A 56,123-nucleotide genomic window follows, 5' to 3' on the forward strand; every position below is an offset into this window, starting at 1 on the left:
GCATCCCCGCCGCGACGCCGTCGGCCGACGGCTGGAGCGCTCCGGACGCCGGCGAGGCCGCCCTCGACCTGCTCCCGGTGGAGCGCGTCAGCGCGGCCCTGGTCCGCGTGTACCTCGGTCGCACGCTGGTGGAGGCCCCGGCCGAGCCGGCCGGCACCGCGGTGGTCCTCGAGGTGCTCACCGACGCCGCCGCACAGGAGCTGGAGCCCGACGAGGCGCGCTGGGGCAGCCTGCGCACCGTCGCGACCGCGCTCAGCGACCGGGACGCCGGGCTCTTCACCGAGGCGCTCGCGATCGCGAATTGGCATGCCTCCCACACGCACTGCCCGCGATGCGGGACACCGACCGTCGTGGAGCAGGCGGGCTGGGTGCGTCGCTGCTTCGAGGACGGCTCCGAGGTGTTCCCGCGCACCGACCCGGCGGTCATCGTGACGGTGCTCGACGCCGACGACCGCCTGCTGCTCGGCTCGAACGCGATGTGGGAGCACTCGCGCTACTCCCTCCTCGCCGGTTTCGTCGAGCCGGGGGAGTCGTTCGAGTCCGCCGTGGAACGGGAGATCTTCGAGGAGGCGGGCATCCGGGTCGTCGACGCCCGGTACAAGGGCTCGCAGCCGTGGCCGTTCCCCGCGTCCGTCATGGTCGGGATGACCGCTCGCCTCGCCGACGACCAGCCGCCCGCCGCGCTGGCGCCGGACGGCGAGGAGATCCTCGACCTGCGCTGGTTCAGCCGGACGGAGCTCTGGGAGGCCCGCGAGCAGGTCATCCTGCCCGGCCGGTCTTCCATCGCCCGCGCCCTCATCGAGGACTGGTACGGGGGACCGCTCGACGACCCCCCTGCGGCGCCGTGAGCGAGGGACCCCCGACGCCGGCGGCCCTGCTCGCCGGCCTCGATGTGCAGCAACGGGTGGCGGCGGAGGCGCTGTTCGGTCCTGTGTGCATCCTCGCCGGAGCCGGGACGGGCAAGACGCGCGCGATCACCCACCGGATCGCCTACGGGGTCGCGTCGGGCGCGTTCACGCCCAACCGGGTGATGGCGCTGACCTTCACCAACCGCTCGGCGGCGGAGTTGCGGGGGAGGCTGCGACAGCTCGGGGCGGGCGGCGTCGCGGCACGGACCTTCCACGCGGCGGCCCTCGCCCAGCTGAACTACTTCTGGCCGCAGGTGGCCGGCGGCCAGCTGCCGAGCGTGCTGGACGGCAAGGGCCGGGTGCTCGGCCACGCCGCCGAGAAGCTCTCCGTGCGCGTCGACACCGCCACGCTGCGCGACATCGCCGCCGAGATCGAGTGGCGCAAAGTGTCCGGGCTGACGCTCGAGCAGTATGCCGCGGCGCTCGCCACCCGGACGCTGCCGGGGACCCTCACCACCGAGCAGCTCGTCGACCTGCATCGCACGTATGAGGAGCTCAAGGACGAGCGCAAGCAGATCGACTTCGAGGACGTGCTCCTCGTCTGCGCCGGCATGATCGAGAGCGAGCCGTCGGTCGCCATGCAGGTGCGCGAGCAGTACCGCTACTTCGTCGTGGACGAGTACCAGGACGTCTCGCCGTTGCAGCACCAGCTGCTCGGCCTCTGGCTCGGCGGGCGGGGCGACCTGTGCGTGGTCGGCGACGCGAGCCAGACCATCTACTCGTTCGCCGGGGCCCGCAGCGAGTACCTGCTCGGGTTCGAGCGCGAGCATCCCGGGGCGACCGTGGTGCGCCTCGAGCAGAACTACCGCTCGATGCCGGGCGTGATCGACACGGCCAACCGCCTGATGCGCGGGCGGTCGGGAGCGCTCACCCTCCACGCCGCCTCGGCACGGAGCACGTCGGCGGAGCCCGGCGGGCCCGAGACGGGCGATGTCGCATCGCCCGCCTCGTTCGCCGACGACCGCGCCGAGGCGCGTGCCGTCGCCGAGCAGATCGCCGCCGAGCTCGCCGCCGGGGCACGGCCGGAGAACATCGCGGTGCTCTACCGGGTCAACGTCCAGGCCGCCGCGCTGGAGCAGGCGCTCGGCGACCTCGGGATCAGTTACCAGATCCGCGGCTCCAAGCGATTCTTCGATCTCCCGGAGGTGCGGCAGGCGATCATGACCCTGCGGGCGGCGAGCGTCGCGGCGACCGATGAACCGGTGTTCAAGTCGGTGAGCGACGTGCTGCGCACGCTCGGCTGGTCGGTGCAGCCTCCGGCCGGACGCGGGGCGGTCCGCGAGCGGTGGGAGTCGCTGAACGCGATCATGGGGCTCGTGGACGAGATGGCGCCCGGGACGACGTTCCGGCGCTTCACCGACGATCTGCTCGCCCGCCAGGCCGGTCAGCACGAGCCGACCCTCTCCGCCGTGACGCTCGCCACTCTGCACGCGGCCAAGGGCCTCGAGTGGGATTCGGTCTACCTCGTGGGACTCAGCGAGGGGCTGGTGCCGATCAGCTACGCCTCCGGTTTCGAGCAGATCGACGAGGAGCGGCGCCTGCTCTACGTGGGGATCACCCGCGCCCGGCGCAGGCTGCGGCTCAGCTGGGCACAGCGCGGCTCGCATCCGGGTCGCCCGGTGGCGCGCCAGCCGTCCCGCTTCCTCGCCGAGCTCGCACCGCCTGCGCGTCCAGCGACGCCGGCGGACACGACGCCGGGGAGGTGACCGGCAGCCCCAGGCATCCGCATTCCGGGTGCGGCATATGCTCGTGCGCGGTCCACCGCCCGGTGACGGGATCGAACCGACTGCTCGCCGCGCCGGCCGTCCCCGTCGTCGTCGTCGTTCCACCGTCTCCCTGCTCCTGCGCCGCGCGGGCGAGTGCGCCGGCGGCCATCGCCGCGACGACGGCGGCCACCGCGTCGCGGACCACCTCGGTCTCCCCGGGCCGTGCGCGCCCGTGCAACTGGGCGGCCAGCGCCGGCCACATCGGGTCGACGTCGGTGCGGTGCAGGTCGACGCACCGCACGCACGGCCCACGGCCGGGCCGCACGAGCGGCCCCACCACGACACCGCGATCGCCGAAGACGACCGGGAGATGCGGTACGTCTCGGCGCAGCCAGCGGGCGTGCCGCGCAGGTTCGATCGCGAACGAGCCCAGGATCACGGCCAGCCCCGCGGTCTCCACGAGGGGATCCGTCCACGCCAGACCGCTGCCGACCTCGAGACCGGCTCCGCGCAGGAGGGCGATGATGCGGCCCGCGGTCGGTCCATCGCCGTCCACGACGACGGGCGGTGGCATGGGATGCTCGTCGAGTCGGTCCAGCACCGGGGACAGTCGGTCGAGCAGCGCGCCGACCGCACCGGAATCGACGCGGGAGCGACGGGCGATCATGCGCAGCCCGGACAGGGAGACGCCGTCCGCGAGCGCGGCGATCATCCGCTCCTCGGCGAGGGTCACCGGATGCAGCACCAGGACCGGTGCGTCGACGCCGAACTGGAGGGTGTCGGGGGTGCGCCAGACCCGGGGGTAGCGGGGATCGAGTGCGAGGACCATCCCGACATCCTGCCGGGACCCCGGGAGCGCTCGGCCCTTATCCACAGGCGTTCGCGCGTCCGCACGCCGTCCCCACCGTCACGCCGACGGCGTGCGCGGCTCAGCTCTCGGTGGGCCGGTCCGTGTCATCGCGGAGCAGATCCTCGATGGCCTGGTCGAGCTCGTCGCGCTCCGGCTCGTCGCCGGCGGCGGCGGCGCTGAGCCGCGCGACTAGTGCGGACGGGTCGTCGAGATCGTTCGCCTGCGGAAGGAGATCGGGGTGCGACCAGAGTCCGTCGCGTGCGTCCTGGCCGACCGCATCGGTGACCGCCTGCCACATCGCCGCTGCCTCGCGCAGCCGGCGCGGCCGCAGCTCCAGGCCGACGAGGGTCGCGAACGCGGACTCGGCGGGGCCGCCCGACGCGCGGCGGCGCCGGACGGTCTCGGCGATCGCGTCGGCACGGGGGAGCAGCCGGGTCGCGCCGGCGGTGACGACGTCGACCCAGCCCTCCACGAGCGCGAGCACGGTCTCGAGCCGGGCCAGCGCCTCCAGCTGCTCCTCGGTCTTCGGCGGGATGAGCGCGCCGCTCACCATCGCGTCCCGCAGCTCCTCCGGGTTGGCGGGGTCGAAGCTCTCGGCCAGGGACTCGAGCCGCTCGGTGTCGATCGTGATGCCGGCGGCGAAGGCCGTGATCTGTGTGAGGAGTTGCAGGCGCAGCCACTTCGCGTGCCGGAACAGGCTCGCGTGGGCGAGCTCGCGCACCGCCAGGTAGAGCTGGACCTGGTCCTCGGGGATGTCGAGACCGGCGCCGAATTCGGCGACGTTCTGCGGGATGAGCGCGGCCGTGCCGTCCGCCAGCAGCGGGATGCCGACGTCGCCGCCGGAGACGACCTCCTTCGACAGCTGCCCGACCACCTGGCCGAGCTGCATCGCGAACAGGGCGCCCCCGATCGATCGCATCAGCTGCCCGGCGTTCTGCAGCATCCCCTGCATCTCCTCGGGCGCCTGCTCCGCGAGCACGCGGGTGAGGGCGTCGGAGATGCTGAGGGCGACCGGTTCGGCCAGCTGGGTCCAGAGCGGCATCGTCTGCCGCGCCCACTCGGCGCGGCCGATCAGCTCCGGCGTCCCGGAGAGGCCCGGGACCGTGGTGGCCTGGTCGAGCCAGAGGGCGGCCACGTTGAACGCCTGATCGAGCGACGCCCGCTCGGCCGGGGTCACCGCGTGAGCGCCCTCGCCGGCCAGTGTTCGCGCCTGCTGCTCCGCGATGTCCCAGTTGATGCCGCCGCCCGGGTTGGCGAGCGCGTTCTGCAACTGCCCGAGCAGCTTCTGGATGCTCGCCGGATCGTTCGGCAGGCCGGCGGCACCCGCGAGCTGGCTCGGATCGATCGACGAGTCTCCGGAGAGGAACTCGCGCAACATGTCCCGGAACTCGTCGTCCGGTTCCTTGTTCGGCTCGTCGGACATCGTGGGCGCCCCTCGTCTCGAAGTGATGCCGCCGTGGCGTGCGGCTTTCAGGCTTGGCATCTACGCTAGCTCCTGATCTCCAAGAGCCGGGTGGGAATCCGCCCCGGTTGCCCGGCGCGCGGTGCGCCCGTGGCGAACACGACCGAAAGGGACGACCGCGTGAGCCTGTTCACCGACGACGAGCACGCCGTGCCGCAGCCGCAGCAGTCGCCGTCGATCCGTCCCTCCCGACGGTTCATCGTCGGCTGGGTCGCCGTCCTGGCGGCGTTCGCGCTGACCCTCGTCCTCGCGCTGGCCCCGGCTCCGTACGTGATCGAGATCCCCGGTCCGGTGTTCAACACGCTCGGGACGGATCAGGAGGTCGGCGCCGAGAAGAGCGCCGATGCGAAGGAGCTCATCACCATCCCGGGACAGAAGACCTACGAGACCTCCGGGTCGCTCGACCTGCTCACCGTCTCGGTGGTCGGCAACCCGGACTCGCGGCCCAGCTGGTTCGAGATCGTCACGTCGTGGTTCCAGCCGAGCCGTGCCGTCCTTCCCATCGACTCGGTCTTCCCGCCCGGCACCACGACCGAGCAGTCCAATGCCGAGAACGCGGCGTTGATGGTCGACTCGCAGCAGGACGCCGTGGCCGCAGCGTTGAACGAGCTCGGCTACGACTTCCCGCAGGCCGTCGTGGTGAAGCAGCTGATCACCGGAACGCCGGCCGCCAAGACGCTCCGCGAGGGCGACGAGATCACGAGCGTGGACGGCACGGCGGTGAAGAGCGTTCAGGCGCTGCGCGATGCGATCGCGGCCAACGGCACCGACAAAGAAGCGCAGATCGGCGTCCTCCGCGACGGGGCCTCGTCCACGGTCGGCATCACCCCGGTCGATTCGGGAGGCCGTGCGGTGCTGGGCATCGGAGCCGGGATGGACTACACGTTCCCGTTCGACGTCAAGATCCAGCTCGACAACGTGGGCGGTCCCAGCGCCGGGCAGATGTTCGCGCTCGGCATCATCGACAAGCTGACGCCGGGCGAGCTCACCGGCGGCAAGCGCATCGCGGGGACGGGGACCATCGACAACGCCGGGAACATCGGGGCGATCGGCGGAATCCGGCAGAAGATGTTCGCGGCGCGCGACCAGGGCAAGGCGCAGTACTTCCTCGCCCCGGCGTCGAACTGCAACGAGGTCACCGGACACATCCCCTCCGGCCTCACCGTGTTCGCGGTCAAGACCCTCTCCGACTCTCTCGCCGTCCTGAAGGCCGTCAGCACAGGGGCCGCCACCGCGGGCCTCCCCACCTGCCCGTCCTCCTGACGCGCCCGGGCGCGCGGCCTCAGGTGCGGCCCGGCGGCGGGCACGGCGTTCTCCAAGCGATCCCCGCCTAGGATGGATCCGATCTGCACATCACGCGAGAGCAAGAGGGCCGCACGTGAGTTCTACTACCGCCGCACGACCAGCAGGACGCCGCCGCGCGGCCGTCTGGATCACTCTCGGGGTGATCGTCGCACTGGTGATCCTGTTCTTCGTCTTCGCGGGTCTCTACGCGGACATCCTCTGGTATCAGCAGCTGGGCTTCCTCAACGTGCTGACCACGCAGTGGTTCGGTGCGATCTCGATGTTCTTCGTCGGATTCCTCGCGATGGCGCTCCCGCTGTGGGCCAGCATCCAGCTCGCCTATCGTCTGCGCCCGGTGTACGCGAAGCTGAACAGCCAGCTCGACCGCTACCAGCAGGTCATCGAGCCGCTGCGCCGCCTGGCCATGTACGGCATCCCGATCGTGTTCGGCATCTTCGCCGGCGTCTCCGCGTCGAGCCGCTGGCAGCTGGCCGCCGCATGGATCAACGGAACGCCCTTCGGCAAGACCGACCCGCTGTTCAAGCTCGACATCGGCTTCTACGTCTTCGCACTGCCGTTCTACCGCAGCACGGTCGGCTTCGCCTCGGCCGTCGTGCTCATCGCCCTGATCGCGACCCTCGCGACCTGCTACCTCTACGGCTCGATCCGCGTCTCCGGACGGGAGGTGCGGATCAGCAAGGCCGCCCGCGTCCAGATCGCCGTGGTCGCTGCGCTCTACCTGCTCCTGCAGGGTGTCAGCATCTGGCTCGACCGTTTCGCGACCGTCACCGACTCGAACGTCGGCGACATGATCAACGGAGCCGCGTACACGGACGTGAACGCGACCATCCCGGGCCGGGCCGTGCTGGCCGGGGCCGCGGTGTTCGTCGCCATCCTCTTCATCGTCACGGCGTTCGTCGGCCGGTGGCGCTTCCCGCTGGTCGGGACCGCCTTGCTGATCGTCGCCGCCCTCGTCGTCGGCGCGATCTTCCCGTGGGTGATCCAGCGCTTCCAGGTCGAGCCGAGCCAGAAGACGCTCGAGACGCCGTACATCCAGGACTCGATCGACGCGACAAGGGACGCCTACGGGCTGAGCAACATCGAGGTCGTCCCGTATGACGCCAAGACCGACGCCGAGGCCGGTGCGCTCCGTCAGGACGCTCAGACCACCGCGCAGATCCGCATCATCGACCCGGCGATCGTCAGCCCGTCGTTCCGCCAGCTGCAGCAGTTCCGCCAGTACTACGCGTTCCCGAACACGCTCAACGTCGACCGATACTCGATCAACGGCACCGAGCAGGACGCCGTGGTCTCCGTGCGCGAGCTGCAGCAGTCCGGCCTGACCAGTGCCCGCAACTGGTACAACGACACGCTCGTGTACACCCACGGGTACGGCATGGTCGCCGCGTACGGCAACCAGCGGTCGTCGGACGGCCAGCCGGTCTTCATGGAGTACGGCATCCCGACCCAGGGCACCCTCGGCGAGTACGAGCCGCGCATCTACTTCGGGCAGCAGTCTCCGACGTACTCGATCGTGGGCGCGCCGAAGGGCACCAAGTCGGTCGAGCTCGACTATCCCGGCGGCGCCGACGGCGCGCAGCAGACCTACACGACGTTCGACGGCAACGCCGGGCCCAAGCTCGACAACATCTTCAAGCGGCTCGTCTACGCGCTGAAGTTCCAGGACGAGCAGATCGTCCTCTCCGACGCCGTGAACAACAACTCGCAGATCCTCTACGACCGCGACCCGATCAAGCGCGTGCAGAAGGTCGCGCCGTACCTGACGCTCGACTCGCAGGCGTACCCCGCCGTGGTCGACGGCCGGGTCAAGTGGATCATCGACGGCTACACCACGAGCGACCAGTACCCGTACTCGCACGTCGGAAGCCTGAGCGACGCCACGGCGGACACCGAGACCCCGCGTCCCGCCTACGCGTTCGACGACATCAACTACATCCGCAACTCGGTCAAGGCGACGGTCGACGCCTACGACGGTTCCGTCACCCTCTACGCCTGGGACGCGAAGGACCCGGTGCTGAAGACGTGGGAGAAGGTCTACCCGTCGACCGTCAAGCCGATCAGCGACATGAGCGCCCAGCTCATCAGCCACGTGCGCTATCCGGCCGACATGTTCAAGGTGCAGCGGTCGGTGCTCGGCCAGTATCACGTGACCGACGCGGGATCGTTCTACTCGCGTGAGGACGCGTGGACGACGCCGAACGACCCGACCTCGTCGTCGAGCGATCCGACCCTGCAGCCGCCGTACTATCTGACGTTGCAGATGCCGGGCCAGACCTCGCCGAGCTTCTCGCTCTACACGACGTTCATACCGCAGGCGTCGAGCGAGGCGAGTCGCTCCGTGCTGAAGGGCTACCTCGCCGTGGATGCGGATGCCGGCAAGACCAAGGGGAAGGTCGCCGACGGTTACGGCAAGTTGAGACTCTTGTCCCTGCCCTCCAGCGACACCATACCGGGGCCGGGTCAGGTACAGAACAACTTCAACTCCGACCCCACGGTGTCTCAGGAGCTGAACCTGCTGCGCCAGGGCAAGACGGATGTGATCAACGGCAACCTGCTGACGCTCCCGGTGGGCGGCGGTCTGCTCTACGTGCAGCCCGTGTACGTCAAGTCGACCGGTGAGACCAGCTACCCGTTGCTGCAGAAGGTGCTCGTCGCCTTCGGAGACAAGATCGCGTTCGAGGACACCCTCGATCAGGCGCTCGACTCGCTGTTCGGCGGCGACTCCGGTGCGACGGCCGGTGACAACAACGTGCCGGGCACCGATGCGGGTGGCGGCGGAAGCGGGGGAGGTGCCGGTACCGGCTCCGGCACCGGCGGCTCCACGGGCTCCGGCTCGGCCACCAACCCCGCGCTCCAGGCCGCGCTGCAGCAGGCCAAGCAGGCCCTGGCCGACCGCGAGACAGCGCTGAAGGCGGGCGACTGGACGGCCTACGGTCAGGCGGACGCCCGCCTGCAGCAGGCCCTGCAGGACGCCCTCGCGGCGGAGAGCACCAAGTAGCCGAACGCCGACCCGCTGCCCCCTCCACGACGGCCCGTACGAGACTCGTACGGGCCGTCGTGGCGTGTGGGCGGACGTAACCTCGGGCGCCGCCGAAAGCCGAGCTGTCAGCAGCCGCCCGCCGGTGCTGCGCGGTCCGACCGATGATGAATCTGCTGGCAATCGGTCGACACGGGGAGGCGAACGCTTGCCAGAACTTTGATTGTCCACTTTACTAACAAACATGCTCCTCGATGATGTCCGCCGGCTGACCGCGCTCGATCCGATCACGCCGGCCCTGGACGGGCCGATGGTCCCCGGGCGCGCGCTGCGCCCGCGCACCAAGGTCCTCCCGGAGCACGCGCGCAATCACAACAGGTCGCTGGTGCTGCAGTCGCTCTACCGCGACGGCCATGCAAGCCGCGCGGATCTCGCCCGGGGCACCGGCTTGACCCGGGTGACCGTGTCCGATCTCGTCGGGGAGCTCATCGCCGAGGGACTCGTGATCGAGCTCGGCCACCGCGACGACGCGCGCCCGGGCAAGCCGGCTGTGCTGCTCGACATGGACCGCGGCGCCACCCAGATCATCGGCGTGGACCTGAGCGAGCACGCGGTCTTCCGCGGCGCGGTGCTCGACATCGACGGCCGTGTGCTCCACAGTGCCGAGATCGCGCTCGCTGGCAGCCGCGGCGACGAGGCGACCGCCAAGGTCCTCGAGCTGGTCTCCCAGCTCGTCGACCTCGCCACCGCACCGGTGCTCGGTATCGGGATCGGCTCGCCCGGCGTGGTGGACGCCTCCGGCTCGGTCGTGGCGGCACCGAACCTCGGTTGGGTCGACGTCCCGCTGCAACGTCTGATCGCCGAACGGACGGGGAAGACGGTCTTCGTCGCCAACGACGCGAACGCCGCCGTCCTCGCCGAGCACGGATTCGGTTCCGCCGACGGCGACATGATGCTCGTGAAGGTCGGCCACGGCGTCGGGTCCGGGCTGCTGGTCGCCGGCGCGATGGTGGTGGGCAGCAGGTTCGCCGCCGGGGAGATCGGCCAGGTCATGGTCGGCACGGACGACGGCGCGGAGGCGCCGTACGATCGCGAACGGGTGCTCGAGGCCTGGCTCGCCGTCCCGCGCCTGGAGTCGCGGGTCGCGGCCGCCGCGATCGCGGGCGACGCGATCGAGCCGGTGCTCCGCGAGGCGGGCCAGCGGCTCGGTGTCGCGCTCGCCCCGATCGTCGGGGCGCTCGACCTGGCGGAGGTCGTGCTGAGCGGCCCGGAGGAGCTTCTGGACGGCGTGCTCATCGGCGCTGTGCGCACCACTCTGGACAACCGCACCATGGCCGGCTTCCACTCCGCCACCACGATCCGGATGACGAGCCAAGGCCGCGACATCGTGCTGCGCGGCTGCGTGATCCTGGTGCTGTCCGCACAGCTCGGCGTCTCCTGACACCGCGGATCGTCAGCGTGCCCAGCTGACCCCGAACGTCGACTGCAGGGCGAGCTGGGCCGCGCCGCGGAAGGGCTGGTCGATCGCCGAGCGGGCATATCGGAAGCTCAGCGGCATGGCGGCGCGCACGGGATACCGGGCCGCCTCGGCCCTCAGATGGCCGATGAATTCGGGCCCGAGCTCCGCCGCTGCACCGCCGAGGACCACGTTCGGGACGTCCAGGGCCGCGCAGACCAGCAGCAGCGCCCGAGCCAGGATGCGCGCTCCGGAGGCGATGCGCTCGCGCGCCTCGGGGGTAGACGCGAGCGCGGCGATGTCCACCGCTTCGAGATCGGCCCCGTGGGGGAGACCGAGGAGGCTCGTGACGGACACCACCTCTTCGAGGCAGCCGCGGTTGCCGCAGGCGCAGACGGGGGCGTCGTCGCCGAAGAGCACCGGCACATGGCCGATCTCCCCGGCACGGTGCGCGGCTCCCGCCACGACCGCGCCGTCGACGATCACAGCCGCGCCGACACCCGTGGACAAGGATACGAAGAGCCGGTTTGCGCCGAACCCGTCGTCGGCGGACGTGTCGGCGATGGCCTCGGCGTCGGCGTCGTTCACCAGGTGGACCGGCGCGTCGACCACACCCGCGAGCGCGCGCACGAGATCGAGGTCGCTCCAGCCGAGCTGGACGCTCTCGCGGATCAACGGGCCGTCCGCGATACCCGGCACCTGCACCCCGACGGCGGCGACGCGGGCATCGGTGAACGCGGCGAGACGCCGGATCACCGCACGGACGTCCTCCACGACCCCCGGGGCGGCCGGTCGGTACGAGACCCGATGGAGTTCATCGCCCAGCATGCTGAGCACGGCGCCGCGGACGAGCCCGGGTTGCACGAGTACCGAGAGCAGCACCTGGCGTTCGGTGTCCACGCGCAGAGTGGTGGCGCGCTTGCCTCCGGTGCTCTCCGCCAGCTGCCCTTCGGCGACGAGGCCGTCGGCGATCAGCCCCGCGAGCAGGGACGACACCGTCGCCGATGTCAGCCCGGTGCGCCGCGCGATGCTGGCACGCGTCGCCGTGCCGTTGCCCGAGAGCACGAGCTGCAACGCGGTCGTCAGGTTCTTCTCGCGCACGGCGGCCTGCGTCGCCTTGCCGTGATCGTCTGCCACTGCTCCTGCCGTCCTCGCCGTGCGCCGGTCGTGTCGCGTCCTGCTCTACGACCCTAGCGAACTGCGCGCGAAACGCGCGCAGCTCAGCCGGCGTCCCGCTCCAGCTCCATCGCCTCCCGGATGCTCAGGGCGTAGATGCGTGAGCGGCCGGGACGCGCGGGATCGCCGGTGACGTAGGCGACGCTCTCCACGTGCTGCTCGAAGGCGTTCACCTTATCGCGCGGGGCCCCGACGATCAGCTGGAAGCCGAGTCCACGCAGCGCCGACAGCGCGCGCCCGGTGTACTCGTTGTCCGCCTTCACGAAGCCCTCGTCCAGCACGATCGGCGCGTAGACGGGCACCCGATCGGTGCCGTCGCCGAGGCGATAGCGCAGGGCCGCCCCGAGGACGAACGCGATCAGCTCCTGGCCCTCGCCGCCCGACTTGCCCGCGACGCCCTCGTGCACGATCTGGGCGCCGTCGCGCCGGGTCTCGATCGCCCGGAACTGGAAGTGCTCGCGGGCGTCCAGCACGCGCCGCCGCCAGGCCTCGCCGACCCGGGAGCGCTCCTCGAGCCGGCCGAGGTCGGCGCGCAGCGCGAGGAAGTCCCGCTCGACGCGGGCCGGGTCGCGGGCCTCGCCGGGCTCGGCCGCCGTGTGCGCGCGGAGGGTGCGCGTGAACTCGGTCAGGTCGCTGTTCCCGGCCGGGCGCGGGTCGATGTCGAGAGTGGAGCCCTCGCGGAACTCGATCCCGTGCAGCGCCGCGGAGATCGGACGGACGCCGCGACGGATGGCACGGCCGTCCTCCTCGATCTGGGTCAGCAGGGCGCGCAGGCTGTCGCCCATGCTGGCGCCCGCTTTGGCCAGCCACTCGGACTTCGCGCGGGGGAGATCGTCCTCGACGAGTGCGCTCTGGAGCGCGAGGGCCGCCGGAAGGCTGTCGATCGAGACGTCCAGTTCGGCGGACGGGTCAAGCTCGCGGTACCGCTCGAACGCGCTCAGCAGGAGGGTCTCCGACTGCTCCCGCGTGCGCTCGTGCGCGTCGATCTGATCGCGGACGATCCGCTCGGCGTCGGCATAGCGACGGCGGACGTCGGCCGCCTCCCGCGGGGCTGCGAACGGCAACGAGGCCAGGAGCGCCCGCTCGTCGGCGTCGAGGCCGGTGGCGTCGGCCAGGTGGTCGGCGACCTCGTCCTCGATGTCGGCGAGCGCGGCGTGCTCGGCGTCGAGCTGGTCGATGACGCGCTGGATGCCGGCGCCGCGACGGGCGGCGGAGAGCCGTGCCTCGTCCTCGCGGTCGGCGGTCGCCGTCAGCTCGGCGACCTCGGGACGCTCCACCGCGACGCGCTCGAGTCGCGCGGACAGCTCGGCGGCGCGCTCGGCCGCCGGGGCGACGTCGATCGATGTCCAGTCGAGATCGGCGACGGACGCGAGCGCCTCCCGCCGGTGCCGTTCCCCGGCGAACCGCGTCTCGGCGCTGTCGGAGGCCGCGCGGGCCTCGTCGAGCTCGGTCTCGAGGCGTTCGATCTCCGCGGCCAGCTCGACGATGCGGTTCGCGTTGTCGAGGCCGATCCACGACTCGATCGTCCGGTCGTCCTTGACGACCCGGTCGCGCGAGCCCGTGCGGAGCCCGGCGCGGGTGACCGCGCCCTTCACGCCGGAAGGGAGCGGGGAGTCGAGGTCGTCGGCCGTCTCGACGCACAGCACGCTGCGGTCGGCGACCAGTTCGTCGTGCAGCCAGCCGTGGAACGGGCTCTCCACATCGAACGCCAGCAGCGCGGGAACGGTGCCGTCGAGCGGGGTCCGCTCCACGGGGGCTCCGGCGGCGGCGGGCACGAGTACGACCCGACCGCGCATGTCGTTGTCGTTGACGAAGCGGCGGGCTTCGGCGAACCGGCGCTCGTCGACGACGAGATGCGTGGCCAGGTCGCCGACCACCCGCTCGACCGCTCGCGCCCAATCGCGGCGACCGGGCGCGATCTCGAACAGCTCGCCCGCATACGGCAGGGACTCGGGAGGCAGCCCGATCCCCTCGGCGATGCGCCGGCGCCGTGCGTCCGCCTCGGGCGGGACGTTGCTGCGGCGGCGCTCGTAGGAGGACTTCTGCGCCGTCTTCTCGGAGAGGGCGCGCTTGACGGCGTCCACGCGCGCGGCCAGCTCCCATCGCTCCGACCGGTCGTCCGCAGCATCGGCCGACGCGGCCAGGAGGGCGACGGCACGCTCCTGGGCCGCCGCGAGCTCGTCGGCGCCGAGCGGCAGATCGAGCCCGGCGCTCGTGAGGATGCGTGCCGCGCGGTCACGCTCACGCTCCAGCTGCGCGAGCATCAGTCCGGCGACCTCCTGCTCACGACGGATCGCGTCGGAGGGGTCTCCGCCGAGGGAGGCGAGCTGGTCGAGGGCGTCCTTGTGCGCGCGATGCGCCGCGCTCTCCGCGTCGGCGGCGGCGCGACGCAGCGCCTCCTGCTCGCGTTTGGCGTCGCGGACCCGGTCCACCTCGCCACGCACCCAGTCGGCGACCCTGCCCGAGAGCCAGACCCAGAGCCGGCTGCTCTCCTCCCCGTCGAGCGGAGCGAGCAGCCGGCGCTTGCCGGTCGCGTCGTCCAGCGCGGCCCGGTACAGCTCCGCGCGCGCCGGGATGTCGGACAGGACCTCGAGCTTGCGGCGCGTGGTCTCGAAGACGTCGTAGAGGGCCGAGGCTTCCCGGTAGCTGCTGAGCGTGGTCTCCCAGCGCGAGAGCGCCCGCGGCTCGGTGAGCACGAACTGCTTGAACAGCTCGTCGATCGAGAAGACGCCCTTGGACGCCTGGGCGCGGCGCAGCAGGGTGAGCGCCTTCAGCTGCGATTCGTCGCTGCCGCCGATCCCCAGCTCTTCGCACAGGCGCACCCGGTACTCGGGCTGCGACGTGGTGACCAGATCGCGCACCGGGTCGACGAGGCGCCCGAGGGAGCCGCGGGTGAGTGGGGAGGAGCTGCCCGGCTCCGGCCGCAGCTCCGCGAGGCGGGTGAGCGGGAACTCGCCCTGCACGAAGAGGTACACGGTGGAGGCGGTGACCTCGTCCTGCGAGGCCGTGTCGCGCCCGAGCCAGGCCAGGCGGGCGGCGGTGATGGTCTCGCCGAGCTCCGTGCGCCAGGTGATCGCCGCTCCGGAGGCGAAGGCCGCGCCGAGGGGCCGCAGGAAGTGGGTCGTCGTGACGTCCGAGCCGGCCTCGCGCACCTCGTCGGTCTTGCCGCGCGCGTAGCTGAACACGGTGCGCTCGGAGCGCTGCCGGGTGTCGTCGCGCGCCGCCCGGTTGAACTCCTGCGGGTTGGGCATGATGACCGCCGCCATCGCGTCGAGCACGGTCGACTTGCCGCGTCCGGTCGGGCCGAGGATGGCAAGCCCGCCGCGGCCGACCGGCATCGTGTGGAGGTCGTCGTAGCTGCCCCAGTTGAGGAGCTGCACCTGCTCGATGCGGAACTGGCCGCTGTGGATCAGGCCGTCGGCGAGGGGGAGGTCGTCGTCGAGCTCGTCGTGCTCGGCCGTGATCACGTCGGTCATGCGTCCCTCTCCGGGGTCTCGGGCTCGGTGGTCGCGGACTCGGCGGCACCGCGCAGCTCGGCGCCGCCCGCCTCCTGGAACAGGCGGGTCAGGTGGGCCAGCTCGGTCGTGGTGACCAGCGGAACGACGGCGGGGGAGACGACATAGAGGTCCGGGTCGTCGGGCTCGGGCATCAGCAACCCGATGCGCTCGATCGCGGCGATCGCGGCGCGGATCCGGCGATCGACACGCACCTCGTCATGGGTCGCGTCCGTCTGGAAACGTCCCAGGAACTCGGCGATGTGGTCACGGCTCACCGTCACGGCGTCGTCCGCGGCGTCGGTGTAGGCGTGCTCCTGGCGCAGCATCACCAGGAGCAGGGAGGCGTCGCGCGACAGTGGCTTCTCACGCCGCAGCAGCACGGGAGCGCCGTCCTCCTCGCTCTGCCGCTTGAAAGCCACCTCGTGATCGCGGTCGATGGTCAGGGTGAGGAACAGCTCCTCGAGCCGGTCGCGCAGGTCGTCCTCGTAGTCGACCAGGGCGGCCCAGGCCTCGGGATGCGTGGCCCGGGTGATGAACCGGCTGGTCAGGAGAACGGCGAGCGCGCGTCGCGCGGCGAGCGGGAGGCGCTCGTCGGCGGGGTCGCCGAAGGCGTCGGCGGAACCCGTCACTCCGATGGCCTCGCGGTCGAGGGGACCGCCGATCCCCTCGTCGGTGATGGTGTCGGTCATCGATCCGTCCTCCCGCCGCGGTCCGCGGCCGTCTCGTCGTCCGCGCCGCCGAAGCGGATGCGCGGGAAGGTCACGTCGCGCGTCGTCTCGCCTTCCACGGCGATGCGCACGGTGTCGTCGCCGTCCAGCACCGCGTCCTGTTCTGCGGCCCGGTCGAGCAGGCTCACCAGTAGGCCGAGCCGGCGGAACTCCACGGGCGTCGCAGCGTACACGTCCGCTCCGGTCACCGCGCGCCGCTCGGCCAGGAGGCGGTCGATGGTCTCCTGGACCGCGTCGGGGCTCGTGCCGACCGCCAGACGCAGGGCGGCGCGTTCCACGGCGGGGAGCGCGTCCCGGCTCTCCGTGACGGCGACCCCGATCGTCGGCCGCTCGCCGCCGCGCCAGACCTGCGTCTGCGTCACATCGACGATCGCCAGCGGACCCAGCCGCAGCACGTCCCCCGGGACCGAGACCGGGCCCGGTCGCATGTGGGCCCAATCGGCACCGGCGGCCAGTGCCTGGTCGGCCAGGGAGAGGAGGCGCTGGTGCTTCGCCGACCCCGAACGGCTGAGGAAGCGTCGCAGCGACGACATCCACCGCACGTAGGTCTCCTGCACGGTCTGCTCCTCCGCCAGGAGCGAGCCGATCAGGCCTTCGAGCTGCGTACGCTGGTGCTCGGTCATCTCGGCGACGGCGAGCGGCTGCGCAAGGACCCGCTCCAGGTCCGCGCGCATCCCGTCGAGGCCATGGGACGAGAGCATCGCTGCGAAGCCGCGGTAGGCCCGCCCCTCCGGGGTCTGCTCCAGGAGGTCGTTGTCGCGCAGGTACTGCTCGACGAGAGCGCCCTTGCCCACCTGCTCCTCGGTCGCCCGGCGGGCCACCTCGCGGTGCCGCTGCTCGACCATCGCGCTCAGGCGGCGGAAGTCCTCGGGGAGCGAGGCCGTCAGCCGCAGCACCTCGCGGAGCTGACGTCGCACCGTCTCGCCCTCGGCGGGCTCGACACCGCCGGCGGCGATCAGCGCCCGGCGTGCCTGGAGCTGCGCGATCTCCTCGTCGATGCGCGAGAGCTGCGCGTCGGCGTCGGGATCCGTCATGTCGGCCAGCTGGTGCACGGCGTGCGCGATGCTGCCGAACCGGGCCTCGGAGACCACCGAGTCGGCGTCGACGAGCTCGCGGACGATGCGGAGCGCCTGGAGGGAGTGCTGCGAGAGCCGGTACTCCGCACGGCCTTCACGATCGTGCGGACGCGAGCGGACGAGCCAGCGGTTGTCCACCCAGCCGCGGCAGTAGTCGGCGGGGGCGGACCGGCGGGGGAGGGCGGCGTCTCCCGGGGTCCGGTCTACCTGCTCCGGACCGGCCGCGCGCGTGCCCGGGTCGTCGTCCGCGGGAGCCGGGTCCGCGTCGCCGTCGGCGACCGCCGCGAGGGCCTCGGCCACCTTCTGATGGAACCAGTCGGCGGAGACCGGCCCGTCCGCGAACTCCAGATGGCGCGAGAAGAGGGGGAGGATCCATCGGCCGTTGTGGCTGCGCAGCAGTGCCCAGGTGGGATGCTCCTCCCACGCGTCCGCGACGGTGTCGGCGGCGAGGGCCTGGTCCATGTTCCTCCGCGCTGGGGGTCTCGCCCTGGCCGGCAGGGAACGGCATCGAAAAAAGGCCCGGACCCGGGATTTCTCCACGAGTCCGGGGCCCACTGGTTGCGGGGGCAGGATTTGAACCTACGACCTCTGGGTTATGAGCCCAGCGAGCTACCGAGCTGCTCCACCCCGCGACGCTGACCGCGTGTCGCGGTCGCCACCCGGTGAGGCTGATCGGATGGATCCATCTCGATCGGCGCCACCGCGTCGGTACCACCAGTTTACCGCACCGTCGCCGCCTGTTCGGACCAGGGGTGCTGCGGCTGCGTCGGGACAACGAAAAATCCGGTGCAGCCTCGGGCTGCACCGGATCTCTGCCAGATCGTCCATTTGTGAGGACTGATCGGGACTTTCGTTGCGGGGACAGGATTTGAACCTGCGACCTCTGGGTTATGAGCCCAGCGAGCTACCGAACTGCTCCACCCCGCGGCACAAGAGATGACTCTAGCACGGGATGGGAGTGGCTGGGAAATCGCTCCCGGATCCCGGGCGCGTCCGGCGTGCTCCTCCGCGTGGTAGACCGCCCGTCCCACTAAAGTCGGGAGCAAGACGTAGGGGAAGCGTATGGCGAGTGTTGCTCAGAAGTACCGGGTGGTCGTGATCGAGGACGACCCGGACGTGGCCTTCTTCATGAAGACCGTGCTCGAGAAGCGGGCGGACGCGGTGGTGGCAGCGGTCACCGATCCGTCGCGGGCTCTCGCGACGATCGCCGACTTCGAGCCGGATCTGGTGCTGACCGATATCGAGATGCCCGGCATCTCCGGGCTCGACCTGCTGAAGGAGTTGCGAGCGCAGTATCCGGGAATGCCGGTCGTGGTGATGACCGCGCACGTCTCGGTGGACTACGCCGTCGCCGCTCTGCGGAGCCAGGCCGACGAGTTCCTCACCAAGCCGGTCGCCTCGGCCGACCTGGTGTCGATCGTGACCCGGCTCGCCGAGGAGGGGCGCACCAAACGCTCGGCGGCCCGTCCGCAGGTGGTGCTCGCCATCGGCGCGCACCCGGACGATGTGGAGATCGGTGTGGGCGGCATCCTCGCCGCCCATCGCGACGCCGGCAACCAGGTGGTGATCCTCACCCTCTCGCGCGGCGCGCGCGGCGGCGACGCGGACGACCGTCAGCATGAATCGCTGGCCGCGGCGGAGTTGCTCGGCGCCCGGCTGTTCCTGGAGGACCTCGAAGACACCCACATCTCCGCGGCCGATCCGACCGTGTCGATCATCGAGCGGGTGGTGCGGGAGGTCGAGCCGGACATCGTCTACACGCACTCCGCCCACGACCGCCATCAGGACCACCGAGCGGTGAACGCCGCGGTCAGCGTGGCGACCCGCAACGTGCGGACGGTCTGCTGCTTCCAGAGCCCGAGTGCCACCATCGACTTCCGCCCGACCCGGTTCGTCCCGATCGACGGGTTCACCGACGCCAAGCTGGCGCTGATCGACTGCTTCCGCTCGCAGGACCTGCGCGCGTACCTCGAGCACGACTTCGTGCTGGCGACCGCGCGCTACTGGTCCCGGTTCGGCGGCGGCACGATGTGCGAACCCCTCGAGGTGATGCGCGACACCGCGGACATCTCCATCCCCGCCTCGACGATCACGACCGAGGCCCGACTCCGAAGGACCACCGAATGACCAGAGTTCTCGTGACCGGTGCGGGTGGCCCCGCCGGCGTCGCCGTCATCCGTTCGCTGCTCGCGCGCGACGACGTCGAGGTGCTCTCCGCCGACATGGACGGCTGGGCGAGCGGCCTCTACCTGGTACCGGCGGAGAACCGGCGGATCGTCCCCGCCGGACGGTCGGAGACCTTCGTGGACGAGCTCATCGCGATGTGCGCCGCTGACCGGGTCGACGTGCTCTTCTCGACCGTGGACGTCGAACTCCCGGGCCTCGCCGCCCGCCGCGACGAGCTGCAGGCCGTCGGCACCGCGCTGGCGGCCCCGAGCCACGAGACCCTCGTGACCTGCCTGGACAAGTTCCTGCTCGCGCAGCGGGTGGAGGGTTCCGCGCGTATCCCGCGCACGCGCCTGCTGACGGCGGACGGCGTCGCCGAGGACTGGGACTTCCCGGTCATCATCAAGCCGCGCAGCGGAGCCGGCTCGCGTGGCGTCCGGCTCATCCCCGACCGGGCGACGCTCGAGGCCCTGCCCCTCGACGACAGCATCCTGATCCAGGAGAACCTGCCGGGGGAGGAGTTCTCCGTCGACGTCCTCGCCGGCCTCGACGGAGCGGTGATCGCCTCGGTTCCGCGATCGCGGGAGCGTGTCGACTCGGGCGTCTCCATCGCCGGCCGCACGGTGAAGCGGGCCGAGCTCTCCGACACCGCCGCCGCGGTCGCCCGGTCGATCGGGCTCACCGGCGTCGCCAATGTCCAGCTGCGGTACAGCGTGGAGGGTGTCCCGGCCCTGCTCGAGGTGAACCCGCGGTTCCCGGGCGCGATGCCGTTGACCATCGCCGCGGGTGTGGACATGCCGTCGCTGCTTCTCGACCTGGTGCTGGGCCGCTCCGTCCCCGCCACCGTGGACTTCCGCGAGCTCGCGAACGTGCGCTACCTCGAGGACGTCTTCCTCGACCCCGCCGACGTGCTGGTCTCGGAGAACGCGGCGCACGCCGACGAGCTCGACGAGTGACCGCCGCACCTGCCGCGCTCGACATTCCGGAGCTGCTCCGCGGCGACTTCCACGTGCACTCCACGTTCTCGGACGATGCGGTGAGCACCCTCGCCGAGAACATCGCGGCGGCGCAGGCGGCCGGACTGGAGCGGCTGCGGCTGAACGACCACGTCAGGGCCACCACCCGGTGGGTGCCGGAGTTCGTCGCCGCGGTCGCGGCCGAGCGCATCCCCGCCGGTCTCACCGTCGTCACCGGCGTCGAGACCAAGCTGCTGGACGCGACGGGGGCGGTCGACATCCCCGCCGACCTCGTGGTGGGGCCGGGCGGCGTCGACGCCATCGTCATCGGCGACCACCAGTTCCCCGGAACGGACGGCCCGTGGTCCCCTCAGGCCACACGCGACCGGCTGGCCGCCGGACTGTCTGCCGCCGACGCCCTCGACCTGCTGATCACCGCGAGCATCCGCGCCATGGAGCGCACGCCGCACGCGCAGTTGGCGCACTGGTTCTCGATCCTGCCGAAGGTCGGGCTCGACGAGTCGCAGCTCGGCGCGGAGCGCCTGGCCGCCTGGGCGGCGGCCGCGGCCGCCACCGGCACCATCGTCGAGGTGAACGAGAAGTGGGCGTGCCCCGGACCGGAGGCGATCGTCGCCCTCCAGCGCGCCGGAGCGCGTATCGTTGCCTCCACCGACAGCCATGTGGCGACGGACGTCGGCCGGTACGACCGGGTGACCGCACTGCTGACCGAGGCGGCCGGCAGACTCGCGACCGAGGGTGAGGACGAGCGATGAGCCCCATCGAGCTGAACCGTGCTCAGCGCACCGAGATCCAGCGTGAGATCGATCAGAACCGCCGCTGGGAGCTGCGCCTGCCGATCTACGCCGGCCTCACACTCCTCGTTCTCGCGGCGATCGTGGTCGTCCGCGTGGTGTTCTTCTCGTGAGCGCGCACGTCCCCCGGGTCGTCATCGCCGATGACGACGACGACATCCGCGGCCTCATGGTCATCGCGGCGAACCGCGCCGGAGTGGAGGTCGTTGCCGCCGTCGACAACGGCCGGGCCGCGCTCGAGGTCCTCCTCGCCGAGCGGGTCGACCTCGCCGTGCTCGACATCTCCATGCCCGCCCTCAACGGGGTCGAGGTCGCCGAAGCGGTCCGGGCGCAGCGTCCGGAGACGCTCATCCTCATGGTCTCGGCCTCCGTGCAGCTGCTCACCGATCACGGAGTGGTCGCCGAGCGATCGGACAGCTTCATCATCAAACCGTTCAGCCCGCGCGTCCTGACGGAGCGGATCCGGCAGATGCTCGAGATCGAGGTGCGCGCGTGACGCTCGACCGGTGGCTCGGGCGGCTGCCGATCGACTCGCCGTCCGTGCTCATGAAGCAGATCCCGACCCTGGTCGGGTTCGGACTGGCGCTCATCGTCGTGCTGATCCCGGACTTCGTCCCGGTCGATCACCCGGAGTACGTGTGGGCGGGCATCGGCCTGCTGGTGTTCGCCACCCTCCTCGCGGCGGCGGTGCCGTGGCAGCGTCTGAACACCGGCTGGATCGTGATCGTCCCGCTCGCGTCGATGCTGGCGATCGGCCTGCTGCGCCTGGGCACCGGCGGATCGACATCGCCGATCGCCGTGATCCTGCTCCTCCCGTTCGTCTGGATCGCGACCGAGGAAGGCCGCTGGAAGATCCTCGTCGCCACGTTCGGAATGTTCGTGGTGCTCCTGGCGCCCCTGGTCGTCACGGGTGTGCCGAGCACAGCGGTGGATCTGGTGCGCGCTCTGTTCTCCCCGGTGGTCTATCTCATCCTCGCGACCGTGATCAACGAGATCGCCCACCGACTGCGCTCGCAGCTGGCGGCGACGAAGGCGGCCGCGGAGCAGCGCTCCGAGCTGCTCGCACAGGCGGTCAAGGCCCAGGACGAGCTGGTGCTCAACGAGGCACGGCTGAAGACCGCCAACCGCCTCATCCAGAGCATCTGGAACGCGGTGACGGAGCAATCCGTGATCGGGACCGACCTCGACGGGCTCATCGACGTCTGGAACCCGGGCGCCGAGAAGATGCTCGGCCTCACCGAGAAGCAGGTCGTCGAGGGCGATCGCCACATCGTCGAGTTCCACCTCGAGTCCGAGCTCGAGGAGCGACTGCGCGACATGGACGCCCGCTTCACGACCGTCGCGAGCGCGGACGACTTCTCCGCCCTGGTCGATACGGTGCGGGCCGGCTACGCGGACGTGCGCGACTGGACCTACGTCCGCGCCGACGGCAAGCAGGTGCCGGTGCAGGTCGCGGCGACGCCGCGGCTCGATGAGAACGGCCACCGCGTCGGCTTCATCTTCGTCGCGACGGACATGACCCAGGCGCGTGAGTTCGCCCGCCTGAAGGACGAGTTCGTCGGTCTGATCTCGCACGAGCTGCGGACCCCGCTCAGTTCGATCCTCGGCTACCTCGAGCTGATGCGCGACGACGAGGATGCGCCGTTGTCGGACGAGCAGCTGCAATACCTGGCGGTCGCGGAGCGCAACGCCCACCGCCTGCTGCGCCTGGTGGGCGACCTGCTCTTCACCGCGCAGGTGGAGTCGGGACGCTTCCCGCTCGACATCAAGGACGTCGAGCTCGGCTCGGTGGTCGCCGCCTCGGTGGAGTCGGCCCGCCCGGTCGCGGCCGCGGCCGGGGTGACGCTGATCAGCGAGGTGCCCGAGCAGCGCGTGGAGGTGCGCGGCGATGCGGTACGCCTCGGACAGGCGGTCGACAACCTCATCTCCAACGCGGTCAAGTTCACCCCGTCCGGCGGCTCGGTCACCGTCGCGCTCAGCCCGGGCGCGGACGAGGCGGTCATCGCCGTCACCGACACCGGGATCGGGATCCCTGCGGTCGAGCTCAGTCAGCTGTCGCAACGCTTCTTCCGGGCCTCCACCGCCACGCGCAACGCCGTCCCCGGCGTCGGGCTCGGACTGACGATCACCAAGGCGATCGTCACGGCGCACGGCGGGCGGTTGGACATCGCCAGTGAGGAGGGCGTCGGGACCTCGATCAGCCTGGCGTTGCCGGTGCAGACGCCGCAGCCCGTCGTCGACGCGCTCCCCGGGGCGGACAGCGTCCCCGCGGCCGGTTCGTTGCGAGGCACCCCATGACCGCCGTGGCGGTCGCGGTCGTCCAGTTCGCGCCCGGGGACGACCGCGTTCACAACCGCGAGGTCGTATCCGGACTGGTCGCGGTCGCGGCCGAGCGCGGCGCCCGCCTGGTGGTGTTCCCGGAGTACTCCTCGTACTTCACCGATCCCGTGGGGCCGTCGTTCGCGCGCAACGCCGAGCCTCTGGACGGGCCCTTCGTGGACGCCCTCGCCGGCGCGGCGCGCGATCACGGCGTGCACATCGTCGCCGGACTCGTCGAGAGCACGGGAGAGCGGCACCGGTTCGCGAACACGCTGGTCGCCGTCGCCCCGTCGGGGGATGTCGTCGCCCTGTACCGCAAGCAGCACCTCTACGACGCGTTCGGTTCGCGGGAGTCGGAGTGGGTCGTCGCCGGCGCGCTCGGGGAGCCCGAGCTGTTCGAGGTCGACGGTCTCCGGGTGGGGCTGCAGACCTGCTACGACCTCCGGTTCCCCGAGGCGATGCGCATTCTCGCGGACGCCGGCGCCGAGCTCGTCGCCGTCCCCGCCGAGTGGGTGCGCGGTCCGCTCAAGGAGCATCACTGGTCGACGCTCCTCCAGGCCCGGGCGATCGAGAACACCCTGTACGTCGCCGCCGCCGACCACACACCGCCGATCGGGGTCGGGGCGAGCGCGATCGTCGATCCGATGGGCGTGACGATCGCCGGCCTCGCCGAGACGGCCGGCGTCGCTGTGGCGGAGGTGTCGCGCGAACGTGTCCGCCAGGTGCGCGAGCTCAACCCTGCGCTGGCGCTGCGGCGCTACCGGGTGGTGCCCCGGGACTGACCCTTGTCAGCCGCGCATGGCGGCCAGGCGTCCGGCCGCCTCCTCCAGCACGTCGACGCGCTTGCAGAACGCGAAGCGCACGAGCGACGCCGTCCGCGTCGCGTACTCGTCGCGGCAGAACGCGGCCAGGGGGACGGCGACGACACCGGCGAGTCCGGGCAGCGCGCGGCAGAACGCGGTCGCGTCCGCGTGGCCGAGCGGAGCCGCATCGGCCACGACGAAGTAGGTCCCGTCGGTCGGGAGCACCTCGAAACCCGCCGCGCTCAGTCCGGCCGACAGCACGTCCCGCTTGTGCGCGAGGGCGGAGGCGATCCCCGTGAAGTAGGAGTCGGGGAGCCCGAGCCCGACGGCGATCGCCGGTTGGAAGGGAGCCGCGTTCACGTAGGTGAGGAACTGCTTCACCGCGAGGATCGCCGTCAGGAGCTCGGGCGGCGCGGTGAGCCAGCCGACCTTCCACCCCGTCGTGTTGAAGGTCTTGCCTCCGGAGGAGATGCTGACCGTCCGTTCGCGGGCCCCCGGGAGCGTCGAGATCGGGATGTGCTCCGGCCCGAAGGTGAGGTGCTCGTACACCTCGTCCGTGACGATGACGGCGTCGTGCCGCTCGGCCAACTCCACGACGGTCCGCAGCAGCACGTGGTCGAACACGGTTCCGGTGGGGTTGTGCGGGCTGTTGATGAGGATGACCCGGGTGCGGTCGGTCACGGCCGCTCGCAGTCGCTCCGGGTCAGGGAGGAAGGCGGGCGGCTCCAGCGGCACGGTGACATGACGCCCGCCGGCCAGCGCGATCACCGCGCCGTACTCGTCGTAGAACGGCTCGAACGTCACGACCTCGTCCCCGGGCTCGATCAACGCGAGGAGTGTCGCGGCGATGGCCTCGGTGGCACCGGCCGTGATGAGCACCTCGCTGTGCGGGTCCAATTCGAGTCCGTAGAAGCGTCGCTGGTGCTCAGCGACCGCCTGGCGGAGCGCTGGGACCCCCGGGCCCGGCGGATACTGGTTCACTCCGTCCCGGATCGCGGCGACCGCGGCGTCGAGGACCTCGGCGGGGCCGTCCTCGTCGGGGAAGCCCTGGCCGAGGTTGATCGCGCCCGTGCGAGCGGCGAGCGCGCTCATCTCGGCGAAGACCGTGGGTCGCACCGATCCGTCGGCGCCGAGCAGCCCTGCTCCGCGCGCGGCCCGTCGCCATGCTCCCGAGACCGTCATGTCCACCCCTTCCGCCTCTGCGTGTCCAACCTAATCGCCGCGACCGCCGGAGAGCCGTCGACTACGTTAAGGAGAGTCATCGACAGGCAGTAGGCAGCCCACAGGGGGCGCAAATAGAACACCCAGGTTCGCGTCCCAAGCTGTCTGTGCTTGGAAGGAGCAACACCATGACCGACACCCCGATCACCCCGGAGCCCGCGAAGGCCCAGCACGACGCCGACACCGACGCGGTCGTGGATGCTGGCACCACCGCCTCCACCGACACCCCGACGACCGACGGCGTCGCGGCCGCGGCGCCCGCCGCGCCCGAGCCGGCACCCGCGGCCCCTGCGGCACCCGTCGCCCCGGCCGTTCCCGCCGCAGAGACGCCGGCCGCTCCGGCCGCTCCCGTGGTCGAGACGCCGGCTCCGCTCGTCGTGGAGCAGCCGGCCGCGCCTGCAGCCGTCGCCCCGGCCGGCCCGGTCGCCCCCTCCGGCCCGGTCGCCCCCGCCGGCTGGACGGCTCCCGCCGCGCAGCCCGGTACGCCTGCGGCCCACCACCAGACCCAGCCGACGCAGCCGCTCGCCCCGCAGCAGCCGTACGGTGCCCAGCCGACCGCGCAGCAGCCCGACTACGGCAACGGTTCGTTCGGTCAGCCGGCCTATGCCGGAGCCGCTCCTGGACCCTACGCACCGCACACCCACCAGCACGCGTACGCCGCGGCCCCCGGCACCCCCGCCCCGGGCGCGGAACGCCCGGCCAAGAAGCGCAGCACCGGACTGATCATCGCCACGCTGGCGATCGGCGCCCTCGTGGGCGGGCTCGCCGGCGCCGGTGCGGGCGTCGGGATCTACTCCGCCACCACGTCCAACAACGCGACGATCAAGACGGTCTCCGGCCCGCAGAACATCACCGTCAACGACGCCAACAACGCGACCACCGTGACGGCGGTCGCCGCGAAGGCTTCGCCGAGCGTGGTCACCATCTCGGTGACGGCCTCCAGCGAGGGCGGCACGGGTTCGGGCATCGTCCTCACCTCGGACGGCTACATCCTCACCAACACCCACGTCGTCACCCTCGACGGCGCGGCCTCCGACGTGTCCATCAGCGTCACCGACAACAACGGCAAGATCTACTCGGCGAAGATCGTCGGGACCGATCCCACGACCGACCTCGCTGTCATCAAGCTCGACGGCGCGTCCGGCATGACGCCGATGACGTTCGCCGACTCCAGCAAGCTGAACGTCGGCGACACCGCCGTCGCGATCGGCGCGCCGCTCGGCCTCTCCGGAACCGTCACCGACGGCATCGTCAGCGCGCTCAATCGCAGCATCAGCATCGCCTCCTCGGCGGCGCCGAAGTCGAGCGACGGGTCCTCGGACGGCAACGGCAGCTCGCAGAACCCGTTCAACTTCGACTTCCCCGGGCAGGGCGGCAGCGGCTCCCAGCAGCAGCAGCAGTCGTCGTCCCAGGGCACGATCTCGCTCCCGGTCATCCAGACCGACGCGTCGATCAACCCGGGCAACTCGGGAGGTGCGCTCCTCAACAGCAAGGGCGAGCTGATCGGCGTCAACGTCGCGATCGCGAGCGCGAGCGGTAGCAGCAGCGACTCGAGCGGCCAGTCGGGCAGCATCGGCGTCGGCTTCGCGATCCCGGCCAACCTGGCCAAGCGCGTCTCCGACGAACTGATCAAGAACGGCAGCGCCACGCACGGTCTGCTCGGCGCCTCCGTCGCCGATGCCAGCTCCGACAGCAAGGCGACCACCGTCGGCGCCCTGATCAAGGACGTGACCTCGGGCGGCGCCGCCTCCTCCGCCGGTCTCAAGGCCGGCGACGTGGTCGTCAACTTCAACGGCGTTCCGATCACCGACGCGACCGACCTGACCGCCCAGGTGCGGGCCCTGGCCGCAGGCGCCTCGGCAGACCTGACCTACATCCGCGACGGTCAGACGAAGACCACCTCGGTGACCCTCGGTTCGCTCACGACCAACTGAGATCCGCCCCGCAGACCGAGAGGCCGCCCCGTGCTCGTCACGGGGCGGCCTCTCGCCGTTCCGGGGCCGCTCAGTCACCGGCTGGTAGGCTCGGGCGGACCCGAGATCACGAATGGAACGCATGCCGGACGACACCCCGAACACCCTCCCCGGTGTCTCGTACGTGATGCCCGTGCTCAATGAGGCCACCCACGTGCGCGCCGCGGTCGACAGCCTCCTCGCCCAGGACTACGACGGACCGATCGAGGTCACCATCGCGCTCGGCCCGAGCATCGACGGCACGACCGAACTGGTCGCCGAGTTGGCCTCCGTCGACCCGCGCATCCTGGTCGTGGACAACGTGGTCGGGTCCACTCCGGCCGGCCTCAACCTGGCGATCCGCGAGTCCCACCACCCGATCGTCGTGCGGGTGGACGCCCACAGCGTGCTGCCGACCGACTACACGCGTATCGCGGTCGAGACGATCCTCGAGACCGGGGCGGACAACGTCGGCGGCCTGATGGACGCCCAGGGCACCACCGACTTCGAGCGGGCGGTCGCCCGTGCGTACGGCAGCCGTGTCGGGCTGGGCGGGACCAAGCTCCACGTCGGCGGTGCCGCCGGCCCGGCCGAGACGGTCTACCTCGGGGTCTTCCGCCGCGATCGGCTCCTGGAGGTCGGGCTCTTCGACGAGGAGATCAAGCGCGGCCAGGACTGGGAGCTCAACCGGCGCATCCGGGCCGCCGGAGGTCTCGTCTGGTTCACTCCGGATCTCACGGTCACCTACCGCCCGCGCCCCAACCTCTACCGCCTCGGGCGCCAGTTCTTCTCCACGGGCATCTGGCGCGGCGAGCTCGCCCGCCGCTTCCCGGCCTCGAACGGCCTGCGCTACTTCGCCCCTCCGGTCATGGTGCTCGGTGTGGCCGTCGGAACCCTCCTCGGGATCGCAGGCATCGTCCAGGACGCTCTCGGCACCGCACCCTGGCTGCTGTGGGGCTTCGTCGCCCCGGCGTTCTACGTGCTGATCGTCGTCGTCTCCGCGCTGCTCTGGGGCCGGCGTGACGGTTTTCGTCCCTTCCTCTGGTTTCTCATAGTCTTGCCGTGCATCCATTTCTGCTGGGGGATCGGATTCGTCCTCGGATACCTCTCCCTCACGCGCAACATCACGGCCCACACGGGAAGGTAGGCATGTCAGCACAGGGAAGCGAGGCGCGGTACACCCGGCCGTCCTCGATCGCCGAGCTGAAGGCGGTCGCTCAGCCGCCCGAGGTCCGCGGCCGACGCAACGCCGAGCACTGGACGGCGTCGCTGTACCTGCGCACGCTCTCGCCGTACCTGACCTGGCTCCTGCTCAAGACCTCGATCTCGGCCAACGGTGTCACCGGGCTCATGATCCTGACCGGGTGGGCGACCGCCGCCAGCCTGCTCATCCCCGGGATCGGGGGAGCCGCGCTCGCCCTGGTGCTCGGCCAGCTGCAGATGCTGGTGGACTGCTGCGACGGCGAGGTCGCGCGCTGGCGCCGGACGTCGTCGCCCGCCGGCATCTTCCTCGACAACGTCGGCCACTACACGACCGAGACCCTCATCGCGATCGTGCTGGGCGTGCGGGCCGCCGGTTTCCCGTTCGAGGCGCCGCAGGACCTCCTGTGGACGAACCTCGGCACCCTCCTCGCGCTGCTGATCGTCCTCAACAAGGCCCTGAACGACATGGTGCGCGTCGCGCGCGCGAACGCCGGGCTCCCCAAGCTGGCGGACACGCAGGCCGCATACGCGCCCACCAACGGCCTCATCGCCTCGTTGCGCCGCGCCGCGCGGTTCCTGCCCTTCCACCGGCTCTACCACTCGGTCGAGCTCACGATGGTGATCTTCGTGTTCGCGATCGTGGGCCTGTTCATCGGTCCGGTGCTCGCGGACCGGATCCTGCTCTCGGCGCTCGTTCCGCTCGCCCTGCTCGCGGTGATCGGGCACTTCGTGGCGATCATGGCCTCCCGGCGCGTCCGTGGCTGACCTGCCCGCCGTCGGCGTCGTGGTGCTCACCCAGGGCACCCGGCCCGAGGCGCTGCTGCACGGCCTCGCCTCGGTCGCCGCGCAGGAGGGCGTCCGGACCGACATCGTGGTGGTCGGCAACGGCTGGGACCCGGCGACGGCCGACCTGCCCCTGCCCGACGGCGTCGCCGGGCTGGCACTGCCCGAGAACATCGGCATCCCCGCGGGGCGCAACCGCGGGGTGCCGCTGGTCACCGGGGAGTGGCTGTTCTTCCTCGACGACGACGCGAGCATCCCGTCGCCGACGTTCCTCGCCGACGCGATCCGCATTCTGACCGACGATCCGTCGATCGGGATGCTGCAGCCGCGCCTAGCCGATCCCGATGGCGGGGAGTCGCCGCGCCGGTGGATCCCGCGCATCCGCAAGGGCGACCCCGGTTCGTCGAGCAACGTCTTCTCCGTGCTCGAAGCGGCCATCGTGCTGCCGCGCTCGGTCTTCGAACGGGCCGGCGGCTGGGCCGAGCCCTTCTTCTACGCCCACGAGGGCATCGACCTCGCCTGGAAGGTGTGGGATCAGGGCCTCCGCGTCTGGTACGCGGGCGACCTGCTCGCGGAGCACCCGGCCGTCTCGCCCACGCGTCACGCCTACTACTACCGGCTCAACGCCCGCAACCGCGTGTGGCTGGCGCGCAGGAACCTCCCCGTCGTCCTGGTGCCGTTCTACGTCGGGTCCTGGACCGGAATCCAACTGCTGCGCTGGTTCCGCAAGCCCGCCGTGCTGCGGGCCTGGTTCGCCGGCTGGTCCGAGGGCTGGCGGTCCGATCCGGGTGAGCGCAGGCCGCTCCGCTGGCGCACGGTGTGGCGCATGACGCGGGCCGGACGGCCGCCCGTCGTCTGACTCCTCAGCGTTCAGCGTTCAGACGGCCGGAGACGGGTCCTCTGCTTCGCGGGTGCCGTCGTCCGGCGCCTCCAGCTCGCGGGGCCCCGCCACCGGTGCGGACGGCGCGCTCCGACGCCCGGGGACAGCCCCGCGCAGCACCGATCCCACCCGGACCACCCGCGAACCCGTCGCCCGCCCGAGCCGGAGAACAGCGCCCGGCCGGTCGATCGGCGTCAGCAACTCCGGAACGACGATCGGTGCCGGACCGAACGCCAGACGGGAGTTCTGCACGACGCGTCGGCCGAGGATGTTGTTCCCGGCGCCGCCGACGACCGCGCCGACGCCGAACGGGATGGCCCGAGCGAGGATCCCGGCACCGCCACGAAGGGCGAACTGGCGCAGGAAGACCGTCTTCAGCCGGTCGGCGAGCGGTCCGACGACCATGGAGGGGAGCGTGGAGGTGACGAGCTCCCCCCAGTACGCGGTGCGGGTCACGCTGCCCCCGCCGACCTGGCGGGCGAGCTGGCGGACGAGATCAGACCCCTCCCGGCCGAGCATCATGGTCAGGACGAGGGCGCGGGCACGCTGCGGATCGTCGACGGCGATGCCGTGGAGCTCGCTGAGGGACTGCGCGTAGAGTGCCGTCGCCTCGAGGAAGCCGGCAGTCTCGAGGCCGGAGAGGGCGAGGGTGATCCCCGTTCCGATGGCGGGGATGACCGCGGTCGCGCCCACCGCGGCACCGCCGGTCGTGACGGCGGCGAGATAGCGCCGCTCGAGCAGGGCGGCGAGCTGCGGTCCCGTCGCTTCGGGATGCCGGCGCCGCAGCGAGCGCAGGTGGGCGATGACGACCGGTCGCTGCACGCCGAGGAAGCGGTCGAGTGTGGCGTCGACGAGTCGGGGAGTGTCTCCGCCCTGCGGGGGGCCACCGGTCACGGAGACATACGGTCGCTGCTTCTTGGCCATCGCTACCGAGTGTAGGCGCTCGACCTGGAGCGTTCGAGCCTCACACCAATACATGTGTTTCACGCACTCGTCTCCTGAGGCGGATGGGCACCAGGCGCTCGGGCTCTGGCTCGATGGTGCTGGAGATATTAGGAATGATGGATGATCGATTCCCTCTCGCCCGCCGCACGAATCTTCGGAGAACGGATCCGGAACGCCCGCGTCGAGCTGGGCCTCAGTCAGGAGGCCGTGGCCGAGCTCGCCCAGATGCACGTGACGAATTACGGCAAGATCGAGCGCGGCACGGCCAACCCCAGCTTTCTCACCGTGCTCCGGATCGCCAGCGTTCTCGGCCAGGACCTCGCGGTGCTGACGGCCGGGATCACCGCCGACCACCTGCCGGAGGATCGCGGCGTGCTCACCGCTGCCGATTTCATCCGGGCACGGGAGAGCGCGGCGGGCTGACCGGCGCCGCGGGGGGGCGGTGTCGCACCGCTCCCGGGTGCGCGCCGGTCAGAACGCGATCTGCCAGAGGTACTCACGGCCGTCGGGCGGGAACCAGCGCACGACGAGCAGGGTGTCACGGGCCGGGTCGCCACCGGAGAGGCTCGCGCGCACCGACTCGCCCGGGCGTACAGACGTGGGGCCGCTCAGGTGCAGCCGGGCGCTGCCGGCGATGCAGATGCTGACGCCACGGAGCACCTCCCGGCTGGTGTTCACGATCCGGTAATGCGGGGCGGTCGAACGATCGACGTGCCAGGGCACCCGGTAGGCGAAGCGTCGGGGCCCGAGCGAGGGGCGGGGACTGCGAAGGTCTCGTAGATGTCTCATGCCGCCGAGAGTAGCCACCTCGTCCGACGCTCCCGCCCTCGAATCGGGCACATAAGCCACATCGGGGGACAACTCGTCGGAATTCTTTCTGTGGAGGGTTCCGTGCCTCTCGGAAAACCGGACGTGATCAGGGTCTTCTCAGCTGCCGTAGTCCTGGTTGTACAGGTCGAGGACCTCCGAGATCGGGCCGTCGAGGACGAGCCCACCCTTGTCCAAATAGAGGCCACGTGCGCAGAATCGCCGCAGGTCCTTCTCGTTGTGGGAGACGAAGAAGAGGGTCCGGCCCCCCGCGAGGAGCTCGTCGATGCGGCGGTAGCACTTCTCCCGGAATCCGCGGTCGCCGACGGCGAGCACTTCGTCGACGAGCAGGACCGGCTCTTCCAGCTGCGAGATGACGGAGAACGCGATGCGCACCTTCATCCCGCTCGAGAGGTGCTTGTACGGCGTGTCGACGAAGTCGCCGATCTCGGCGAAGTCGATGATCTCACCGAATCGCGCGTCGATCTGCGCGCGCGTCATGCCGTGCAGCCCGGCGGTGAGGTACACGTTGTCGCGCACGGTCAGGTCGTCGACGAATCCCCCGGTGATCTCGATCAGGGGAGCGACGCCCTCGTGCACACGCACGGTCCCTTCGTCCGGGAGCAGCACCCCAGCGACGAGCTTGAGCAGCGTCGACTTGCCCTGTCCGTTGCGGCCGACGACCCCGATGGCCTCGCCGGACTCGACCCGGAACGAGACATCCCGCAACGGCCAGAAATCGGAGGGACGGGTGCGACGCTGGCGCGAAGCGAACAGATCCTTGAATGACCGGCGGGCGCCGCGATTGCGGCGGAATCGGACGCCGAGCCCGGTGACCTCGATGACGGCGGACACTCAGATCTCCTTCAGCACGTCGCGCTCGTAGCGTCGGAACACCAACCAGCCGACGAGCAGGATCAGCAGGGACATGCCGGCGCTGACACCGACCAGGTACCAGTCGAGCTCCTGGGCGAAGAACGTGGCCCGGTACAGGCTGAAGATGCCCGTCAACGGATTGAACGCCGACCAGAAGTGCAAGGAGAACAGGGTGTCGGCCTGCGCCCCGGGGTGGGTCGCGACGTAGGCGGCGCAGTGCTTGGCCGCGACGGTCGCGCCCCCGCAGCCTCCCGGCAGATCGCGCGCGCTGTAGATGATCGGCGACGCGTAGAACAGGAAGCGCAGGACGAGCTTCACCACTCGCTCGAGGTCGCGGAAGAGCACCACCAACGGTGCGATGAGGAGGCCGACGCCGACGGTGAGGACGGTCTGGATCAGGACGGCGAGAGGGAAGAGCGTGATGTCGATGGTGACCTTCGCGCCCGTCGCGATCGCGAACACCGCGAGCACGGGCAGCGAGAGCAGGAATTCGATCCCCTTGGACGCGACGATCCGGTTGACCCAGATCGTGCGCGGAATCATCGTCGAGCGGATGAGTTTGGCCTCGCGCAGGAAGGCCCGCGTGCTGTCCGAGACGGCGCCGTTGAACCACATCCACGGCAGCAGCGCCGCGAGGAGGAAGACGATGTACGGCTCCTCACCGACGCCGCGGTGGAAGATCACCGTGAAGACGAACCAGTAGATCCCGCTCATCACGAGCGGATCGAGGATCGACCACAGATAGCCGAGGGCGCTGGTCGAGTAGCGGACGCGCAGATCGCGCTTGGTCAGCAGCCAGAGTGAGTGCCGGTAGCGGGCGAACGGGGTCCGCTGCGCCGGGCGCACCTCACGGGAAGAACTGGTCACGAGTACCCATCGTATTGATCGAAGCCGCGTGAGATGTCCACGCGGCCACGACTACACGAAAAGATTGGCCCGCTCGAGGTCCTCCTGGAAGTCGACCTCGACGGCGTAGAGGTCGGAGATGTCCACCGGCTCGGCCAGCAGGCGGTCCTGCTCGATGGCGAGCTCGATACCGCGCTCGAAGTAGTCCTGGTCCCCGACGCGCTGCAGCTGGCGCAGCAGTCCGGCCTTGTCGGCGCTCGAGATGTAGTTGATGCCGACGGCCTCGCCCAGGCCGCCCGTGACGGTCTTGGACAACTCGTGGATGTATCCCTCGGGGCCCGTCGTGTACTTGACCTCCTCGTCGGCGACCGACGAGGTGTTGACGGTGACGAAGGTCTGGTCGCGGTTGACCATCGCCGCGCCGCGCACCAGGACGGCGGGGTCGAAGACGACGTCGCCGTTCATCCAGAGCACGCCGCCGGAGGTCGACGCCTGCAGGGCGCGCATGAGGCTCTTGGAGGTGTTGGTCTGGTCGTACTGCTCGTTGTAGACGAACTCGGCGTCCGGGAACGCCTCGATGATGTGCTCGAGCTTGTAGCCGACGACGATCGTGACCTTGACGTCGGAACCGAAAGCCGCGTGGATGTTGTCGAACTGCTGCTGCATGATGGTGCGGCCGTCGCTCAGTTCGGTCAGCGGCTTCGGAAGGCTGCGGCCGAGGCGGCTGCCCATCCCGGCCGCGAGGATCACTACCTGGGTCGTCACTATCGTCTCCTTGGAATCCGCGCGGACGGACGATGCGGCTTCGTGGCCGTTCGCCGGGACTGGGATGGGTTCACCCAGGGTTCATCAGCGCTTACGCGTATCGACACCCCTTCATGCCTCGACCAGAATAGCGAGGGCCCCTTTCCGGGGGCAGGGGTTGACGGATGTCGTTGTGGGGTCGTTATGTTCCTCACAGGTGTTTCAGAGGTGCGGCGACGGTCCGAAATCCGCTGGAGGGGTCCCCAACCCCGAGCGTCTTGGTACGTTAGCGGAGTGAGTTCCGAGCGTGCGCAGCAGAGCGGCGCCGAGCCCGTCGAGGGCCCGGTCGTCCCGGTCGAGCGCACGGTCGACCAGGGGGACACGGGGGAGAGCATGACCGACAGCACCATCGACGGGGCGGATGCACCGGCCGCAGCGCGTCCGGCGCCCCGGCGTGCGCCCGCCAAGACCGCGGCGGCCGCGACGGGCACGAGCACACGGGCGCCGCGGAAGCGCAGTACACCTCCGAAGCCGCGCACGACGACGGCGACGAAAGCCGAGCCCGAGACCGTGCATGCCCCGGCGCCCGACACCCGACCCTCCGTGCTCGCCGTCACGGGCCTCCGGAAGCGCTTCGGCGACACCGTCGCGGTGGACGACGTCAGCTTGGACGTGCGCGAGGGTTCCTTCTACGGGATCGTCGGCCCGAACGGTGCGGGCAAGACCACCACGCTGTCGATGGTCACCGGGCTGTTGCGCCCGGACGCGGGAGCCGTCGTGGTCCACGGTGTCGACGCGTGGGCCGATCCCGTGCGCGCCAAGCACGTCATCGGCGTGCTGCCCGACCGCCTCCGGTTGTTCGACCGGCTGACCGGCGCGCAATTCCTGCAGTACGCCGGGACCCTGCGCGGGCTCAGCGGCAAGACCGTGCGAGCCCGCTCGGCCGACCTGGCGACGGCGTTCGGCATCGAGGACGCCCTCGACCGCCTGGTCACCGACTATTCGGCCGGGATGACGAAGAAGATCGCCCTGGCCGCTGCGATGATCCACTCGCCGCGCCTCCTCGTGCTCGACGAGCCCTTCGAATCCGTCGATCCCGTCTCAGCCGCGAACGTGGTCGACATCCTCCAGCGCTACACCGCGGCGGGCGGCACCGTCGTGCTCTCCAGTCACGGCATGGACATGATCCAGCGCGTCTGCGACAGCGTCGCGATCATCGTCCAGGGGAAGGTCCTCGCGGCCGGGACGATCGACGAGGTGCGCGGCGAGCAGACGCTCGAGGAGCGATTCGTCGACCTCGCAGGCGGGCGCAAGGCAGCGGAGGGCATGGAGTGGTTGCACAGTTTCTCGGACTGAATATCAGTGCGACTTCCTGAGCCTTCCTAACCCTTCCACTTCCGCGGAATTACGCTGATTTTGACTTCCTGATGTTTCCTCTAGTTTCCGATTTCTTCCGCTGAATGTTCGGAGTAAGTTCGGGAATCCAGGGGCATCGGCCGGCTGTGCAGCGAACCCGAGAGTGTCGGCCTCGCCCCGTAGACTCGGGGCATCCGCCTCTGTAGCTCAGCGGAAGAGCGAGTGCGTCCTAAGCACCAGGCCGGGGGTTCGAATCCCTCCAGGGGCACCATCCAGCGTATGCTCATCTCGTGATCGCCGTACTGCTCATCATCATCGCCGTCGCCCTGATCGGCCTGCTCGCGTGGGTCGTCATCGGCGCGGCTGGACGAGCTGCCGGCGGACGACCCATCTCAGAGCGCCAGCGCCGCAAGCTAGCGCCGCGAATCGCCCAGCTCGAGGCCGAGATGGAGCAGGACGCAATCCTGCGCGCTGAGCGCGACTTGCGCGCCCAGAAGGAGGCGGAGCGGCGACTGGCCGCTGAGGGCTAGAGCGAGCCCCAGCTCTCGATACCGAGGTGCTGGGGGTGGTGGATCGTCGTGGTGCTGACGACCGCGAAGCTGCCAGCCTCCTCGCGACCAGCCCGCGCTTCTGCGACGTCCGCGCGAGCCTGATACCGAGCGGCTGCGTCCAGCAGGTCTCCGCCCTTGCCGAGGGTGTTGATCGAGAAGTCGTCAGCCTTGATCGACTGACCGGCGACCGTGAGCGCGACGGCGAGCTGTTCCACGAGTACGGCGCACGCGCGCAGGATGTTGCCGTCCTCGAGCACGAGGGCGACGTCGATCGAGTCGTCGGACCAGTAGGCGTAGTCGCCTTTGCCGTCGACGACGCCGGTGGCCTCGGTGTCGCCGAGCACCAGGCGCACGCGGCCGACATCGGTCGCCTTGTCGAGGGGGAAGGTTCCAGAGTTCGCCACGGCCTCATTCTAGGCCAGCTCCCAGCAATCTCCCAGAATGGTCAGTCCCCCGGCGGAGCGGTTGCTCGACGCCGGGGGACCATTGCAAGAGGAGGAGGGGCCTACTTGCTCTCTCAGGATACTCCCAGGTTCGCCGGAATAGCCAGCAAAAGGGAGAGGCCCCCGGCGTGTTGCCGAGGGCCTCTCTCTTAGGTGCTGGTTACGGGGCGTCCGTCCCGGCCGCGAGGGTCGGGAACTGGATCGGGCCGCCGGTGCCGTCCGACCAGATGATGAGGTTCTCGTTCCAGAGGACCGCACCGTTGATGTCGCGCAGGCGGTAGGCCAGCGAGTCGTTCTCGAAGGAGCCCTCGAAGGGGCTGATCGAGCCGCCACCGACGTACGAGCCCTGCAGGTTCTGCACGCGCAGCTCCGGGGTCTCGTAGCCGCGCAGCTTGAGGAACTCGATGACCGGCCGGCGGGTCGAGCCCGGCGTCGGCACGAGGAACCACGTGCCGTCCTCGATGCGCTCGTGCTCGATGAGCGTCACGTTCGAGAGCGAGGAGTGGTTGTAGCGGGCGCCGTCCTCGACGAAGCCGCCGTCGACGACGCGCAGCACCTTGCGCTGCATCTGGAAGTCCCAGAAGCGCTTGGTGCCGATCGGCACGAACAGGTTGTACGAGGACGCCTCGCCGATCCGGTTGCCCAGGACCTTGCGGCGCGAACGCTCGTAGATGGCCTGCTCGACGGCCTCCGGGGAGAGCTTCGCCTTCGCCGGGATGACGGTGCCGTCCGGTGCCGAGCCGCCGGCGAGCTGCGAGGCGTTGGTCACGGACAGGAGCGCGTCGAAGAACTCCGCGATCTTGCCGTCGACCGACACCGACATCAGCTCGCCCGGAATCTGCTCGAAGAAGCCCACGGTGTCGTTGATCTGGGCTTCCCAGGTCCAGTCGAACCGCAGACCGCGCTTCGCGAGCTTCTGGTAGAAGCTCTCGAGGCCGCCCTTGAGCGAGACGAGCGGGTAGAGCCCGCCCTCGGGGATGATCGGGGCCTCACCGTGCTCGCCGAGCGCGGAACCGCGCAGGAGCGACTGGTTGTACTCCGACCCCTCGGGGGTCTCGTCACCCTCGCCCCAGTAGAGCGAGTAGAGGTAGACCGGGCGGAAGTCCTTCACCGTGCGGGTGCCGGCCCAGGCGCCCAGCTCGTGCACCTCGCGGTCGTACTGGGGCACGAACTCCAGGTTGATTGCGTGGGTGAGGTTGACGGAGGCGTCGGTCGAGACGACAGCCTCGCGGAGCTTGGCGTCCGCGATGAAGTCGCCCTGCATGGCGGAGCGGAAGAGCTTCTGCGCCTCCTTGACCTTGGCCTTGGTGACGCCGGGCTGCGGGTGCAGACGACGGTCGAGCGTGAACGCGTTCTCGTACGTCCGCTCCTTGAACTGTGCGAGGGTCACTTGACCACGACTCCGATCTTGACGGGGAGGACGCCGCGGTAGCGGAAGCCCTCGGGGAGGTTGACCACGCCGAAGCCCGGCGTGGTGGCGTCGTCGACCTTGGTCAGCGTCAGCGTCTCGTCGGCGACGACGAAGTAGACCGGGACGCCGGTCTTCTCGGTGCCGGTGGCCCCCACGACCGCGAAGTCGAAGGTGCCGGTCGTCTCGACGGTCGATCGCAGCGCGCCCTGGCCGTTGTCCGGCTGGCGGATGCCCGAGATGGTCAGCCCGCCGACGAGCTGGACGCTCTTGGTCGAGCCGGGGGTGCCGGAGAGCACGACGCCCGCGCGGCCGTGGTTCATGGCGGCCTCGCCGGGCTTGACGGCCTTGGTGAAGTCCCAGATTTCCTGGGTGCCGGGGATGCTTGCGTAAACCTGTGCGCCCATGGTCAGAACCTCAGTCCCAGCGAGTAGCTGTCGTTGTCGGCGCCGGCGTCGAACCGGCGCCCGCTCGCGGCCGGCCGGGCCGCCTCGGTGACGTGCGCGATGGCCTCGTCCTTGATCTTCACGGCCTCCGCCAGGTCAGCAGTGATGTCCGCGCCCTCTTCGGCGCGCGCGAGCAGCGCGGCCTCCTGGGCGGGGAGCAGCTCGGCGTCCTTGATCGCCTTGGACGCTGCGGCGAACGCCTGGACAGCCTCCTTGACGGTCGGGGCCTTGGGCTCGTCGCCCGCGGCAGCCGCTGCGGCCTCAGCCGCCTGCTTCTGGTCGGAGACGAACGCGAGGACCGGGGCGAGAACCTTGGCGACGGCCTTCTCGGCCGCCTCCTCAATCTGCTCGGGGGTCATGTCCTTCTCTCTCTCGTCTGCCGAGGCGGCAGTACGTCTGTGGTTCTCGAACAGCGCCAGGGCGCGCTCGGAAAGCTTGTCGGCGAGACCGGAGCCTTCGAGGCCCTCTTCGCTCACCAGGTCGACGGAGTTGGTGCGGTGGTAGACCAGCTCGGTGATGTTGCCCGCCTCGTCCATGCGCCCCATGGCGTAGATCGAGAGGCCCGCGAGCGGGGCCACCTCGTCGACGAGTTCCTGGTGGCGCGGGAGGACGTGCAGCTCGGCGACGAGTGCGCCGTTGGCGCCCTCCTCGGGGTCCCAGTACGCGCCCTCGGGGTAGTGGCCGAGGATGTCTCGCGGGTCGCGCTTCCAGTCGTGGTTGATGTACGCCTTGGTGCCGGCGGGGAACGCGAGCGGGCCGTACTGCTTGAGCATCTCGGCGCCGTAGAAGCCGCTCGAGCCCTGGCCGGGGACGGCGAGGACTGCGCGCCAGCGACCGTCAGCGGTCTTGGCCGCCTGGGCGGTCTCGCAGAGCAGAATGTCCTTCACGCAGCCAACTCTAAGGTAGCTCCCAGGAAACTTCCAGAAAACGCGAATCCGCTACTTCGAGACCTTGTCCGATCGCAGGTCGTTGCCCTTCGCGCCGTTGTCGCCGGTGCCCTTGTTCTTGCCCTGCTCGGGGTTGGCGGCCTGCTTGCCTGCGTCGCCTGAGGCGCCCTGGTCGGCGGGCGCGGCGGAGGCCTTCGCCTTGGCCTGGAGCTTGAGGCTCTTGAGGTTGTTCGGGCTCATCCAGCCGTCCGGGACTTCGTTGCCGGTGATTTCGAGCAGCTCCGAGATGCGGGCTTCGATCGGCTCGGGGTTGAACAGCCCGCTATTCAGCGCAAGGATCAGCGCCTGCAGCTCGCGGTACTGGTCCGCGGCGTCGTCGAGAGAGGAGAACGTGACCTGCAGCTTCTCCGCGTCGGCACCCATCCAGAGGAGGATGCGACGGTCGAAGTCGATGTGGCGCTGGCGGCGAGCCTCCATGGCGAGTCGCGTGGGCAGGTCGAGGGTCGAGGCCGAGCCGTAGCTCGAGCCCGCGGAGCCGGGGTCGGACGACAGGGAGACGACGGAGACCTCGAGGGCGGCGGCGACGATCGCAAGGAGGCTGCGGCCGGAGTCGAAGTCGTAGCCCTTGCCGGCGGTCGGAAGTGGCACCAGCGCGTTCGCGCCGATGAGCGTGGAGCCCGCCTCGGAGGGCTGCGCGATGCGGGCGGCGACGTTCTCGGTCTCCTTCTTGGTGCCGGCGGCCACCTGGAAGGCGAACTGCGCCATGGCGTCGGACATGACCTTGCCCGACATGATGAAGTCGCGGTAGACCTTCGCCCAGGCGAACGCGGTGAGCGCGTCGGGGACGCCGAACGCCCAGCCGACCTGCGAGTTGACGTGCATGTCGAAGATCACTCGGGCGTCGGGGGCCTTCTCACCCTCCTTGACGATGACCTGGAAGCCGGGCCTGTTCCGGCGGTCGTATGCGAGGTCGGTGTAGTGCCACTCCTTGACGGCCTTCGGGGCGCCGGTCTGGGCGTCGACGGTCGAGTAGTCGTCGTAGTCGATCCGGTAGGCGATGATTTCGTCGGGGCGTCGCGGGTTCACCTGGATCGCGCCAACGTACTCGAGCGACCAGGGCTCGAGGGAGTGGTCTGAGGGGTCGCCGAGCACGAGGTAGATGCTGTCGGTGTAGAGGGCGCTCTCACGCTCGTCATGCGCCTGGGCGCCGAAGAAGGCGTGCTGGTTCAGGGGATCGCGGACGTACTTCGCCGTCTGCTTCTTGATGCCGGAGCCCTCGGGGAGCGCGTCGTCGTTGTAGTGGATGCCGCCGCGCCAGATGTTGTTGGTGCGAAGGCGGAGACCGCGCTGCATGTGGACGTTCCCGAGAGCGTTGCGCATCTTGCGCGACCATTCCTTGAGCTGGTCGAGGTCAGGCCCGGTGGACACCTCGGAGGTGCCGAAGACCTTGGACCAGCCGACGTCCTCCGCCTCGAGCATGGCGTTCCAGCGGAGCTGCTCGCGGAGGCCCTGCGATACCGCCTGCTCTCGGTCGAGCACCGCCTCGAGGGCGGCAAGGCGGTCTTCCTGGAGCACCAGCTCGGCTACAACGACTTCTTCACTCACGCCAGCGATCTTACAGTCAGTTCTCAGGGTTTTCCCAGAAACTAAAGAGGGGTTCCCACTGCGTTCCGTCGGATGTTGAGCATCTCGAAGGGGTCGCGCATCACCGTGGTGCCCTTCTTCATCTTGTTCACGGGGTCGTCGAGCCCGGGAAGGAGGGCTGAGGCGTAGATGCACGTGTCTGCCGCGTCGGGCGACTTGACGCCTCGCTTCTTCATTGACTCCTTGCTCTCGATGAGCATGGCGTTGTAGGGCGGCGCGACCTCGTAGAGGATGTCGCCGAGCTGCTCGAGGAGTAGCGCATCCTCGGGATCGAGGTCGATGAGCCCCTTCTCCATGCGGTCGCGCATCTTGTCGTACTGGAAGGCGCGATCGTTCTTGTGCACGTTGGGATCGGGCGCCGAGCGCGAACCGAGCATCGAGATGATGGTGTACGGCGGATTGGCGCCGGCGACGGAGAACAGGGCGTCGATGAGGCCCTGGCCGATGCCCGAGCCGTCGATTCGGACCTGCTGGACGCCCAGGTTGACGGCGTGCTGATGGATGAGCGTGGCCTGGCCGACCGTGTGCAGGAGTCCGCCGTTGGGGTCGTTCTCCACGCGGTCGGTGAAGGGCTTGCCCCGGAAGCTGTCGACGTAGCGAATGCGCGCGCCTTCAACATCGGAGACGTTCCCCAGCTCGCTCGTGACGTGGCCGTCATCGTGGACGGTCTCGACCCACTCGTACATGAGGCCGGACTCGGAGAGGTAGAGGAAGGTCGAGTCGCCGGACTCTGCGCGGGCGACGTCGACGCCGAGGAAGCGCCGGCTATCGTCCGGGATGAAGCACTCGGCGTCCCGAGCCTTGCCGAGCGCGTACTCCGAGAAGAGGTTGTTGCCCTCGTCGTAGGCGAACATGCCGAGCACCCGGGAGCGGAAGCGCGGGGAGTCGACACCGTACTCGAGGCGCTTCTCCTCGACGTAAGTGGGGCCGGAGAGCGAGCGCAGTGCCTCGGCGGAGAGCCCGAGGCCGAGCGGCAGGAGGTCGTGTTCGGCCTTGCGCGGGCAGTCGTCGGCGCAGAGCCCGCCTCCGTGGAAGTTGGGGGAGTCGAGCACCGAGATAGCGTGCAAATCCCAGGAGACGCCGTAGGGTTCGCCGGTCTTCTCGTTGATCTTGCCGGAGAAGATGGCACCCAGTCGCGACGCTGGGTTCGTCGGGTTGGCGATCAGCAGACGGCGCGAGGTGTCGTTCGAGGTGATGTTGGAGAGCGAGTCGATCATCGCCTCGTTCAGGCCCACCGCCTCGTCGCCGATGGCGAGGACGTACTGGGCATGGATGCCCTGGAAGGCGTCCTCCTTATGGTCCGGCGGCTTGCGACCCTGGGCGATGAGCACGCCGAGCGAGGTCTTCCACTCGTCGTTGCCGGTGATGTAGCCGGGGAGCTGGTGGTCCGGGTAGCCGGCGGTGTCCTTGCCCTCGGCCTGCAGGCGCTTGAACTCCTTGTGGCGGTCGATCGACTTCGCCATGAGTCCACGGATTTCGCGCCAGAGGATCGCCTTGACCTGTGCGGCTGATGGAGCGGTGGTCGCCACGAATGCGGAGCCGAGCGGGTGCACGTCGATCCACCAGCACACAAGCACGGCGGAGAGGAACGACTTGCCGACACCGTGGCCGGCGCGCACGGCGACGGACTTCTTCTTGCCGATGGCGATGGCGTAGGCAATCTCCTGCTGCTTCCACCACAGGTCGACGTCGAGGATGTCCTTGGCCCACAGCACCGGGTCGGTGATGTACTTCGCCTTGCGTGCGTCGGCGCGCAGACCGTCCTCGACGTGGGGGAGGAGGTCTGTGAGCCAGCCGGCGTCGGCGACCGCCATGCTCACTGCTGCTCGATCCTCTTCTCGACCGTCTCGACGGCGGCCGGGAGCTTGAGCAGGAAGACCTCCTGGACCTCGGCGGTCGGGACGTCGTGACGACGCGCCAGCTCGTCGGCGGCGGCGAGCATGGCGACCTGGATCGCCGCGAGCATGATCCGGGCCTGGCCTTCGCGGACCTGGTTGGCGAGCTTCTCCGGGTCGATGCGGTTCTTGTTGATCTGGTCCTGCTTCATCTTGAGCGCCTTGAGCGCCGTGTTGATGTGCTGGACGCTTCCGGCTTCGATTCCCGTGCGCAGGCTCGAGATGATGTCGTTGATCGACTCGAGGAGGAGCTGTTCCTGCTCGAAGTACGTGAGCCAGTTGCGATTCTCGAGCAGGTCTCGGACGCGCTGTGCGGCCTGCTCAGGCGACACCACGCCATTGACGGCCTGCGACATCTCCTTGGGGCTGAGGCCGTCAGAGGCGGCGCGCAGGAGCTTCCGGTCGAGGGGACCGTTCGCGAGACCGCGCTCGTACTTCTGGACTTCTGCCACGCGACTACTCTAGGGTGGCTCTCGGGAAACTCCCAGGAAACGGGTGGCGAGAGCCCCGGTCGACTTGAACTCGGCCGGGGCTCTCGTTTTGGGCTTGTGTCATGTCGCAGGAGATGGGTGACGGTTCTGTATCAGGACATCGGTGACAGTTTGGGTGGTCTTGGTGGTGACACTTCATGGCGGGGGCGCTGGTTGTTCTCGTGACTCCGGCATTGCAGCGGCCATGAGGGAGGGGTGCGAGCAAAGGCTCGCACCCCTCCGGAATCGTCTATTCGGTTTTCACCGTCTTGGTTAGGTCGGGTGGTTGATGCGTGCTGGGGCCTGCTTGCGAGAACGCAGCCGCCGGTATCTCTGTCCGAGGAAGTAGAGGCCTGGTGCTCCGAGCGCGGTCGCGAGGATTGCCTGCATCGTGGCGTTGAGCATCACCAGGACGGCGGCCATGGCCGCGCCGACGAGCAACGACACGAAGAAGTCCTCTACGAGGTAGTAAAGCGACTTCGGTTCTTTAGCACTTGACATCGTAGATCAGCCCCGGTCCGACGTATGGAATGTTCAACTGGATGCAACGTCCTGCCTTGAGGGCGTTGGTGGCGGCGTTCTTGACGATCTGGAAACCCAGGTTTGCCACAGTAGTACAGGCCGCACCAGCAAGCCCGCCGATGATGCAGAGATAGGAGAACATCTGCCCGGCGCTGGCGAAGTCGGCGGCCTGTTTCGTCTCTGCCTTAGTGAATTTCGCCGTCCTACCCCACCACAGCCAGGTAACCGACGGATCTGCGACCACCGGGAACGCTGTCGTGGCGGTGAAGTCTACGACCTGGGTGAGCGTGTTGCCATTCAGCTCGTAGTGCGTGGGGACGGCTACGCCGTTAGCGTCTTTCGCCCACGGTGCAGCGATGTAGGCGAGGGTAGCGCCGTCACCGTTCACGACGAAGTAGGCCTCGCCCGCCTGAAGTATCTGGCCCCCGTCTGGAACGGTGAGTGCGTAATCATACCGTTTCGGGGCGATTGCAGCGGTGATGACCGTGTTGATTTGAATCGAGCCGTCGGTTGTGACTACGGGGACCGAGCTGGAGCCGTTGTTGTTGTCGTAGGAGACGACACCGTCTTTCTCGACGTTTACGTTGCTGGCGCCGCCGGCGTAAGGCAGCCCCACCGACAGCACGCCCGCCGCGGTGCCGAGCGTGATGCCCGAAACCGGGTCAATCGGGACAGTGACATCCGCCCCCGACACCTGCGCATCGATCGCGTTCTCACCCGAATCTGTCGTCGCGACTGCCGCAGCGTTGTTTGCAGTCTCCGGCGTCGCGCTCGTCACCGTGCCGAGGACGTCACCTGCGCCGTTGTCTGCAAGCGCGGGTGCAGCGCCCAACAGTGCTAGCGACATGATCACTGTCGTTACGATCGCCGCTTCCCCCAGATATTTCCTGATCCGCATTGTGTTTCAACTTTCTTGTCGAGACCAATGGAACTGACAGTGCTCGCCACCCGCCCTGCGGAGCGATCGGATCAGCTACCCCCTGGATGGCGAACGTAACAGCCGCCGACCACGGCCCGCAATCCCGCGGCTCCAGCGGACGCAAACGGCCAGGAGCGTTTGGTTGGGAGGCTCATCGAGTGACAGCGAATGAACCTATCGATCCCCGAATCCGTCTCGCGATCGCACAGTGGCCCGACGATGCGCCGCATGGTGCCATCTCGACGTTCTGCATTGAGCACAGCATCTCACGCAAGTCGTTCTACGAGTTACGAAAACGCGCGCAGACGGAGGGGCCGGCGGCAGTGCTCGAGCCGCGGTCCAGACGTCCGAAGTCAAGTCCAGCGCGGATTCAGGACAACATGAAGTCTCAGGCGCTACAGGTGAGAGCCGCCTTGGAATTGTCCGGTCTGGACCACGGGCCCATCAGCGTGCACGACAGGATGCGCTCGATGGGAATCGACAGTGTGCCCTCGATCGCATCGCTGGCCCGAATTTTCCGGGAAGCGGGAGTGGCCAAACTTGAGCCAAAGAAGAAACCTCGATCGGCATGGCGGCGGTTCGTCTATCCAGCACCGAATGCGTGCTGGCAACTCGACGCCACCGAGTACGTCCTCACCGGTGGCCGTAAGTGCGTCATCTTCCAACTGATTGACGATCACTCCCGCTTCGCAGTCGCTTCTCATGTCGCATGGGGTGAAACTTCCGAGGCCGCCGTGGCGATATTCGACAAGGGGGTTCGTGCGCATGGAGTGCCCCAACGGCTCCTGTCCGATAACGGGGCAGCGCTGAACCCCTCGCGTCGTGGGATCCTGGGCCAACTAGTGAAACACGCCTCCGCCCTAGGAACCGAGGCCATCACCGGCAAACCCTACAAGCCGACCACTCAGGGCAAGAACGAACGTTTTCACCAAACCCTGTTCCGCTACCTCGACAAGCAACCCCTGGCAACCACCCTGGCAGAGCTCCAGGGTCAGGTTGACACGTTCGACCGCATCTACAACACCCAGCGTCCCCACCAGGGACTCCCCGGACGCGCGACGCCCCAAACAGCGTGGGATGCCACCCCGAAGGCGGACGCACCCCGACCCAAACCAGAACAGCCCCTCTTCGCCCGAACGGCCAGCAAACGCTTCCACCGCGCGCCCGCACCGACCGAACTGCCAGACGGCGTCGTCCTCAGAAACCTGAGCAGCGCCGGCACGTTCACACTCGGACGAGTCACCTACATCGTCGGCGGCCAGTACCGCTTCCAGCAGGTCCTAGCCATCGTTGACGGCGACACGATCACCGTCTCCAACCTCGACGGCGAGATCCTTATCGAGCACACCCGCCCACCCGCCGGGGTGACCTACGTCGGCAACGGCAGACCCAGCGGCCCACGCCCCAAAAACTCCACAACGTCACCGAAGTCCTGAGACACCAACTGTCGCCGGTCTCCTGATACAGAACTGTCACCGATGTCGCGAGACAAGACACTCGTTTTGGGCTTGCGCTCGGCCCCAATCGAACATATGTTCGATACATGGGATGGGGAAGGTCGAACGAAGAAGGTTTCCGGGGTCAGTACCCGGCGCCGCTGGATTGGGATGCGATCGAGCAGGAGTTACTCGCAAAGGCGGCAGGAGACAGCGAACCGCCCCAGCGCGGTCGGGATACGCCGGGGCGGCCGGTGAGCGACGAGCAGGACTAGGGGGCCTACAGGTCGCCCGTCTCGCGAGCTGCTCGCGCAGCCGCGGTCTCGGGGCGAAGGAGGGCGTCGGCCTCCTCCTCGGTCAGGCTGTCGAAGTCGAACTCCGCCTCTGCCGGCCGCGGGGTGGGCGCAGCGTTCAGGAAGTCCGGCTTGTCGATAGCCCAACCGACGAATGCGTCAACGACGGCGACCGCATCCTGGCGGCGGCTCGAGGGAGCGCTCATGCCGGGAATGAAGCTCGGCATGCCGATCTGCTCGAACAGCATCGAGCCCTCCCAGATGGGCACCTCGAGGTGCGGAGCGAGCTTCTTGAAGAACTCCTCGACCATGGCCGTCGAGAAGGCGTGGTCAGTCACCAGCTCGTAGCGCGTTGCGGCGAGGATGCGCAGGAAGACCGGAGCGCCAAGGAGCGAGTGGGCGCGCAGGTCGTCGGCCGTGATCTGCCCATGCTGGAGCTGGTAGAGCGGCGGGAAGGCGCGAACGAGCGAATCGAAGAAGTCCTTGGCGTTCTTCTCGATTTCCTTGTCGTTGAGCTGTGCCTCCACGCGCTTGCCGACTCGGCCTTCGTAGCCGACCGTGAGGGCGCGCACGGTCTCGATGACGTACTTGGCGGTGGTGAAGTACGGGGACTTCTGCGGTAGCCGGTCGGTCTCGGTCTCGACGCGATTCGCGAGCAGCGGGTGGCTCAGGATGTCCTCGAGCGCACGGTTGACCGCCTTGCGGGAGTCGAAGCGTGCGCGGACGGACGCCGTGATGCCCTTCGCGTTCTCGGCAATGTCGTAGAACGCCTGACGGTAGTTCTGGGGGTCGGCCTCCACCATGATCTGCACGGGGATGCGCTCGCGGGTGAATCGCGCCGCCTGGGTCTCGAGCGCCGCCTTCTGGCGCTCGAACTCGGCGACAGCATTTCCATCCTCAATGCGGCGCGCCTTCTTGATTAGCTCGCTGATCTTCGCTACGTCGGCGTTTATCCCGTCGAGGGCCTCGTACAGACCGAGGATTCGGTGCTGACCGTCGAGGATGTGGACCTCGCCAACCGCGGAGCGCTGGAAGGAGACGGCGCCGAAGGCCACGCCGTGTGCCTCATCGGTTGCGGCCTCGAACTCGAAGGGGCGCTCGGTGCGCAGAATGATGCCGGGCACGACCCACTCGGGGGTGGCGCGCAGGTATGTGGCGAAGTCGCTCGCGTGCTTGGGGTTGATGCGGCGGTTCCCCACAGTGGGGACCTCGGGGTTCGGCCGCGGGACGAGGGACATGATCTGCAGCAGCGACAGGTCCAAGAGGTAGTTCGTACGACCGCCCTGGACGAACCGAGTGCCGTAGTAGGTCTCCTTGGTGTTGTAGCCCGTGGCCGCGGGCAGTGTGGACAGATTCAGTGACATATTCATCCCGTCAAGGGTGGTGGGGTGCGCGGGCTGCGCGTTTTGCGGTCTATATATCATCCCGCTGACACCTGAGTGTTCGCGGTGTGACTAATCGAACCACGGTTCTTTAAGTGAGTCAATTCCCTGTCTGAGGATGTGCCTATGCTCAGATAGCCGGCTCCTCGGGGGGCCAGGAGCACCCGCAGTCTCACCAAATATTCGGAGCGTCACGCATGCAAACCCGCAACACCCAGATCGTGTCCCTTCACACCACCGACGGGCAGGAGGTTCTGCTCTATCCGGGCCGCGATGGCAGTCTCTTCGTGGAGCGGGTCAGGCCGAACGGCCGCCGCGATGCCCAGTCGATCATGCAGTTCGACCCATCCGAGCTGCTCAGTGCCGTGAGTACCGTCTCTACGCGGACGCAGCCGATCTTCACCGTCGAAGGGCTCGCGCAGAACCTCTCTGCCTAACCGAACCGTTCTACGTAGACACGAAACGGCCCCCCAGTTTTGGGGGGCCGTTCGTTTTGTCATTAGTGAGCAGATCGGCGTGTCTACGGCCGCACGGGATGGGTCTCGGCCGACGTCGTGTTCCGCCGGCTACCGCAGCCCTGGCGTCAATTAGCCACCTATCCGATCAGGTACGGCGGTGCGGGGTCGGTGTGCGCGAAGGCGTTGTGCTGGGGCTCTCTCAAGGTGAAGGAGACGAGGCGACGCAAGTCGTCAAGGCTGCCGTCGTTGCGGATCAGTCGGTGGAAGTGTGCTGCGCTGATCGACTCGGAGGAGTGCCCCTTCCCTCCGCCGGACCCGTCATGGCCCGGGCGATTGACGTACCAGGTCTCGCCGATGCTGTTCGCCATGTCGACTTCGTTCGGGAAGCGGACGCCGGTGAGCACGACGTTCTGGCCGTCGTCGAGCAGTGCCCTGATGTCCTTGGCGATCAGGTCGACCCAGACGTTCTCGCCGTGGACGTCGCGGCCCGCCTCGGTGCCGAACTTCTGCATGAAGTGCCGGAAGTCCTTGACGGTCTTCGCGTCGACGTAGCCGACCGCGCTCACGAGGGTGCGCGCCCGCGCGAACCCGGGCCAGACGTAGAAGCGCAGGCGAAGCGCTTCACGCAGGGTCACCCGGATGTACGGGTTGGCGGCGAGAGTTGCGACGAGAAGCCTGTCGCTCATGCCGATCTTGGTGAAGTCGTGGTACTGGACGAGGTAGTCCGCCACGGCGTCCTTGCCGGCGCCGAGGTGGCCGCCGAGTCCAATGAATCGAGTCACAGTCCGAAGACCTCCAGGATCGCGAGGCGCCAGTCGCGCCAGTTCGTGAGCCGCACCAGGTCGGTGCGGTGCTGGTTGTGGGGCTGGTCGAAGATGACTTGCTGCCACGAGGGGGTGGCGTAGCCGGTGATCTTCGGCTTGTCGTCGATGAGGATGTCCCCGGCGACGATGGTCTTGTCGTGGGTGATGACGGTGCGCGCCGCCCAGTCGTCGCCGAGGAAGTTGCGCACCCAGTGCAGCTTGTCGCTGGCGCAGGTCGGGTTGGAGAGCCAAGGAGAGGTGACGAGGAAGACCTCGAGGCCGGTGTCGTGCATCTCCCAGAGTGCGTCGTAGGCGCCGTCGACGGGCTCGAGGTCGCGGTAGAAGCCGGGCTCGTTCATCACTGCGGAGATGATGAGCTGCTCGGTCTCGCTGCGGCCCTCGTAGAGGTTGAACTGCTTCATGTCGCCGGCGCGGGGGATGGCGCCTGCGCGGTCGTACTTCTCGAGGCCCTGGTCGTAGCGGAGGTTCCAGTGGGCGATGGTGTCGTCGAGGTCGACGAGGACGCGGGTCACAGCTCGGCTCCTGTCCTGCTCTTGAGCACGTACAGGACGGTGTTGCGCACGGTCGCCCCGACGTTCTCGGCGAACGCTTCGTACCCTGCGGGGTCATTCGGGAGCTTGGTGGTGATGCTGCGACGGTCCATCGGCAGTCCGAGGTCGTCGAGCGCGCAGAGAGAGACGCGAAGGCCCTCCGGCGTGCCATCCCAGGAGGGCGGCATGACCTCCGGCATCTCGGCGCTCACGCGATCACCCACTCGAGGGTCTCGCGCAGCCATGCCTCGTTGGCGCCGTTGAAGGTGCCCTGCTCGCGCGCCCGGTCGATGATGTCTCGTTGCGCCTGCGCGAGGGCGGCGTAGATCGCGCGGTCGTCGATGCGGTGGATGACCTTGGCCCCGGTGAGCGTGTCCGGGTGGGTCGGGTCGAGGGGAGTCGTCTCGAACACGGGAACCGTGAAGTCGACGAGGTGGTTCGGCACTCCGTCGCGGACCTGCACGAGGATGCGCGCCGGCAGGGTGGTGACCGGCTCCTCCATCGCGACATCGGCGACGAGGCGGAAGCCCGTGCTGGTCGGCCGCATTCTGTCGAGGCGGACCTTGGTGCGGTGGCCGGCGCTCCACTCCATGATGGCGTGCGTCTCGGTGATGTCGACGACCTTGCCTCGGCGGCCCTTCTGGCGCTTGTCGCAGTCCTCCCAGGTCTGGCCGACGACGGCACGGGGCTCGGCGGCGGTCACGCGGCGCGCTCCTCGTCCTTGGCGTGGCCGGCGGGACCCTTCGGTGCTTCGTCGCCCTTGAGGGTCACCTTGTACGACTCGCGCGATGCGGTGTGGAAGACGACGATGCCCTCGGGCCGGTCAAATCGGGCGGCCAGGGAGCCGTGCGTGCGCAGGTTCTCGAGCGCCTCCTGGATCGCGGCCTCGCTGAACGGGCCTTCGTAGAGTACGGGCACGACGCCGAGGCCGGGCACGTCGTCGTTCCAGAGGTCGGTGCCGTCCCACGGGTGGTCGAAGTCAGCCCAGCGACCAGTGTTGAACAGCGAGAAGTGCCTCTCGCCGCCCTTGAGGCCGTAGCCCGACTGGATGCCGGAGCCCCACCACTCGCCGTAGTGGGCGCCCTCGCCGAGCAGCTCGACGAGCGCCTGCGCGTTCTTCTCGACCCAGGCGGCGAACCCATAGTTGTCGGTCTGCTTGCCGGGGGTGATGAAGCGAGTGCGGGACTGGGCGTAGACGTGGTACTCGGTGTTGGGGAAGCCGTCTTCGGCGAAGTCGGTGCCGAGGATGACGGCGACGCAGTTCGGGTCTTCCTTGACGGATGTGCCGAAGGTCTCCGCGACGATGACGACGGCCGCATTGGTGCCGTCGATCTTCTCGGTGACGATGATGTTGCGGTTGAGTCTGGCGATCTTGGGCCAGGGCTTGAACTCGATGGTCACGATGTCACTCTCCGGTAGGGGCTGATCTGGTCTTCGGTGGCGTAGCGGCGGCGGCCGGACTGGCCGGAGCGCAGGGTGTAGAGCGGCCCGTAGGCGCTCCCGTCTGGGTTGATGTCGATGACCTCCCAGGTGAGCGGGTGGGCATCGTCGGCGATCGTCACGACGTCGCCGAGCTGGATGTCAGAGGTCTCGGCCATCGCGCCACTCCTTGAAGACCCAGCCGCCGAGGAAGCCGGAGCCGAGGCCGATGAGGCAGAAGACGAAGGCGATGCCGGCGGCGGCGGATTCGGCGATCATGCGGCATCTCCCGCCCGCTCGGCGAGGATCGCCTTGCGCTCTCCCATGGGGAGAGTGATGTCGTGGGTGCGCGTCTGGCGGGTGCCGTCTTCGAGTCGCTGGTGCACGACGACCTCGGACGTACGGAAGTCGATGCGCGTGACGCTCCCGATGTTCTCGACGCCGAGAGCGGCGGCGAGGTCAACAGCGGCCGAGAAGGCGGCGAGACGGACTGTGTGGAGGGTCATGCGGCTTCGGTTCCTTCCTACTGCGTGGGGTGCAGCTCGATGACGCCGGACTCGGGGTTGCGGTACACGAGGTACAAGCCGGGCGCCGGCGGGAGGTACTTCGTGAGCGAGACGCGCCCGCGGCTGTCGGGGAGGACGGAGCCGAGGGGCTGGCGGCCGGCCATCAGCGTGCCGTCCCGTGGGCTGTGGTCTGGATGCCGGAGGTGACGCGGGCGTCTCCGAGGCGGTTGGCTTCGGCGATCAGCTCGTCGAAGGTGGGCTGGGGGGTCATGCGGCGTTCCTTTCGAGGCTGGCGAGGTAGTGGGTGGGCCATTCGGGCTCGCAGACGGCGGTGGGCTCGTTACCCTTCGTGCGGAGCCAGTTCTGGAGGCTGGCCTGATCCTCGGCGCGCCAGCCGATCTGCTGGCCGTGGAGGGCGCTGAGGCTGGTGCGGAGGTCGGGCGCTCCGGCGAGGTGAGGGAGGTGCTTGCGGATGATGGCCTGGGTGATCCGGCCGGAGGCGATCGCGTCGAAGTTGGCGGCGTGAGCCTCCTCCTCCGAGAGCTGGATGCCGTAGCGCGCCGCGGTGGCGACGAGCTTGCGCTGGCCGGAGCCCTTGATGTACTTGGCGAAGTGCCTGTCGAGGACGATGGAGTCGAGGACGTTGATGCCGCTGCCGCCGAAATGGGGGCCATAGGGGAGCGGCGAGGAGCCCGCGCGGACGAGGTGGGCGTCGAGCATCGTGCAGTCGTAGGCGAGGTTGTGGCCGGCGAGCGGGGTGGTGACGAGGGCGCCGCCGCAGATGGCGTAGATCAGGTGCCCGATTTCGGTCACTACCGCGTCGATGTCGCGGCGGGTGCGCGGGTCGGCATCGAGGCGCTCCTTGGTCCAGCCGTGCACCTCGGCGGCGCCGTCCGGGATCGGGATGCCGGGGTCGACGATCCACTCCTGCTCGCGGATGATGTTGCCGTCGGGGCCGAGGAGACCGAAGTAGGCGGTGACGATGCGGTCGTTGAGCGGGTCAGTGCCGGTGGTTTCGAGGTCGAATACGCCGAGGTCGAAGTCGATCATCGGCGGGCCTCCGTGTCCTTCTCGATCTGGGCGGTGGCCTGGGCGCCGAGAGCGCGGGCGATCGACGGCGGGATCGGGTAGCTCGTCGGCTCGGCGAAGCTTCGGTCGGCCACCAGGTCGACGTCGTGCACATCGCCGGGGCGCTGGGTGCTCAGCTTGTCGAGGAGCGGTCCGCCGATGGCTGCGACTTCCTCCTTGGTGAGGACTCGCTCGGGGCGCTTCGTGGGCTGCGGCGTGAGAACGTACCGGTTGCTCTGGGGGCGAAGCAGCGCGACCGCCACCATGACCAGGTATGCGACCAGGAAGACGACGCTGAGGTTGAGGCGGAAGTTGAAGAAGAGGTCGAGGACGAGCACGACGACGAAGAAGGCGGCGTAGGCGACCAGGAGGGCGTACTCGGCGACCCAGGCGGGGTTGTTCCTGGCCGTATAGCCGGGGAGCGGGCGGTTGGAGGTGAGCTTGGTGGTCACGGTGTCTCCTAGACGATGGGTGAGTCGAGCGGGGGAACGAAGTCGCAGTGCGTGCAGGCCACGACGTCGGTGCCGGGGCGGAAGGGGAGCATGACGCGCCCGCAGTACCGGCAGCCGACGGGGAGCCTGGCGCCGGCGGGGATCACTCGTCGACGTGGCCGGCGGCGGCCTGGTTCAGCTCGTCGTGGATGGGCTGGTTCAGGAGCTGGCGGATGTGCTCGCTCTTGACGAGCTGCACGGTGCGGAAGTAGGTGCGGGCGTCGGCCTTGAGGCCGCGCTCCTGTGCGTACTTGTCGGCGAGGGCCTTGCGGGCCTGCTCGCGGGTCGAGGCGCCGGAGGCATAGACGGTGCGGCGGTCTGCGCGGTGGGCGGCGGCCTGGGCTTCGTTGTTCACGGGTTCTCCTTGCTGCGGGTTGTCGAGTTGGGGGTGGTGTCCCAGTCGCCGGGTCCGAATAGCTGGCAGATTCGCCAGACCCACCAGGCCGTGGCGAATGCGACGCCGGCGATGACGAAGCCGATGGCGAGGACTGCGGCTACCACCGGACCAGCTCCCAGACCCAGCCGCAGAGGGCGCAGGCTCCCCAGGCGATCACGGCGAGGAACCACGAGAGGAGGAGGTGGCGGCCGATGGTGAGCATGTTCTGGAACCACGTGAGCCACCCGAGCCACGAGAGGACGCCGCTGATCGATCCGACGAAGGTGGCGACGATGAGGAAGGTGATGAGGAGCGCGAGCGGCCAGTCCATCAGGCTGCCACCTCCTCGGTGCCGCTGAGGCGAGCGCGCACGGCGGCGATGAACGCCTCCTGGGTGACCCCGGCGCGATGGAGGGCGTCGTCGATAGGGTGGCCCCAGCGCGGGCTGCCGAGCGGGCGCTTGACGTCGAAGTCTTCGCCGAACTTGAGGTACTGGGCGAGGATCGCGCCGGCGTAGTCGCCGAGGGTGGCCTCGTCGTCGACCCTGTGCAGGGCGGGGTCGATCGGGAGGGCGAGGATGTCGGCGGTCACGCGGTCAGCTCCTTGGGGGCTGCGGCCGGGGTGGCCTCGGTGTCGGGGATTCGGGTGGCCTCGAAGATGACGATGGCCTCCTGGTAGTCGCGGATGGCGGCGAGGGCTCGAGCGCGCTCCTCAACCGTGAAGTCGGCATAGCGGCCGTCGACGCGGAGGTAGCCCTCGGCGGCGCGGAGCATGTCGGCGCGGGAGCCGTTGGAGAAGTCCTCGATACTGCTGGCGCTGTCGCCGAAGCCGTTGCAGGAGCAGCCGGAGTCCTCGAGCCAGAAGTAGCGGTCGCGGCTCGGGGAGTACCAGCCGGCGATGCCGGACCACTCGTAGCCACCGGTCTCCTCGTGGAAGACCTCCTGCCAGTCCTCGAAGCCGGAGCGGGCGACGTACGTGCCGGCCTCGTAGTCGTAGCGGTCGATGGCGCTCATGCGGTGGCCCCGAGGGTCTTGGCGGCCTCGAGGAGGTCGGTGAAGGTGTAGCCGTGCTCCTCGAGCACGTCTTCCAGCTCGCCGGTCCAGCCGGAGTTGCCGAAGGGGCGCTTGCCGGAGAAGCCCTCGTCCTCGTAGAGGACGGTCCAGAGCAGCTTGCCGAGGTACTCGCGGATCGACGAGGCGTTGGCGTCGTTCTCGTCCGGGTTCATGGGGAGGTCGAGGATCGGGTGCTTGTCGGCCACGGGGGACTCCTTCGTGTTCGGGGCGCCGTCGGGGACGGTCTGCCAGGCGGGGACGCAGCGCTGGACGGCGCTGGTGTAGAGGACGCCCTTGCGGCCGTATCGGCGGGCGCTGTTGAGGCGGTCGGTGCGCATGCCGCGGGCAGCGCCGAGCGTTCCGTAAGGGCCGTAGATGTCGGTCTCGACGGTGCCGTCCGGCAGGGTCTTGTAGATGACGGCGCGGAAGCTCTCGCCGTCGGCGGCTTGGCGGCGGGCCATCAGGCGTTCGCCTCTCGGACGAGCTGGTCGAGCCAGAGCTGGGCCTCGTCGAGCTTGGTGAAGACGAGCGCCTTCTCGCGCGAGACGGGGAGCTGGGCGACCTGGGCGCGCGCGGTGTTGAGGCCGCTGTGTGCGCGTTCGACGGCGGCCAGTTCGCGGCCGTTGAGAGCCACGGTCACTCGCCCGTCTGGGTGACGTCGATGGCCTCGGTGATGTTCGGGAACGTCGAGAGGAAGCCGTTGCGGTGGCCGTACGTCGTGAAGAGGTAGGCGTGGTGGGGCTGGATGCTGGCGTAGATGTCGGCGGAGTTGTAGCGGCCGAGGAAGGGCGCGTCCTCGACGTTGAGGATGCCGCAGTCGGAGGTGTAGACGCGGTAGACGCCGTTGCCGTCCTTGTCGATCGTGTGATCCTTGGAGTCGACATGGCACGCCTGGCCGTGGGTCACCTCGTCGGTGGTCGGGGCGCAACCGGCGAGAGTTGCGACGAGCGCGGCGCCGGCGAGGGCGACGGCTGCGATGCGGGTCCTGAGCTTCACGGGGTCTCCTAGTTGACGAGCAGGTACAGGGTGATGAGGTCGGCCAGGGCGAGTGCCCCGGCCACAGCCAGGAGGATCGAGTTGACCCTCCTGGCGCGGCGGGGGGTGGTCACTACTTGGCCGGCGTCTGGATCAGCGGGTTCGAGCCCTGGGGGACGACGAACACGGTGCCGGCCTTGAGGGCGTCGATGTAGTGCTGCTGCAGCACCTCGGGGGTCAGCGACTGCGTGAGGAGCTGGTTGGCCTTGGCGTCGGCCTCGGCCTTGGTGACGGCCTGCTGCGAGGAGACCTTGGCGG

61 protein-coding genes, 3 tRNA genes and 1 pseudogene (2 of these 65 cut by a window edge) are annotated in these 56,123 nt (G+C 69.3%); 22 read left to right on the forward strand and 43 right to left on the reverse strand.

What is annotated here, in order from left to right; genetic code table 11:
* Positions 1-848, forward strand: partial view of an NAD(+) diphosphatase gene (nudC, locus tag U870_RS0109440; protein ID WP_025157156.1) — the 3' portion only. 172 nt of this gene lie to the left of the window's left edge; 848 of the gene's 1,020 nt are visible here — the last part of the coding sequence; the start codon falls outside the window, past its left edge; its stop codon occupies positions 846-848.
* Positions 845-2,614, forward strand: a complete 1,770-nt coding sequence (locus U870_RS0109445; protein ID WP_025157157.1) for an ATP-dependent helicase — start codon at positions 845-847, stop codon at positions 2,612-2,614. Before nudC ends, U870_RS0109445 begins: the two co-directional genes overlap by 4 nt.
* 37 nt (positions 2,615-2,651) lie before the next feature.
* Here U870_RS0109445 and U870_RS24840 read toward each other — a convergent pair.
* Together U870_RS24840 and U870_RS0109455 are read right to left on the reverse strand one after the other, a co-directional pair.
* Positions 2,652-3,443: pseudogene (locus tag U870_RS24840) on the reverse strand (TOMM precursor leader peptide-binding protein); the annotation flags it as partial.
* A 100-nt stretch (positions 3,444-3,543) separates the two neighbouring features.
* Complete coding sequence (locus tag U870_RS0109455) at positions 3,544-4,887, reverse strand: zinc-dependent metalloprotease (protein WP_025157159.1); 1,344 nt, start codon at positions 4,885-4,887, stop codon at positions 3,544-3,546.
* A gap of 159 nt (positions 4,888-5,046) precedes the next feature.
* On the opposite strand from U870_RS0109455, the gene U870_RS0109460 reads away from it, so the two are divergent.
* The 3 genes from U870_RS0109460 (at position 5,047) to U870_RS0109470 (ending at position 10,649) form a co-directional block, all read left to right on the forward strand.
* On the forward strand, positions 5,047-6,189 hold the full coding sequence (locus U870_RS0109460) for a YlbL family protein (protein ID WP_025157160.1): 1,143 nt from the start codon (positions 5,047-5,049) through the stop codon (positions 6,187-6,189).
* A 115-nt stretch (positions 6,190-6,304) separates the two neighbouring features.
* Positions 6,305-9,229: a UPF0182 family protein gene (locus tag U870_RS0109465; protein WP_025157161.1), complete on the forward strand. Its 2,925-nt coding sequence runs from the start codon at positions 6,305-6,307 to the stop codon at positions 9,227-9,229.
* A 223-nt stretch (positions 9,230-9,452) separates the two neighbouring features.
* Positions 9,453-10,649, forward strand: a complete 1,197-nt coding sequence (locus tag U870_RS0109470) for an ROK family transcriptional regulator (protein WP_025157162.1) — start codon at positions 9,453-9,455, stop codon at positions 10,647-10,649.
* Positions 10,650-10,661: 12 nt separating this feature from the next.
* Here U870_RS0109470 and U870_RS0109475 read toward each other — a convergent pair whose 3' ends face one another.
* The 6 genes from U870_RS0109475 to U870_RS0109500 form a co-directional block, all read right to left on the reverse strand.
* Positions 10,662-11,801, reverse strand: a complete 1,140-nt coding sequence (locus U870_RS0109475) for an ROK family transcriptional regulator (protein WP_025157163.1) — start codon at positions 11,799-11,801, stop codon at positions 10,662-10,664.
* Between the two features lie 83 nt (positions 11,802-11,884).
* Entirely contained in the window at positions 11,885-15,316 is a 3,432-nt protein-coding gene (locus U870_RS0109480) for an ATP-binding protein (RefSeq protein ID WP_025157164.1), read from the reverse strand.
* Positions 15,313-16,026, reverse strand: a complete 714-nt coding sequence (locus U870_RS23100) for a DUF4194 domain-containing protein (RefSeq protein WP_025157165.1) — start codon at positions 16,024-16,026, stop codon at positions 15,313-15,315. Before U870_RS23100 ends, U870_RS0109480 begins: the two co-directional genes overlap by 4 nt.
* Positions 16,023-17,603: a DUF3375 family protein gene (locus tag U870_RS0109490; protein WP_025157166.1), complete on the reverse strand. Its 1,581-nt coding sequence runs from the start codon at positions 17,601-17,603 to the stop codon at positions 16,023-16,025. The genes U870_RS23100 and U870_RS0109490 overlap by 4 nt, the downstream gene beginning before the upstream one ends.
* Before the next feature lie 93 nt (positions 17,604-17,696).
* A tRNA-Met gene (locus U870_RS0109495) sits at positions 17,697-17,773 on the reverse strand.
* A 221-nt stretch (positions 17,774-17,994) separates the two neighbouring features.
* Positions 17,995-18,068 (reverse strand) — tRNA-Met (locus tag U870_RS0109500).
* Positions 18,069-18,203: 135 nt separating this feature from the next.
* Here U870_RS0109500 and U870_RS0109505 point away from each other — a divergent pair.
* Genes U870_RS0109505 through U870_RS0109535 form a run of 7 tightly spaced genes read left to right on the forward strand, consistent with a single transcriptional unit; the run spans position 18,204 to position 24,176 of the window.
* On the forward strand, positions 18,204-19,268 hold the full coding sequence (locus tag U870_RS0109505; protein ID WP_025157167.1) for a response regulator: 1,065 nt from the start codon (positions 18,204-18,206) through the stop codon (positions 19,266-19,268).
* Complete coding sequence (locus U870_RS0109510; protein ID WP_025157168.1) at positions 19,265-20,263, forward strand: ATP-grasp domain-containing protein; 999 nt, start codon at positions 19,265-19,267, stop codon at positions 20,261-20,263. Before U870_RS0109505 ends, U870_RS0109510 begins: the two co-directional genes overlap by 4 nt.
* Positions 20,260-21,036, forward strand: coding sequence for a PHP domain-containing protein (locus tag U870_RS0109515; RefSeq protein WP_043709844.1), 777 nt, complete (start codon positions 20,260-20,262; stop codon positions 21,034-21,036). Before U870_RS0109510 ends, U870_RS0109515 begins: the two co-directional genes overlap by 4 nt.
* Positions 21,033-21,188, forward strand: coding sequence for a hypothetical protein (locus U870_RS24335; RefSeq protein ID WP_162819119.1), 156 nt, complete (start codon positions 21,033-21,035; stop codon positions 21,186-21,188). Before U870_RS0109515 ends, U870_RS24335 begins: the two co-directional genes overlap by 4 nt.
* The gene (locus tag U870_RS0109525; protein WP_025157170.1) at positions 21,185-21,571 is read left to right on the forward strand and encodes a response regulator transcription factor; all 387 of its coding nucleotides are present in this window, start codon (positions 21,185-21,187) and stop codon (positions 21,569-21,571) included. Before U870_RS24335 ends, U870_RS0109525 begins: the two co-directional genes overlap by 4 nt.
* Positions 21,568-23,373 (forward strand): sensor histidine kinase, encoded by a 1,806-nt coding sequence (locus tag U870_RS0109530; RefSeq protein ID WP_025157171.1) that lies wholly within the window; start codon positions 21,568-21,570, stop codon positions 23,371-23,373. The genes U870_RS0109525 and U870_RS0109530 overlap by 4 nt, the downstream gene beginning before the upstream one ends.
* A complete protein-coding gene (locus tag U870_RS0109535) occupies positions 23,370-24,176 on the forward strand; it encodes a carbon-nitrogen hydrolase family protein (protein ID WP_025157172.1) in 807 nt (268 codons plus the stop codon). Before U870_RS0109530 ends, U870_RS0109535 begins: the two co-directional genes overlap by 4 nt.
* A gap of 6 nt (positions 24,177-24,182) precedes the next feature.
* On the opposite strand, the gene U870_RS0109540 is transcribed toward U870_RS0109535, so the two are convergent.
* A complete protein-coding gene (locus tag U870_RS0109540) occupies positions 24,183-25,379 on the reverse strand; it encodes a pyridoxal phosphate-dependent aminotransferase (RefSeq protein WP_025157173.1) in 1,197 nt (398 codons plus the stop codon).
* 167 nt (positions 25,380-25,546) lie between these two features.
* On the opposite strand from U870_RS0109540, the gene U870_RS0109545 reads away from it, so the two are divergent.
* The 4 genes from U870_RS0109545 to U870_RS0109560 all read left to right on the forward strand — a co-directional run bounded on the left by U870_RS0109545 (position 25,547) and on the right by U870_RS0109560 (position 30,215).
* Positions 25,547-27,352 (forward strand): trypsin-like peptidase domain-containing protein, encoded by a 1,806-nt coding sequence (locus U870_RS0109545; protein ID WP_025157174.1) that lies wholly within the window; start codon positions 25,547-25,549, stop codon positions 27,350-27,352.
* 121 nt (positions 27,353-27,473) lie between these two features.
* Positions 27,474-28,517, forward strand: a complete 1,044-nt coding sequence (locus tag U870_RS0109550; protein ID WP_025157175.1) for a glycosyltransferase family 2 protein — start codon at positions 27,474-27,476, stop codon at positions 28,515-28,517.
* A gap of 2 nt (positions 28,518-28,519) precedes the next feature.
* Entirely contained in the window at positions 28,520-29,338 is an 819-nt protein-coding gene (locus U870_RS0109555) for a CDP-alcohol phosphatidyltransferase family protein (protein WP_025157176.1), read from the forward strand.
* The gene (locus U870_RS0109560) at positions 29,331-30,215 is read left to right on the forward strand and encodes a glycosyltransferase family 2 protein (protein WP_025157177.1); all 885 of its coding nucleotides are present in this window, start codon (positions 29,331-29,333) and stop codon (positions 30,213-30,215) included. Before U870_RS0109555 ends, U870_RS0109560 begins: the two co-directional genes overlap by 8 nt.
* An 18-nt stretch (positions 30,216-30,233) precedes the next feature.
* On the opposite strand, the gene U870_RS0109565 is transcribed toward U870_RS0109560, so the two are convergent.
* On the reverse strand, positions 30,234-31,160 hold the full coding sequence (locus U870_RS0109565) for a hypothetical protein (protein ID WP_025157178.1): 927 nt from the start codon (positions 31,158-31,160) through the stop codon (positions 30,234-30,236).
* Positions 31,161-31,301: 141 nt separating this feature from the next.
* Between U870_RS0109565 and U870_RS0109570 the strand changes: the two genes are divergently transcribed.
* Positions 31,302-31,604, forward strand: a complete 303-nt coding sequence (locus U870_RS0109570; RefSeq protein WP_025157179.1) for a helix-turn-helix domain-containing protein — start codon at positions 31,302-31,304, stop codon at positions 31,602-31,604.
* 48 nt (positions 31,605-31,652) lie between these two features.
* On the opposite strand, the gene U870_RS24845 is transcribed toward U870_RS0109570, so the two are convergent.
* The 4 genes from U870_RS24845 to U870_RS0109590 form a co-directional block, all read right to left on the reverse strand.
* On the reverse strand, positions 31,653-31,970 hold the full coding sequence (locus U870_RS24845; protein WP_240183668.1) for a hypothetical protein: 318 nt from the start codon (positions 31,968-31,970) through the stop codon (positions 31,653-31,655).
* A 138-nt stretch (positions 31,971-32,108) separates the two neighbouring features.
* The gene (locus tag U870_RS0109580) at positions 32,109-32,843 is read right to left on the reverse strand and encodes an ABC transporter ATP-binding protein (RefSeq protein WP_025157181.1); all 735 of its coding nucleotides are present in this window, start codon (positions 32,841-32,843) and stop codon (positions 32,109-32,111) included.
* Positions 32,844-33,731 carry an ABC transporter permease gene (locus U870_RS0109585; RefSeq protein ID WP_025157182.1) on the reverse strand — a complete coding sequence of 296 codons (888 nt, stop codon included), beginning with the start codon at positions 33,729-33,731 and terminating at the stop codon, positions 32,844-32,846.
* Between the two features lie 51 nt (positions 33,732-33,782).
* Entirely contained in the window at positions 33,783-34,475 is a 693-nt protein-coding gene (locus tag U870_RS0109590) for an NTP transferase domain-containing protein (RefSeq protein ID WP_025157183.1), read from the reverse strand.
* Between the two features lie 372 nt (positions 34,476-34,847).
* On the opposite strand from U870_RS0109590, the gene U870_RS0109595 reads away from it, so the two are divergent.
* The 3 genes from U870_RS0109595 to U870_RS0109605 all read left to right on the forward strand — a co-directional run bounded on the left by U870_RS0109595 (position 34,848) and on the right by U870_RS0109605 (position 36,340).
* Positions 34,848-35,810, forward strand: coding sequence for an ABC transporter ATP-binding protein (locus U870_RS0109595; protein WP_052357683.1), 963 nt, complete (start codon positions 34,848-34,850; stop codon positions 35,808-35,810).
* A gap of 196 nt (positions 35,811-36,006) precedes the next feature.
* A tRNA-Arg gene (locus tag U870_RS0109600) sits at positions 36,007-36,081 on the forward strand.
* Positions 36,082-36,100: 19 nt separating this feature from the next.
* On the forward strand, positions 36,101-36,340 hold the full coding sequence (locus U870_RS0109605; protein WP_025157185.1) for a hypothetical protein: 240 nt from the start codon (positions 36,101-36,103) through the stop codon (positions 36,338-36,340).
* Here the strand turns inward: U870_RS0109605 and U870_RS0109610 are convergent.
* The 9 genes from U870_RS0109610 to U870_RS23105 form a co-directional block, all read right to left on the reverse strand.
* Positions 36,337-36,765, reverse strand: coding sequence for a hypothetical protein (locus tag U870_RS0109610; protein ID WP_025157186.1), 429 nt, complete (start codon positions 36,763-36,765; stop codon positions 36,337-36,339). The genes U870_RS0109605 and U870_RS0109610 overlap by 4 nt on opposite strands.
* 199 nt (positions 36,766-36,964) lie before the next feature.
* A complete protein-coding gene (locus tag U870_RS0109615; protein ID WP_025157187.1) occupies positions 36,965-38,194 on the reverse strand; it encodes a hypothetical protein in 1,230 nt (409 codons plus the stop codon).
* Complete coding sequence (locus tag U870_RS0109620; RefSeq protein WP_025157188.1) at positions 38,191-38,619, reverse strand: hypothetical protein; 429 nt, start codon at positions 38,617-38,619, stop codon at positions 38,191-38,193. The genes U870_RS0109615 and U870_RS0109620 overlap by 4 nt, the downstream gene beginning before the upstream one ends.
* A 2-nt stretch (positions 38,620-38,621) precedes the next feature.
* Positions 38,622-39,545, reverse strand: coding sequence for a hypothetical protein (locus U870_RS0109625; protein ID WP_025157189.1), 924 nt, complete (start codon positions 39,543-39,545; stop codon positions 38,622-38,624).
* 51 nt (positions 39,546-39,596) lie between these two features.
* Positions 39,597-41,150 (reverse strand): hypothetical protein, encoded by a 1,554-nt coding sequence (locus U870_RS0109630; RefSeq protein WP_162819120.1) that lies wholly within the window; start codon positions 41,148-41,150, stop codon positions 39,597-39,599.
* A gap of 41 nt (positions 41,151-41,191) precedes the next feature.
* Positions 41,192-43,009 (reverse strand): hypothetical protein, encoded by a 1,818-nt coding sequence (locus U870_RS0109635; RefSeq protein ID WP_025157191.1) that lies wholly within the window; start codon positions 43,007-43,009, stop codon positions 41,192-41,194.
* Complete coding sequence (locus U870_RS0109640; RefSeq protein WP_025157192.1) at positions 43,006-43,536, reverse strand: hypothetical protein; 531 nt, start codon at positions 43,534-43,536, stop codon at positions 43,006-43,008. The genes U870_RS0109635 and U870_RS0109640 overlap by 4 nt, the downstream gene beginning before the upstream one ends.
* Positions 43,537-43,827: 291 nt before the next feature.
* Positions 43,828-44,001, reverse strand: a complete 174-nt coding sequence (locus U870_RS24340) for a hypothetical protein (RefSeq protein ID WP_162819121.1) — start codon at positions 43,999-44,001, stop codon at positions 43,828-43,830.
* A gap of 40 nt (positions 44,002-44,041) precedes the next feature.
* Entirely contained in the window at positions 44,042-44,974 is a 933-nt protein-coding gene (locus tag U870_RS23105) for a hypothetical protein (RefSeq protein WP_025157193.1), read from the reverse strand.
* Between the two features lie 179 nt (positions 44,975-45,153).
* Here U870_RS23105 and U870_RS0109655 point away from each other — a divergent pair, with 179 nt between their 5' ends.
* Positions 45,154-46,431, forward strand: a complete 1,278-nt coding sequence (locus tag U870_RS0109655; protein WP_025157194.1) for an IS481 family transposase — start codon at positions 45,154-45,156, stop codon at positions 46,429-46,431.
* Positions 46,432-46,711: 280 nt separating this feature from the next.
* On the opposite strand, the gene U870_RS23110 is transcribed toward U870_RS0109655, so the two are convergent.
* Positions 46,712-48,088, reverse strand: a complete 1,377-nt coding sequence (locus tag U870_RS23110; protein WP_025157195.1) for a DNA sulfur modification protein DndB — start codon at positions 48,086-48,088, stop codon at positions 46,712-46,714.
* 215 nt (positions 48,089-48,303) lie between these two features.
* Here U870_RS23110 and U870_RS0109665 point away from each other — a divergent pair, with 215 nt between their 5' ends.
* A complete protein-coding gene (locus tag U870_RS0109665) occupies positions 48,304-48,543 on the forward strand; it encodes a hypothetical protein (protein ID WP_025157196.1) in 240 nt (79 codons plus the stop codon).
* 158 nt (positions 48,544-48,701) lie between these two features.
* Here the strand turns inward: U870_RS0109665 and U870_RS0109670 are convergent, their stop codons facing one another.
* From U870_RS0109670 to U870_RS0109780, 19 genes are all read right to left on the reverse strand, one after another.
* Positions 48,702-49,346 carry a hypothetical protein gene (locus tag U870_RS0109670; protein WP_025157197.1) on the reverse strand — a complete coding sequence of 215 codons (645 nt, stop codon included), beginning with the start codon at positions 49,344-49,346 and terminating at the stop codon, positions 48,702-48,704.
* Positions 49,343-49,900: a 5' nucleotidase, NT5C type gene (locus U870_RS0109675; protein ID WP_025157198.1), complete on the reverse strand. Its 558-nt coding sequence runs from the start codon at positions 49,898-49,900 to the stop codon at positions 49,343-49,345. The genes U870_RS0109670 and U870_RS0109675 overlap by 4 nt, the downstream gene beginning before the upstream one ends.
* Positions 49,897-50,130, reverse strand: coding sequence for a hypothetical protein (locus U870_RS0109680; RefSeq protein WP_162819122.1), 234 nt, complete (start codon positions 50,128-50,130; stop codon positions 49,897-49,899). The genes U870_RS0109675 and U870_RS0109680 overlap by 4 nt, the downstream gene beginning before the upstream one ends.
* Positions 50,127-50,621 carry a hypothetical protein gene (locus U870_RS0109685; RefSeq protein ID WP_025157200.1) on the reverse strand — a complete coding sequence of 165 codons (495 nt, stop codon included), beginning with the start codon at positions 50,619-50,621 and terminating at the stop codon, positions 50,127-50,129. The genes U870_RS0109680 and U870_RS0109685 overlap by 4 nt, the downstream gene beginning before the upstream one ends.
* On the reverse strand, positions 50,618-51,319 hold the full coding sequence (locus tag U870_RS0109690; RefSeq protein ID WP_025157201.1) for an RNA ligase family protein: 702 nt from the start codon (positions 51,317-51,319) through the stop codon (positions 50,618-50,620). Before U870_RS0109690 ends, U870_RS0109685 begins: the two co-directional genes overlap by 4 nt.
* Positions 51,316-51,516: a hypothetical protein gene (locus U870_RS0109695; protein ID WP_025157202.1), complete on the reverse strand. Its 201-nt coding sequence runs from the start codon at positions 51,514-51,516 to the stop codon at positions 51,316-51,318. The genes U870_RS0109690 and U870_RS0109695 overlap by 4 nt, the downstream gene beginning before the upstream one ends.
* Before the next feature lie 96 nt (positions 51,517-51,612).
* Positions 51,613-51,843 carry a hypothetical protein gene (locus tag U870_RS0109705; RefSeq protein ID WP_025157203.1) on the reverse strand — a complete coding sequence of 77 codons (231 nt, stop codon included), beginning with the start codon at positions 51,841-51,843 and terminating at the stop codon, positions 51,613-51,615.
* Between the two features lie 17 nt (positions 51,844-51,860).
* Complete coding sequence (locus tag U870_RS24345; RefSeq protein ID WP_162819123.1) at positions 51,861-52,007, reverse strand: hypothetical protein; 147 nt, start codon at positions 52,005-52,007, stop codon at positions 51,861-51,863.
* A gap of 103 nt (positions 52,008-52,110) precedes the next feature.
* A complete protein-coding gene (locus tag U870_RS0109720; protein ID WP_025157204.1) occupies positions 52,111-52,893 on the reverse strand; it encodes an exonuclease domain-containing protein in 783 nt (260 codons plus the stop codon).
* On the reverse strand, positions 52,890-53,363 hold the full coding sequence (locus tag U870_RS0109725) for a hypothetical protein (protein ID WP_025157205.1): 474 nt from the start codon (positions 53,361-53,363) through the stop codon (positions 52,890-52,892). Before U870_RS0109725 ends, U870_RS0109720 begins: the two co-directional genes overlap by 4 nt.
* A 142-nt stretch (positions 53,364-53,505) precedes the next feature.
* Positions 53,506-53,757 (reverse strand): hypothetical protein, encoded by a 252-nt coding sequence (locus U870_RS23115; RefSeq protein ID WP_025157206.1) that lies wholly within the window; start codon positions 53,755-53,757, stop codon positions 53,506-53,508.
* On the reverse strand, positions 53,754-53,903 hold the full coding sequence (locus U870_RS24350; protein ID WP_162819124.1) for a YbjC family protein: 150 nt from the start codon (positions 53,901-53,903) through the stop codon (positions 53,754-53,756). Before U870_RS24350 ends, U870_RS23115 begins: the two co-directional genes overlap by 4 nt.
* Positions 53,897-54,109, reverse strand: a complete 213-nt coding sequence (locus U870_RS0109745) for a hypothetical protein (protein ID WP_025157207.1) — start codon at positions 54,107-54,109, stop codon at positions 53,897-53,899. Before U870_RS0109745 ends, U870_RS24350 begins: the two co-directional genes overlap by 7 nt.
* A complete protein-coding gene (locus U870_RS0109750; protein WP_025157208.1) occupies positions 54,109-54,369 on the reverse strand; it encodes a hypothetical protein in 261 nt (86 codons plus the stop codon). The genes U870_RS0109745 and U870_RS0109750 overlap by 1 nt, the downstream gene beginning before the upstream one ends.
* Positions 54,366-54,791 carry a DUF7574 domain-containing protein gene (locus U870_RS0109755; protein WP_025157209.1) on the reverse strand — a complete coding sequence of 142 codons (426 nt, stop codon included), beginning with the start codon at positions 54,789-54,791 and terminating at the stop codon, positions 54,366-54,368. Before U870_RS0109755 ends, U870_RS0109750 begins: the two co-directional genes overlap by 4 nt.
* Entirely contained in the window at positions 54,788-55,291 is a 504-nt protein-coding gene (locus U870_RS0109760) for a hypothetical protein (RefSeq protein ID WP_025157210.1), read from the reverse strand. Before U870_RS0109760 ends, U870_RS0109755 begins: the two co-directional genes overlap by 4 nt.
* The gene (locus U870_RS0109765; protein WP_025157211.1) at positions 55,291-55,470 is read right to left on the reverse strand and encodes a hypothetical protein; all 180 of its coding nucleotides are present in this window, start codon (positions 55,468-55,470) and stop codon (positions 55,291-55,293) included. Before U870_RS0109765 ends, U870_RS0109760 begins: the two co-directional genes overlap by 1 nt.
* Positions 55,467-55,826, reverse strand: coding sequence for a hypothetical protein (locus U870_RS23120; protein ID WP_025157212.1), 360 nt, complete (start codon positions 55,824-55,826; stop codon positions 55,467-55,469). The genes U870_RS0109765 and U870_RS23120 overlap by 4 nt, the downstream gene beginning before the upstream one ends.
* A gap of 112 nt (positions 55,827-55,938) precedes the next feature.
* Positions 55,939-56,123: the end of an SPFH domain-containing protein gene (locus U870_RS0109780; RefSeq protein ID WP_025157213.1), read on the reverse strand. It continues 808 nt past the right edge of the window; 185 of the gene's 993 nt are visible here — the last part of the coding sequence; its start codon lies off the right edge, out of view; its stop codon occupies positions 55,939-55,941.

Source organism: Leifsonia aquatica H1aii, assembly GCF_000633535.1.
Lineage (GTDB): Bacteria > Actinomycetota > Actinomycetes > Actinomycetales > Microbacteriaceae > Leifsonia > Leifsonia aquatica_A.

Excerpts from the sequence above, each read along its gene's own strand:
- U870_RS0109550 (WP_025157175.1), top strand. The coding sequence starts at position 27,474 with ATGCCGGACGACACCCCGAACACCCTCCCCGGTGTCTCGTACGTGATG.
- U870_RS0109470 (WP_025157162.1), top strand. The coding sequence starts at position 9,453 with ATGCTCCTCGATGATGTCCGCCGGCTGACCGCGCTCGATCCGATCACG.
- U870_RS0109535 (WP_025157172.1), top strand. The coding sequence starts at position 23,370 with ATGACCGCCGTGGCGGTCGCGGTCGTCCAGTTCGCGCCCGGGGACGAC.
- U870_RS0109510 (WP_025157168.1), top strand. The coding sequence starts at position 19,265 with ATGACCAGAGTTCTCGTGACCGGTGCGGGTGGCCCCGCCGGCGTCGCC.
- U870_RS0109705 (WP_025157203.1), bottom strand. The coding sequence starts at position 51,843 with ATGACCCTCCACACAGTCCGTCTCGCCGCCTTCTCGGCCGCTGTTGAC.
- U870_RS0109570 (WP_025157179.1), top strand. The coding sequence starts at position 31,302 with ATGATCGATTCCCTCTCGCCCGCCGCACGAATCTTCGGAGAACGGATC.
- U870_RS23110 (WP_025157195.1), bottom strand. The coding sequence starts at position 48,088 with ATGTCACTGAATCTGTCCACACTGCCCGCGGCCACGGGCTACAACACC.
- U870_RS0109545 (WP_025157174.1), top strand. The coding sequence starts at position 25,547 with ATGACCGACACCCCGATCACCCCGGAGCCCGCGAAGGCCCAGCACGAC.
- U870_RS0109695 (WP_025157202.1), bottom strand. The coding sequence starts at position 51,516 with ATGGCCGAGACCTCTGACATCCAGCTCGGCGACGTCGTGACGATCGCC.
- U870_RS0109755 (WP_025157209.1), bottom strand. The coding sequence starts at position 54,791 with ATGAGCGCCATCGACCGCTACGACTACGAGGCCGGCACGTACGTCGCC.
- U870_RS24845 (WP_240183668.1), bottom strand. The coding sequence starts at position 31,970 with ATGAGACATCTACGAGACCTTCGCAGTCCCCGCCCCTCGCTCGGGCCC.
- U870_RS0109480 (WP_025157164.1), bottom strand. The coding sequence starts at position 15,316 with ATGACCGACGTGATCACGGCCGAGCACGACGAGCTCGACGACGACCTC.
- U870_RS0109505 (WP_025157167.1), top strand. The coding sequence starts at position 18,204 with ATGGCGAGTGTTGCTCAGAAGTACCGGGTGGTCGTGATCGAGGACGAC.
- U870_RS0109745 (WP_025157207.1), bottom strand. The coding sequence starts at position 54,109 with ATGGACTGGCCGCTCGCGCTCCTCATCACCTTCCTCATCGTCGCCACC.
- U870_RS0109720 (WP_025157204.1), bottom strand. The coding sequence starts at position 52,893 with ATGATCGACTTCGACCTCGGCGTATTCGACCTCGAAACCACCGGCACT.
- U870_RS24335 (WP_162819119.1), top strand. The coding sequence starts at position 21,033 with ATGAGCCCCATCGAGCTGAACCGTGCTCAGCGCACCGAGATCCAGCGT.
- U870_RS0109565 (WP_025157178.1), bottom strand. The coding sequence starts at position 31,160 with ATGGCCAAGAAGCAGCGACCGTATGTCTCCGTGACCGGTGGCCCCCCG.
- U870_RS23100 (WP_025157165.1), bottom strand. The coding sequence starts at position 16,026 with ATGACCGACACCATCACCGACGAGGGGATCGGCGGTCCCCTCGACCGC.
- U870_RS23105 (WP_025157193.1), bottom strand. The coding sequence starts at position 44,974 with ATGCGGATCAGGAAATATCTGGGGGAAGCGGCGATCGTAACGACAGTG.
- U870_RS0109490 (WP_025157166.1), bottom strand. The coding sequence starts at position 17,603 with ATGGACCAGGCCCTCGCCGCCGACACCGTCGCGGACGCGTGGGAGGAG.
- U870_RS0109595 (WP_052357683.1), top strand. The coding sequence starts at position 34,848 with ATGACCGACAGCACCATCGACGGGGCGGATGCACCGGCCGCAGCGCGT.
- U870_RS0109455 (WP_025157159.1), bottom strand. The coding sequence starts at position 4,887 with ATGTCCGACGAGCCGAACAAGGAACCGGACGACGAGTTCCGGGACATG.
- U870_RS0109555 (WP_025157176.1), top strand. The coding sequence starts at position 28,520 with ATGTCAGCACAGGGAAGCGAGGCGCGGTACACCCGGCCGTCCTCGATC.
- U870_RS0109665 (WP_025157196.1), top strand. The coding sequence starts at position 48,304 with ATGCAAACCCGCAACACCCAGATCGTGTCCCTTCACACCACCGACGGG.
- U870_RS0109540 (WP_025157173.1), bottom strand. The coding sequence starts at position 25,379 with ATGACGGTCTCGGGAGCATGGCGACGGGCCGCGCGCGGAGCAGGGCTG.
- U870_RS0109620 (WP_025157188.1), bottom strand. The coding sequence starts at position 38,619 with ATGGGCGCACAGGTTTACGCAAGCATCCCCGGCACCCAGGAAATCTGG.
- U870_RS24345 (WP_162819123.1), bottom strand. The coding sequence starts at position 52,007 with ATGGCCGGCCGCCAGCCCCTCGGCTCCGTCCTCCCCGACAGCCGCGGG.
- U870_RS0109760 (WP_025157210.1), bottom strand. The coding sequence starts at position 55,291 with ATGGCCCGCCGCCAAGCCGCCGACGGCGAGAGCTTCCGCGCCGTCATC.